Raw genomic sequence first — 53,519 nt, forward strand, 5'->3', positions numbered from 1 at the left:
GGAGCATACGAAAGAGGGGAAATCTAATGTCTAAAACAGAAGAGAAGACATACCGAGTACAAGGATTTACCTGAGCGAGCTGTGCGAAAAAGTTCGAATCGAACGTTAAACACCTGGATGGTGTTTCAGATGCTGTCGTTAACTTTGGTGCAGCTAAACTAACGGTATATGGAAGTGCAACTATTGAACAATTAGAAAAAGCTGGGGCTTTTGATAAACTAAAAATCCGTGATGTCAGGGAACAAAAAGTCGAACGAATTCCATTTTGGAAGCAAAAAGAAAATTTTAAAGTCTATATTGCAGCATTATTTTTAATTAGTGCGTTTTTTCTTCGGTTTCAATATGGCGAAGACCACATATTTCCTGTCGTAATGTATGCTGCATCCATTGTAATTGGAGGTTATTCGTTATTCCGTAAAGGGTTCAGAAATTTAATCGGTCTAAACTTTGATATGGCCACACTTATGACCGTAGCAATTTTAGGGGCGGCTGCAATTGGTGAATGGGGAGAAGGCGCCGTAGTCGTCATTTTATTTGCGATAAGTGAAGCATTAGAGCGCTATTCAATGGATAAGGCGCGTCAATCAATTGAGTCACTCATGGATATTGCTCCAAAAGAAGCATTAATACGTCGTGAAAATAAAGAAATGATTGTCGATGTTGAAGACATACAAATTAACGATGTTATGATTGTGAAACCTAGCCAGAAATTAGCAATGGACGGTATTGTTATGAAAGGAATCTCAACGATCAATCAAGCAGCAATTACTGGAGAATCTGTTCCTGTTGCAAAAACGATTGATGATGAGGTTTTTGCAGGAACATTGAATGAGGAAGGCTTATTAGAAGTTAGAGTGACGAAACGAGTAGAAGATACAACACTTGCAAAAATCATTCATTTAGTAGAAGAAGCTCAGGCAGAACGTGCTCCAACTCAACAATTCGTTGACAGATTTGCAAAATATTATACGCCTGGAATTATTCTATTCGCATTTTTACTTGTTATCGTCCCTCCGTTATTTTTAGGCGGTGTTTGGTCAGAATGGATTTATCGTGGCTTGGCTGTGTTAGTAGTTGGTTGTCCGTGTGCATTAGTCATTTCAACCCCAGTAGCAATTGTTACAGCTATTGGGAATGCTGCCAAAAACGGAGTCTTAATCAAAGGAGGCATCCACTTAGAAGAAGCAGGGGCACTAAAAGTGATTGCCTTTGATAAAACAGGTACATTGACCAAAGGTATTCCTACAGTTACGAATGTAATTAGCTATAAAGGCAATGCCGATGAATTAATGACGATTACAGCAGCGATCGAAAAAGGTTCACAACATCCACTCGCTTCGGCAATTTTGAGGAGTGCTGTAGAAAAAGGGCTAAACTTTAATAATGTATCGGTGGAAGAGTTCCAATCGATTACTGGTAAAGGTGTAACAGCAAAAGTAAATAATCAAATGTATGTGGTAGGAAGCCCTAATTTCTTTGAGGAAATTTTAATTGATGGGGTAAAACGGATATAAGAGAAGAGATTACAAGTCTTCAAACACAAGGGAAAACAGTTATGGTTTTAGGAACACATACAGAAATTTTGGCAATCATTGCAGTTGCGGATGAAATGAGAGAATTCTCAAACGAAGTGATCCGCAAGCTCCATCAAGCAGGTATTGAAAAACTGTCATGTTAACAGGTGATAATCAAAGAACAGCTGAAGCCATAGGTAAGCAAGTTGGAGTTTCAGATATTAAAGCCGATTTACTACCAGAAGATAAACTGAATTTTATTAAAGAGTTAAAAACTAAACACAAAAATGTAGCAATGATCGGTGATGGTGTAAATGATGCACCTGCCCTTGCAGCTTCAACCGTTGGGATCGCCATGGGTGGTGCCGGCACAGATACTGCACTTGAAACAGCGGATATTGCGTTAATGTCCGATGATTTAAGGAAACTTCCGTATACGATCAACTTAAGTCGCAGAGCAATGGCGATTATTAAACAAAATATTACGTTTTCCCTAGCCATTAAATTAGTAGCATTACTACTAATTGTCCCAGGATGGCTCACATTATGGTTAGCTATTTTTGCTGATATGGGAGCAACATTGCTAGTCACCTTAAATAGTTTACGATTATTGAAGATTAAAGGGTGAAATGAGATAAATCAACCGAGTTAAAGGGGATTTTCCAAAATTTAAATTCCCCTGGAGGTAATTGTACTAAGTAAAAAAGAGCTTCAACAAGGCTGTGCATCATCGCTCCACACGAGGAAAATTTGACAGAGGCTGACCATTGAAAAAGCAATTGCAGAAAGTGACGATGGCTCGGAATCTGATTGGAACTTAATGTTCTGAGGACATAAGCAATTAGTTGAAACAGGTAAGGTTAGTTATTATGGATAGGCGTTAAAAAAACGGCGTTCTTCTTAAGAAGACGTCGTTTTTTGTTTTCTAGTAGTTACTGCAAAAAAAAGGTACAAATCTTTAACTCTTTTACGATAAAAAATGTTCCGCTTTTTAGCAATTTTCTTAATTAATTCTAGTTCTATGTACATTGCATTCGTTAACACTCTGTTTTCAATATTTTTTTTAATTTCTGAATAAAATTGTACCAACAAATCATTAGGTAATTTTTCATAAAAAGAATTTGACAAACCTACCACTCACCTAAAATATATTTTTGTTATTACCATTATAATATAAAGTTATCTGATTTTTGTAAATAATTATTTTGCGTCAATCTAAAGTGGATCGATGAGCTAACCTAGAATACTAGGCGTGAACTGGTAATTATGCAAATCAATTTCCATAAATCTGAAACATATCATGAAGAATAACGACAAATGTAGTGAGAAACTCATTTAAAATCATCATGAAAAGCAGGTGTGAAAAGTGAATTTTATAAAAAGTAAGTACTTTAGTGGTGCTGGTATTGTCTTATTAGCTTTTTTCATTGGAATTTCTTCTTATTGGGTTGGGTCCAATAGGTACGTTAAGGATTTCGACGGTAAAGAAACCGAACTTAGCGAGATAAAAAAAGAAAGAGAAGAGATAGCGAAGCAGCTTGAGGAATTAGAAAGTCATCTTGAAAATAAACAGAAACGATTAGTGCAATTGGAAAAACAATTAACACGATTTGAAAAATTGGTAAATGAAAAAGACGAAATGCTTTTCATTAAGGATGAGCAATTTAAAGAATTTCAAAAACTACAAGAAGAGAAAATGAAGGACCTAGAAGCTGAAATCAAACGTTTAAATGAAGAGAGAAAAACGATTACTGATAAAAAAGATAAAACTCCAACTCCGACAACACCTACTGCAAATAAAAAAGTATTTCTTACCTTCGATGACGGTCCTACTTCACTTACTCCACATGTATTAAAAACCTTAAAAGAACACAATGTTCATGCGACTTTTTTTACGATTGGAAAGAGAATGGAAGCAATGCCTAATGTTGTTCGTGATATTTATCAAGAAGGACATATGGTTTTGCCCCATTCCTATTCCCATGATTATGCAATCTACACAACCTTCGAAACATTTTATAGCGATTTTTACAAGGCTGAACAGACGTACAAAGATGTGTTAGGCTTTAAACCTCCGCAAATTTTCCGGTTCCCTGGTGGCTCATCCAACCAAAGTTCTTTTCAATACGGTGGCAAACAATTTATGCCAAGCTTAACGATTGATTTGAAAGAAAAGGGTTACACGTATGTAGACTGGAATGTTACCTCAGGTGATGCAGGACCCGATGCTAAAAATCAAGCAAAACTCTACGAAAATATTGTAACAACCTCAGCAAATAAAGATTTTGTGATTGTCTTATTTCACGATGTAAGCTCAAACGAAGCAACAGCCAATGTACTTCCTGAAGTGATAAACTATTATAAGAAAAACGGATTTACCTTTCGAACGTTTCGTGATGTAACAAAAGAAGAATTGCAACGAATGGAAGCGTTGAAACTATCTAATAAGACAATTAGTTATTAGGAAGCAAGAGAACCGTCCCCACGCTTCCTAAAAAATACAAATGATGGTATAATTAAGTAAATTTTTGAAGGGGGAAAGTAAGTTTATGAAACCAACTAATTGCTAATATTAATTTTTTTCAAAATTAATATGTATGTTCTATTGAGTGAAAAAATCGCCTAATTGTTTAGGTTATTTGTCGTGCTCTTTATGGAATAAGGCATTTAGAAGGTTACTTACTTTACCATACAATATCTTTAGCGGAATTAAGTATTTAAGATAATTCTGCAATCATGCTTATATAGTGAATTCCACTTATATAAGAAGTAATGGATATATGGACTGTAAGAAGATTATCTTCTTGCAGTCTTTTTTATATTTAACAAAGTTTTAGTAAGAAATCTTTATACCTCTCCATATTGGGCATATTTTTGGAGACTAATGAAAGAGGGAATATTTATGTTTGAATTATCGTTAAATGGCGTAAAAAAATATATGGATGCCACTCTCATTTTAAAAAATATTACGTTTCATGTATATGAGGGGGAAAAAGTTGGGATTGTTGGAGCTAATGGCAGTGGTAAGAGCACAATCCTTAAATTAATCGCTGGCTTAGAGACGTTGAACTGCCATCCAGGTTTCACTTCAACTCTTGGCTATGATGAAGGCTGGGTGTCAAAACCAAGAGGAGCGACAACGGCCTATCTTGAGCAAGTTCCCAAGGATCATAGCGGATTGAAGGTCATTGATATCTTACATTCGGCTTTTGCCGAAGTTCAAAGTATCGAAACTGAAATGCGAAACTTGGAGATGAAATGAAAGCTTTGGAAGGGTTAGCTTTGGATAAGGTATTAAAACAATACAGTGAATTAACACAGAGGTTTGAAGTAAAAGGTGGTTATGAATTATCTGAAAAGTTTAGCAAGGTTTGTACAGGGCTTGATTTTTCTGAGAGTTTTTTAGCAAAGGATTTCAGTCTCTTAAGTGGTGGTGAAAAAACGACTGTCGGACTTGGGAAAATCTTATTAGAAAACCCAGATATATTACTTCTAGACGAACCAACCAATCATTTAGATATGAGTTCAATTGAATGGCTTGAAGACTATTTAAAAGGATACAAAGGGATTGTCATCGTCGTTTCTCATGATCGTTATTTTTTGGATCATGTTGTCACAAAAGTCATCGAAATTGAAGATATGGAATGCGAAACCTACAAAGGAAATTATTCCGCTTTTGTTAAGGAGAAAGAAGAAAGAATGCTTATTCAATACGAGCATTATCGTGAACAACAAAAAAAGATCAATGCAATGGAGAAATCGGTCAAAGATTTAAGAGACTGGGCCCAAAGAGCGGATAATAACAAATTTTTTAAACGGGCAGCAAGCATTCAAAAAAGCTTGAAAAGATAGAAAGAATCGATAAACCACAGTTTGAGAAACAGAATATGAAGCTTACTTTTAAAGAAACGGAGCGCTCTGGCAAAGAGACAATTAAGGCGACTAGGCTTACGAAAAGTTTTGAAGACAAAGTGATCTTTCATAAAGCTGATTTATTAATCCATTACGGTGAGAGAACGGCGTTAATTGGTGCAAATGGCAGTGGCAAAACGACGTTCTTGAAAATGTTATTAGGTGAGGTGCAACCAGATTCTGGTGTAGTAGAATTAGGAGCGAATGTTAGGCCAGCGTATTTGCCGCAAACGCTCTTTTTTCCAAACGAGGATTTAACCGTTCTGGAATGCTTTAGAGAAGATTTTTCGATCATGGAAGGAAAGGCCCGCGAGTATCTGTCAAAATTCATGTTTTATGGAAGTAGTGTCTTTAAAAAAGTAAATCATTTATCAGGTGGTGAACGAATTAGATTGAAATTAAGTCAACTTCTTTATGAAGATGTGAACTTATTAATTTTAGATGAGCCTACGAACCATCTTGATATCCATTCTATAGAAACATTTGAGGAAGCTCTAGAAGAATTCAAAGGAACAATCTTTTTCATCTCTCATGACCGATATTTTATTAACAAAATGAGTAAACGAATTATCGCTTTGCAAGATCAAACATTTAAAACATATCCGGGGAATTATGATGACTATAAAGATGCACAGGCTGCTAAGAGTGTAGAAATTCCAGCTAAAAAAATCATTCAACCGAAAAACGGTGATACAATGAAAAAGAAAGCAGAGGCAACTAATGTCGAAATGAAAATTATTACCCTCGAGAATGAAATAAAGGAGCTAGATTTAGCGATGACTGTGCCAAGACTGGATTATGAAGTTCTTCACGAGTTGTATGGGAAGAAAGAAGAGTTAAGTAGTGAGTTAGATATTGCTATGGATCTTTGGTTAGAGCTTACAAACTAATCGCAGCTACAAATAATAGAAAAAGGAGAATAAGTGAATGGGCATTATTGTAAGGCAAGGAGAGAAGGAGTCTGTTTTTCAAGCGGTTGATAAAAAGAACAATGTTGTAGGTACTGGGTGGATCATCCCAGCAGCGCCGTCTGATATCTATACAAAGCCTAGATTAGACGTTTACATGACGATTGAAATTGACGCAGAGGAAAATCAGTTATTCATTAAAGACAAAATTTTTGAAACCTTACTCAATAAAGCTTACTCAATAAAAAAAGGAAATCAAGATAAGCTTGTCAGAGTCTACCATTGTTGTTTTTCAAATGCCAGAGAGAACATCGACTATTATCAAGCAAAAGCTGGTTTTAGACACGACGAAGGGATGTATATTATTCGAAAAAACCTCGATCAAAAGCTCAATGAGCTTGTTGAGACTGTGGGAATTAAGTATCAAAGTCTACCACTCTCAAGTGATGCCGAAATCCTTACCTTAATTGATAAGCATAAAACGGTATTTAGAAATGGATACAGCATTGAGAGCATAAACCTACTAAAACAAAAAACTGGCTGGAACTCAATTGCTGCCATTGATGATGGCGAAATCATCGGAAATATCATGCTTTTTATTGAGGAGACCCCTACCCGTCGAATTGGTTGGGTAGAGGATTTATTTGTCACCAAAGATTGGAGAAATAAAGGAATTGCCATAAATCTAGTAAATAAAGGATTAAGGCACTTTCAAGACAACAGCGTGGAGGAAGTTAGAATCGAAGTATGGAGTTCCAACGAAAGAGCGATGTCATTATATAAACAATTTGGTTTTGAATTTTATGAGGAGACAGAAGTTTCGATCGGAATATTTTTGTAGGGGAATTCAGAGATGAAAATCTAAATATTCAAGTAAGTAGCGTACCGAATCGCGTTCTGATTGGTATGCTATTTTTTCTGTGACTCGGCAATAGGTGAGTGCTTTGACAGTAACTTATGTTTGAAAGTAGCTACCGCTAACGAATACCTAGAGTACAATTAGTAAAGAAGATTAGAAAATAGTATAATTCTTAAAAAGGAGGTGAGTAAAAATGAGCGATAATCAACTAAATCGGTTTGAAGGAATGCTAACCCAATTAGTATCAATGGTCGGGCATTTAAGCGAAGATGTAGATATAATCAAAGCAGACTTGGGAAATGTGAAAGCAGACTTGGCGAATGTAAAAGCAGACATGAGTAATATGAAAGCGGAAGTGGCGAATATAAAAGCAGACATGGCTGTTGTAAAAGAGGAAATGGCAAATGTAAAATTAGACTTGGCAAATGTAAAGGAAACGCAGGAAAAGCAACATGCCGAAGTAATGGGTAAGTTTGAGTCAATGAGAATGGATCAAGAAATTACTTGGACTAAGACCTGTGATAATGAACGGGATATTGAAAGACTAAAGATGCATATTTTAAAAATTTAACTCAGTGGTACACTTCGAAACTTCCTCATCATTTAAAACTACCCGTAGATGGTCAGAAATGAATAGTAAAATAAAACAGTCGATCATCAAATCGGCTGTTTGTTTTATTTTCAGCCCCTTTTTACTTTAATGAATTTCGTTTTCCTAAAGAAATGAACTAGTAAAGTATGGTAAAATTAAATTGTCGCAATTTTACATAAAGGGAGGTTGTTTGATGTCTAAAAATGATTTAGTTATTTCACCCACTGTGGAAAGTACATATGAACTTCTTTTACAAGATCACGTGATAAAAGAAGTTATGGAGTTCTTAAAAATAGAAAATGAGACTACCTTAAAGGATCAAATCGAATTAACAGAGATTCCCGCGCCTACATTTAGTGAACAGGTGAGAGGAAATGACTACCGTAAACGATTAGAATTATTAGGGTTAAAAGACATCCATACCGATGAAGTTGGAAATGTATTTGGTGTTCGTCCAGGTACAAGCTCTGGTCCGACGATCGTTGTTTGTTCGCACTTAGACACTGTCTTTCCTAAAGGAACCGATGTGTCTGTAAAACATAGGGATGGAAAAGTATTTGCACCTGGAATTGCAGATGATGGAAGAGGCTTAGCGGTAGTTTTGACTTTATTAAAAGTGTTAAATCATTTTCAAATCGAAACAAAAGGAGATATTTTGTTTGGAGCTACTGTAGGAGAAGAGGGGTTAGGAGACTTAAATGGTGTAAAGGCATTGTTTGAAAAGAAGATAAAAGATATCGATGCTTTTATCTCTGTTGAACCAGGCTCACCATCTAGAATTACTTATTTAGCTACAGGAAGCCGTCGTTATAGCGTCACATACCGGGGGCGCGGTGGTCATAGTTTTGGCAATTTTGGTATCCCTAGTGCAATTCACGCGTTAGGCCGAGCGGTTGCGATGATCTCTCAATTGGAAACGCCGAGCGACCCGAAAACGACCTTTAACGTTGGGACAATCAATGGGGGAACATCCGTTAATACGATTGCCGCTGAAGCAAACATGGTGATCGATTTGCGGTCTACTTCACAGAAAGAATTATTAAATCTTGAAGAAAATGCTTTGAAGATCATTCATCAGGCTGCAGCGGATGAAAATAAGCGTTGGGACAGTGAAGATCTTCAAGTGGAAATTACCCAAGTTGGGGATCGACCTGCTGGTTCACAACCAATGGATGCAATGATTGTCCAGGCAGCAGTAGCAGCTACAAAGGCAATCGGATTTGAGCCAATCCTAGATGCTCCGAACAGCACGGATTCAAACGTCCCAATTAGCTTTGGGATTCCTGCTGTTACATTAGGTGGTGGTGGGGATTTCGGTGGCATCCATACACTGAAGGAATTCTTTGATCCAACAAATGCTTATTACGGACCACAACAAATTTTATTAACACTGCTGGGGCTTGTCGGCATGGAGGGTGTCAGTGAACCACTAATCATCGGGAAAAAAGTAGATTTAAAGGGGGGAGCTGATGAGCGCTCTTGTTAATTTCCTTTATCTTTATATCGACTTCTCACTAGTGGCTATTTTTGTTACGATTTCAGCATTGGTTTTGGGCATTGGTATAAAAATGAAAAGTAAGTTTTTTAAACGAATGGTCTTCGTTTTTTTGATAATCTTCTTGGTAGTAAATCATCTGCAATTTACAACCTTCGAGAAGTTTGCCGCTAAGAAGATCAATGAAGAAACAGATATAAAAGAAGTGACAATTACGATTAGAGACACGTCGGGTGATTTTCCTGAGCGAAAAGCGAGTGTAACACTGAAGGATGAGGAAACGATTTACCAGATTCTATCAGATTTTGAAGCTATGAAACTTAAAAGACTTGTAATCGGTGAACGGCGTACAAGTTTTCAGGAGTTTGAAATTAGCTTCTTGACTACCAATCTAATGGATTTAAATTACTACCTTACAGATTCCTTTACCTTATATGTGGATGATGAGTACCTTAACAATTATCGAATTCTCGGTGAGACGAACCATTTAAGAACAATTGAAGAACTGATAGAGAACGAAGAAATCGGCTGGGAGTAGGAGGAAGCACGGGGACGGTTTTGCTGTTTCTTTCGTTTCGCCAAACGAAAGAAGCAACAGAACCGTCCCCACGCCTTCTTTTTTTCTTCTGGTGACATTCGTCACCTCAAAGAATTGTATTTCCTGATATTCTTAATTTATACGAAACATGCTTAAATTAATAATTTCAGGTGGTGTATCTAAATGCTAAATGTAAAAATGGAAAATAATGTAGCAATTATTGATGTACGTGAAAACGTGTTAAGAGGGGAACATCCGAAAGATAAAGTTTTAGAATTTGTTCAAAAGGCAGAAGCGGGAACATCCTTTGAAATTCATTTACCACTTAGGGGAGAACCAATGGTTATGTTACTCCAATCAATTGGAATGAGTGCGTACATCGAAGAAGTAGGTCCAGAACATTTTCGAATTATTGCAGAAAAAAAGTAGGACTAAGGTTGAAAAAGGTGTCTGCCCCAAGCGTGAGGCAGACACCTTTTTAAGTTAAAGCAGTGAGAGAGATCTTTCGCTTCTTTCGTTTAGCGAAACGAAGGAAGCAGCAGAACCGTCCCCATGCTTCCCCCTAAAAGCTTTCCTCTAACTCATCGACAATTCTTCCTACATGGGCGATGGCTTGTTTGATTACATCCATAGTGGACATGTCGAGTCCGGCCTGTTTATAGAGGTCAAGCCCGCTCATTGATCCTCCTAGTTTCAAGACATTTGTCCATTGCTCACCGACGGCGCTTCCTTCTGTTTTGATCCGGTTCGCGATAACGGTGGAAGCAGAGGTACCGATCGAATAGGTAAAAGGATAAAGGCCCATATAGTAATGGGGCTGCCGCATCCAAGTCAATTTTGCTCCCTCATCTAGTTCAACAGTATCTCCCCAGAAATCCGATAAAATCGCTCCTTTTGTATTACTAATAACCGCTGTTGTTAATGGTATTTTTTTATCTGCCATTTTATAAAGTCTGCGTAATAATTCAGCCTCTAAAATATGGGTGACACAATTATGATGGTAACTCATCATCGAATACATATTGAGCCAGCGATGCAATCTAGGATCATCGCGATTTCCTTTTAGGTAATTGACAATTAAGTGTTCTACTAATGTAGACGGTGCCTCAACAAACAATAATGACGCTCCGTCGTTAATTATTTTTTTGTTTTGAGAAGAAAGGGTGAAATGCAAAGCATGTCCAAGCTCGTGACCGAGAAGGAGCATATCAAATAAATTACCACCCCAAGGATAAAAGGAATAGCCATGAACGCCATGAACACCACCGCCAAAAGCGATCATTCTTCGTCCAACATTATCTCCTCTATAAACCCATCTGTCCGTAAAGGCTTTTCGCATTTGTTCCTGATATTCAGTACCTAGGACTCCTACAGCTTCGACAATAATTTCTCCAGCTTCTTTATAAGTGATAGGTGGATCAAATTCAGGATCTAATGGAGCTTTCACATCAGAGAACAACAGTTTATCTAATCCCAGCTGCCGTTTTCGTAAACGAGCATATCGTTGCATATGTGGGGAAAGTTCCTGCTGAAAGGTATCCAAAACATCTTCAAAAAATGCTGTAGAAACGCCATCGCCTGCATAAAAGTGATTTGCTGCTGGTGTTGAATACTGAAGTAGATAATCCATCGTCGTAGGGTAGTTACGCAACTTCGCAATTGAGACATTTTTATTTATTTCACTAGATAAAGATTGCGCTAAGCCATGTTGGTATTTTTTTAACCCATCGGTTAATGATTGATAGGCGTTTCTGCGTAACTCTGTATCAGGAGAAGTTTCAATTTGGGTCATATACATGAATAGTGAGACAGGCACCTCGTTACCAGACTTATCTTTTACTGGTTCAAATTTTAAGTCAGAGGCAGTCACTGTTAAATAAATGGAGTTAGGTGTGTTTAACGTATGATTTAAAGAAGCTAAAAGATCCTCCATCTCAGGGGTTAACGAATGATCACGTATTTCTTCTATTTTTTCTAAAAAACGGTGATAATTCTCTAAATCTTTTTCTTCACTTATGTAACTTTGTATCACTTCTTTAGGTAACTGTAGTAAAAGGTTTACTAAATTTGTACTAAGATTAAAAGATTTCTTTCCAAGAGTTTGTGAGCGACCAACCATCGTTTGATTCTCTGGATCTGTCCCGTCTTCCGAATATTTATAGAAAGCGTAGCTAGATGTTCGATTGTATTTTTCCATCAAACGGTCATATCTTTCAAGCGTTTTAAGTGTTCCCTTAGCGCTATCTAAAGCGATGGCACCTATGTGAAACTCATCCAATTCATGTTCAACTTGAAGATAGGATTTTTCCCATTCTTCATCGGAAGGGAAGATATCGGCTAGATTCCAAGTCTCTTCTAAAGGAATTTCTGAACGGGTTTTTAAACTCATAAAAACACACTCCTTTTTCTATTTATTGAAATAAAGGGACGTTTCTTTCGCTTCCTTCGTTTAGCGAAACGAAGGAAGCAGCAGAACCGTCCCCATGTTACCAATTACTACTTTCTACGGTCATCAAACCAACCAATCAAATGCTGTAAACGCTCTAAACGGTGCTTTGGTTTACCAGAGCGAGAGAGGTCATGGTTTTCATCAGGGAAACGGACAAGCTTCGTTTCTACACCAAGACGTTTTAGGGCAATATACCATTGCTCTGCTTGCTCCATTGGACAACGTAAGTCCTGTTCAGAGTGCAAGATTAGAGTTGGTGTTTTGACATTACGAGCAAATGTAAGTGGTGAAAGCTTTAATAGCTTCTCGACATCATCCCATAAATCTGCATGTCCATGCTGCCATTCAGTGAAGAAGAACCCTATATCACTTGTTCCGTAGAAGCTATGCCAGTTACAAATACTACGCTGAGTAACAGCTGCTTTGAAACGGTCAGTTCGTGTAACGATGACATTGGTCATATACCCACCGTAACTACCGCCCGTAACGAATAATTGCTCTTGATCGATATAGTTAAAGTTATCTAAAGCATAATCTACCCCAGCCATAATATCCTCGTAGTCCATGCCACCGTAATCACCAATAACAGCATTTACGAATTCATGGCCATAACCGTGGCTTCCTCTTGGATTTGTGTATAGTACAACATAACCTTTAGAGGCCATTAATTGCATTTCATGGTGTAAACCATTTCCGTACGCAGTAGCTGGACCACCATGGATTTGAAGAATCATCGGATATTTTTTACCATCTGCATATCCATAAGGCTTCAGTACCCAGCCTTCAATATCTTTTCCATCTGTGCTCTTGTAAAGGAAGTTTTCAGGAGTACTTAAATGAACTTCGTTATAAAGTTCTTGATTCCATTCCGTTAGCTTTTGAACGTTTTCTATATTAGTTAAATCTTGCGTTACTAAATCTCCGGTAGAATGAGGAGTCGCAAGAACTAAAACCGCTTGATCCTCACTTACGATATCATAAGATGTCACTGTGGCCACAGAAGGAGAGAGGGCAGCTGAAACTTCACCTTCTAAATTCACCTTAAATAATTGGCAATCGCCTCCAACTGTTGCATTAAAGTAAATGTTAGAACTAGAAGCGTCCCAGATTAAGCGTTGCTCTGCCGTGTCATACTTCGCATCAACACCTACAAGGTTACCAACTGTATAATCAAAGGCTTCAGTTAGGTTTGTAAGTTTACCCGTTTCAGTTGAAAACAGGAGAACATTTGCATTACCTTGACTTCTTTCACCACGTGCATGACCTACAGCTGCAAGCCATTTACCGTCTGGAGAGAGGGAAGGGGCCATAATATAACCGTTTCCTTGATAAAAAAGGCTTTCTTCCTTAGAGGTAAGATCAAATTTCCAAATCGCTGGGAGGTAGCCCCATTCTTGGTCTTCTGCTTTTGTTCCGATATAGAATAGTGTGTTTCCATCTGGAGAAAAACGCGGTTGGCCAAAATCATGTTCGCCATCAGTAATCTTTGTATACGATTTTGACTTAACGTCAAATACATAAACGTGCTTACGGTCTTCGTTATAGATACCAACGCCGTCGCCTTTATAACGAAGTCTAGTAATGACTTTCACATCACTTTTTTCTTCTTTTTTCTCATCTTCCTTATCAGTAGTAAGCTTTAATTCACCACTGATCGTAACCGCAAGCTGACTACCGTCTGGAGACCAAACAAAATCACCAATTCCTTGCTTTACATCTGTTAATTGAAATGCTTCACCACCATCAGTAGGTAAAAGCCAAACTTGATTTTTTCCTGTACGATTAGAACGGAAGGCAATAGTCTTTCCATCTGGTGACCATTTAGGAGCAGTATCTTTTACTAATTGCTCCTTTGAATAATGTGATGTGAACTGTCTACCTTCACTTTTTAAATCAGTTACATAGATATAAGAATAGTAGCCATCTTTTTCTTTATCTACGTTCGTTAAAACATAAGCAGCTTTGTCTTTGTTAGGAGAAACTACTGGATCTCCAACAAATTTAAACTTACATAAATCTTCAGCTGTAATTGGACGTTTCGTCATTTTGCATTCCTCCATATGTATATTAAATCTACCATTCTATTTTAACATTTCGACGTTCGAAATAAAATAAAAACGTTTTCTGGTTTTTCAGAAAACACGGGGACGGTTCTTTTGCTTCTTTCGTTTAGCGAAACGAAAGAAGCAGCAGAACCGTCCCCGTGCTTCGTGCTTACCAAGTTCGGATTTTATCGATAACAAAATAACTGATAACTCCAAGCCCTATAATAATCATTATTGGTAGTATTAAAGGCTGAGCAACATGCGTAATCCCCTGCCAATTTTCCCCTAACTGAATCCCTAAATATAAAAAGATCATCGTCCACGGAAGAATTGCTGCAATGGTATAAAAAATAAAAGTGGCGACTGGCATTTTAGCTACTCCAGCTGGAATGGAAATCGCATGACGAATAACAGGCACAAACCATGCCGCAAAGACAACGATAGGACCATATTGCCTAAACCATTTTTCAGACATATTGAGATGCTTAGCTCTGATAAACAAATACTTTCCGTACTTCTCTAGAAAAGGTCTTCCTCCATAGCTGGCGATCCAATATAAAATAAGTTGAGCAATTGTACCTCCGAATACCGCACCAATGGTTGCACTAACAAACCCAACTTTTCCAGAAGAAATCAAATACCCTCCAAACCCTAGCACAAGTTCACTAGGAATGATCTCAATCATTAAACCTAATGCAATACCGATGGCCCCAAGCTCAGCAATAAATTCAAAAAATGCTATTAGAAATGCTTCCATCTACCAACGCCTCTTTTTAAACAGACTTCTTTCATAGTAATATATGAGGGCAAGTCCAAATAAGTACTGGAAAGCATGGTTCTCGTGTTTCTTTCGTTTAGCGAAACGAAGGAAGCAGCAGAACCGTCCCCTGCTTTCCCATTTTTGAAATCTTTGAGAAGAACCATTTCGAAATGTTTGTGAAATAATGCGCAAAAAGTGCTAAAATATTGCACAAATAGTATAATGAAATAAAACAAGGGGGTGAATGCTTATGAAAATTAAATTTTTTGCAGTTACTTTTTTGGTCGTAGCGTTATTAATGGGTTGTAGTAGCGGAAATGACAATGAAGAAAATGAAGCAATAAACATTAAAGAATTGGTGAATGATTACAGTGTAGGAAAGGAAACTGCGCTGAGAGCATCAATTACATCACAACAACTTTTGTGACAGAGAGTGCAGAGAGTGAGTTAATCTATGACTTACCTGAAAATGAATTTTTTGTTTCCATTGCACCCTATATTAATGAAACCCATCCTTGAATTAATCATAACTTGACAGGTTGTCAAGGAGAAATGGTCGAAGAAGAATTTGAAATATACATCGTAGACACTGATGGCAATGTAGTAGTAGACGAAAAGCTGAAGTCATTGAGTAACGGATTTATCGATTTTTGGTTACCGAGGGACAAGACGTTTAACATAACAATTAAGCACGACGGAAAAATGGTAGAGTCAGAGTTTTCTACTTTTGAGGATGATGGCACTTGTATTACTACGATGCAGCTAACGTAGAAAAGAGCACCTAAGCAGGTGCTTTTTTTCTTTGGAAGCAGCAGAACCGTCCCCACGCTTCCAACTTCAAGAAGGAGTAATGCTTTCTTTTATTGAATTTTAGAAAAGACGGTACTACAAGACATATGTAAAAGGAAAATTATCATGGAGGTGCGTATGAGATATTTTACTGTTAGTCTATTCATATTAGTTTTTCTTTCAGGATGTTCAAACAGTATCGGTAATCCGTCAGTTAGTGATATCTTAAAAAACGATGCTGACGCTGATATATTTCAATGGAATGGTGGTCTAGTGTATTCAAACGCTAGTGATTTAGAGGTGCTACAAAATAGAGAAATTAAAAAAGGTGAGGAACTTAAGTCAACCAATATTGAAGAAGTGGAAGATTATCTTTCAACACGAGAAGAAACCGAGTTAATAAAAAGAGAAAAGAGCTAAGACAACAAAAATAATTTTTTTTCTCAATTGGTAAGGTTTAAATGCACTTGTAAAGGTAATCGCCTTTTCTTTGGCGAACTATAAGCAGGGGGCATTTACATATAAATTGGCTCTTTATTTTAATGTGCAATAATGGAAGGAGCTCTAGTTAATGAGTAAAAATAAGATAATTTATTTCCTAATATTCACTATCGCTAGTTTCTTTTTTATTAACAATGAGACAGTATCTGCTGAAACTAATCAGATCGACCTTGAGATCGTAGTTAGGGGAAAAGGTAGTTATGAAGGTACTTTTCAATTTCAAAGTACACGCTATTATACAAATCAATCATCAACGAGCCAAACATTTTCTGACAGTTTAACGCTTGGTGGAGTTGAAGATTTGAGGAAAATTGGCTTTTTTGAAGTTGTTTCAAAATCTGAGGGATTATTACTCGAACATATTGATAGGGAACTTTATAGGCTATCAGGTGAAATAGGACCTTATGAAACCAAATCAATTACGATATTTGAACAAACAAATGGTATCGGGCGCGGGAAGGGGTCTGATGGAGAAATTTTTGCAGATCGTTTATATATCATTAATCATACAGAGAATTTAAACCTTAAGAATTTGAATATTTCATTTGACTACCCGCAGGACTCAAATAAGATTTATGATTCAAGTCTTAACTTATTGCATTGGAAAGATGATGGTGATTCGGAAGTGATAACGATTCCACCACAAAGAAGTACAATATTACCGAGTGACAGTTGGTATGTTACTAGAATGAACCTTTTAGAAGAAGACGAGTATGTCACTAATATTGACTTAAATCAAATTGATCATTTAAGTATGGAAGTATCTTATGCAATTAGGTTAAATACCCAATCGAATTACATAGCTTATGTTGCTATCGCCCTAGTCTTTCTTTCACTTGTTTATAATGTTGTTTTATCAAAAAGGATAAAAAGATTAAATAAAGAAGAAATTGGTGGTGTCTGACACCGTTTATGGACAAATTAGTCAAAATGTCCGCATGGAATGGACAAACATGGAGGTGCCAGACGCCAATGAAAGCTCACTTGGATATTTGCTCTAGCTGAGAATGATAAGGAAAAGTGAACTTTCATAGGCTGGACTATTTACTTGGTGTTCACCATTATTATTTTGATTTTCGAGCTGGGGACAAAAACAAATTACGATTGTTTAACAGGATAGTATTTAGAGAGATAGAGGAGGCAGGGTGTTTGTAGTTTTAAAATGAAAGTTCTATGAAGCTTTGGAATTAAGCAGGTCGAAATTAAAGTTGAGAAATAAACAATTAATAGTAAGCAGTAAGTAAGTAAGTAAGTAAAAGGGAGTTAACCCAGTAAAGGGATGCGGTATACGATTAAAAGTCTGACAAGTTTACCACGAAGAGGATCATGCAATTATAATAGATAGTCAAATAACAGGGATGATTACTGCTTTTCATTAAGAAACTCTAAAACATTTTGGTGTTCTTGCTGTACTTTAACGATGCGCTTTATTTCGCTACTAAGTTCAATCTTCGTTTCATCCACTTTTCTCATCAAACTACCATAATAAAAAGCAATTTCCTTCCGCATTTCAGATTGATCCTTCCGCATCTCAGTTTGCTCAGCACGAAACTCGGATTGATCCTTCCGCATCTCAGATAGTTCAGCACGAAACTCAGATTGATCCTTGCGTATTTCAGCTTGTCCGTTTTCTAAAGAATCTAGCTTTGTCAGGATAGTCTTTAAGATATCTTCCATAAAATTCACCTCCTTTTGTTGAATAAATTATAGTATCTTCACTTGTTTTTGTCTAGTTGAAAAAAATTTTACAACAACCGAAAAAAATATAGTTTTAATCTAGTCTAAAATTTTGAATGAAGCCTAGGACAGGCATCTTGCTAATTTCGTTTAGCGAAACGAAGGAAGCAGCAGAACCGTCCCCACGCTTCCAGGAGGCGTAGAGAATGGTAAACAATATCGTAAATGGAGTGATGGGTCTGTGTGTGGCAGATGCATTAGGTGTTCCTGTTGAATTTAATAGGAGAGAGACACTTAAAGAAAATCCTGTCGTTGGTATGCGTGCCTACGGAACACACAACCAACCTGCAGGAACTTGGTCTGATGATACAAGTATGAGCTTATGCTTAGTTGATTGCTTATCAGAAGGGCTTAATTATGAGGACATCATGAACAAGTTTGTGAAATGGTTTGATGAAGGAGCTTATACTCCTTATGGCGATGCGTTTGATATTGGAATTGCTACTAGTAAAGCATTACAAAGATATATGAACGGTACAAAGCCATTACAATGTGGTGGCACTACTGAATACGACAACGGTAATGGGTCTCTAATGAGAATTCTTCCCATTCTATTTTATTTGCAATCTAGAAATGACTTTTTCGAGCAAGATGAAGCATTTGATATCATTCATAACGTGTCTGCACTGACACATGCCCATAAACGGAGTCAGATGGCCTGTGGGATTTATGTTTCAATTGCAGCGAAGATTTGCGAAGAAAGTAATCTTGTATTAGCTGTTGAGCAGGGAATTTCATATGCAATGAAATATTACAAAAAGAGAGCTGAATTTGAAAGTGAATTGCATTATTTTCAAAGGTTAGATAATAAAAATTTTGCTAGTCTTCCTATAGATCAAATAAAAAGTAGTGGTTATGTGATTGATACACTTGAAGCTGCCATTTGGTGTCTTTTGAACACAAAAAGCTATAAAGATTGTGTTTTGAAAGCTGTAAATCTTGGTGAGGACACGGACAGTCTTGCTGCAGTAGTAGGGGGGGCTAGCCGGACTTCACTATGGCTATGAAAGCATTCCAAAAGAATGGCTTAATGCAATTCCTATGAAACACTATATTGAAAATTTATGCCATACACTGCATGCCTCATTTTACAGGGCAGAGATTGAAAAACTCAGTAAGTTCCTCCCTTATTTCGAGACAGCAACGATGGAAAGTGTTTGCAAATGGACACCTGCTGAAAAGACAGGGGAAAAACAAGTTATCACACCTTACCCAACCTACGATAAGTCATTGCTTGGATTTATCGACGAGATATATAGCTCAAACTTCATGTATACCGACTATATGTCTACAATTCAGGACCTTGATGGAGACCTGAATATCGCGATTGAGACTGCTGATTTGGATCTTCTAAGAGCAATTCTCACCTATTACGTCAGAGCCGAACGGTTTAGTGATGGAGCCTGGGCAATGGCAGTTGAGGAGAAAGTTTTTTTGAAAATACTCAGAAGACTAAAGGAGATCAATAAAGTAGAATAAAGAAATAAGTGGGAATAAAGATAAGGGCACGATCAACTGTGCCCCCGAAAAATCTTGTTTCACATAGCAGTTGATAGGCCAGAGCTTGAGAAACAAGAAACATCGGGGAGTCAAAGTGTAGTAAGTTTACATATTTATAAGAACGAACGTTCCTTTTAAAGTTAAACTTTGCAATAATAATAGTAGAATCCAGGTGTGTTTTTGGGAGATGTTAGCGACTAACTGTAGTTAAATAATTTGTTTGAAAGTTGTCCGTTGTAGCTTATGTTCGTGGTATAATCTAAGAAATAAGTTGGGGTGAACAAGTTGGAACAATTATTAAAACAATTCATGGAAAAAATAGACCATCGCTTTGATAAATTAGAAGTTGATCTTCAGGAGTTACGAGTAGACGTTACTGAATTAAAAGAAGGCCAACAAAAATTAGAGGCCGGCCAAACTAAATTGCAAACTGATGTAACCGAGCTAAAAGAAGGGCAACTACTCCTTCAACAGAATATCATTGATGGTCTTGGAGCTTATATAGAAAAGATTTCGGAACATACTGATAATAAAACAGATGCCTTAAATAAACGAGTTTATCGTCTGGAAGTAGAAGTTGAGAGGATAAGTAGGCAATAAAAGCATCAAGTGCCTGTCATTCGTTAAAAAACCTTCTTTCACAGAACTCTTAAAAAATAATCTTTGGAAGAGCTAATTGATAACTAGCTCTTCTATTTTTGTTTAATCGTGCTTCACAGTGACCCAAAAAATCTTGTTTCAGTAAACTTCGGGGAGTCAGTGAAGTGAAATCTACAATCTAATGTTGTTGAAATGACAAGCTATCAAAAATCAGGTCGAAATGAATCTTGTGCCATGGTGGAAGTGGAAAGAACTATAAAAGGTGTTGTGGAAGATGAATTATGTGTGCTTGTTACTGTGGATTGAGCCTTTAAATTATTTAAGGAGATTTTCAACAAATCAACTTTATCTAACAGAAAGGTGTTTTTTCATGCATTTTTTTGTGTCAATGACAGTACTTGAATGACATCAGCAACTACTGCTGGTTAACTAATTGAACTTTTATTAGTGCGAAAGTTGAGACCATGTCCATTCTGTAAAGATTATTCATGGGCAATCAAAAAGTTTAGGTATAGGAATAGAAGAAGGTAAAACTAGCAGAGGGTATTTGCTAGTTTTGCCTTCTTTTGTCCAAAACTTCCGATTGCACCATGATAGAACGTTCCCCACCCAGGCATGTGCTCAAAGTTAACAATCAGGTCTATCTAATTGACTGTGAATTTCCGTAAAGTAAATCAGATAAAATAAAAAGTGCTGCAGTAGGGACGGTGCTCGTGTATTGGGGAGGGCCAGTGCGAATAGTATCTGTTAATGCAACCCAAGTTCCAAATTCGCCCGCTTGTAGAGATGGGGGCTTCATTAAAAAGTTCCCGGTTAGTATGAAACGACGAAGACTTAAGACTGTCTCATCAAATATTGATAACTGACCAGAAAATGTCGCGTAAGGTGAGTCGAAGATTAATTGATTAGTAGACTCATTCCAAGTGCCGGTTATTGGCAGTGGGACACCCCGAAAGTTAACGGTTCCTGTTAATGTGCCATTCGTAATAGAGTCGATGGTTAGGAAACCTCTTACCAATGGTCTTCCTGCAATATCGCCAAGAATTCCCCACCGTGTAGGAAACGGTAAACTTGCCGTCGTTTGTTGAAAGGTTTGCACGTTAATCTCTCCTTTAATTCTATTGAAAACCGCAAAGCTTTTGATAGGTAATTGTTCCCCCCATCAGAGGCTAATGAAAGTATAAAAAAGTATATGCGCATTACACTTCATTCGAGACAGTACCACAGTTTTTTAGGTGCCTGGCACCCTTCGTGGACAAAAACTGGGAAAGTCCACGTATAGTGGACAAAAAGGAGAAACCAGTGGTTTAAATTAGCTTCTGTTGGGTTGTTTCTATCCATAGATTTACAGTGGGTAACCTCTTGGGGAACCAATGGGCTGGCTGCTTGTTTATTAGTATTAAAAAGTGGTAAAAAAGGAGAGAGAACATTTATTTGAGGGTGATAAAGTGCTTAACGATTGGTTGATTTATTTTCTTTTAACATTCTTCATTTTGCAGATCCCAAGAGTGAATTTGTACTTTGCTGCGTTAAATACGATGTTTCATGAAATGGGGCATGCGATCGTTTGCTTATTGTTTAAGGGACGAGTCGTGAAAATATCATTATTCCCCAATACAGAAGGTCAAATTATCACAGCTTCAGGAAGTTGGATTAGCAGAGTCTTCATTTCCTATGCAGGTTATACATTCCCACCACTAGTTGCCTACGGGTGCTTTTATCTAATTGGTGAAGGATTACATCTCAACTTGTTATATGGATTTATCGGAGTTTCTGTTATTAATCTAGTACTTTGGGTCAGGAACCTTTACGGTCTATTTTGGTTAACAACGTTTATCGGCTTGTGTTTGGTATTTGTGTACATAGGAGATAGTGGTGCAATTGAGATTTTTGTTCATTTTTTAGCGGCGTTACTACTAGTCGAGGCAGTACGATCGGCCTTTATTATTTGTTTGTTAAGCATGCGGGATCGAAGGCAAGCAGGGGATGCGACAAGTTTAGCAAAGAGCACATTTATTCCTGCATTTTTCTGGGGGGCGTTATTTTTTGTGCAATCAATTATCGTTGCTTTTTGGATTTTCAGTGCGTTTATTGCTTAAGTTTAAATTAAATTATCAGGGGCAAAAAACAAACTGGTGATTTTGCAAGTAATTCTTATCTAATATTTATAATGAAGGTAACCGTATCAGCAATAGGATAACTATAGGAAAATCTGCGTTTGAAATAAAAACAGATTGAATTGACTGTAAAAATTCAGTTCCTTGTAAACTATTTGTGAAAATGGCTAAAGATAAAAATAGAGCGATAAAACTTTGCATCGAATTTGTTTTTACTTTCCATGTCGTCCAACGGATAATCAAAAAGCTTCGACAACGATCATCTATTGCCCAATTAGCCGAAAATGGTTGCTTCCTTGGTTTGGAAAAATAAGGAAGTGGTAGAACCGTCCCCACGCTTTACATCAGAGGGATTACCTTAATGGTAACTGAATTAAATACCATTATAAAAAGCCTCTTAAGTGGGGAGGGGGAGACTCTACCCAAAAACGATAGTAAGTAATGTAATAGCACTTTTTTCAATTAATAAAAGAAAGTTATAAGAAAAACAAAAGGAAAATCGAAGAATGAATTCCTATAACCGGGGACCTCGACTTTTTCTTCTTGGGCAATCAAAAATTTTGCATGGAAGCGAAGGCACAACTAGTTTTATATCACTAGTTGTGCCTTTTCTCATGCAAAACTTCCGGTTGACCCCTGTTAGAACCGTCCCCACGCTTCCTCCACATTGAAAAACCTCACCCATCTTCACTCTCTTACAGCTCTGAATCTATTTAGTTTTCTCAATAATATAAACTTTCAGAATATGTTACGCTAATTATAGGTCCAGCGGGAGTTGGATCTATAAATATAAAGGGAGGCATTAACATGAAATCAAAACTGTTTGGAGCGTTACTGAGTTTTATCCTTATATTTACGATGGTGTTTTCTGCATCGGTAAGTGCTAATGGAAGTGGTAACGGTAAGGGGAATGGTGTTGAGAAACAGGATTACTTAATTGGTTTCCAAGGAACTGTAGATGCTAGTATTGTCATAGCTGCCGGTGGAGAAGTGCATCATGAATACGATTATATGCCAGTATTACATGTTACTCTCCCTAAAAAAGCTGCAGAGGCGTTAGCAAAGAACCCGAATATTAAATATATTGAAGAGGATGTTGAGTATACATCTGCATCTCAAACAACTCCTTGGGGCGTATCACACATTAGAGCAAATACTGTACACTCTTGGGGTAATTACGGATCAGGTGTGAAAGTGGCTGTCTTAGATACTGGGATTGCTACTCATACAGATTTAAAAATTGCAGGCGGAGTAAGTTTTATCAGTACTGAATCTAGCTATCAAGATTTCAATGGTCATGGTACACACGTTGCTGGTACGGTTGCAGCTTTAAACAATAGCTATGGAGTAATTGGTGTAGCACCATCAGTTAACCTATATGCTGTTAAAGTTTTAGATAGAAACGGTAGCGGTTCTTTAAGTGGTATCGCAAGAGGGATAGAGTGGGCGGTAACTAATAAAATGGATGTCGTTAACATGAGTCTTGGTGGATCTTCAGGTTCTTCTACGTTACAGCAGGCTTGTGACAATGCCTATAACAAAGGTGTTCTGTTAGTTGCAGCGGCTGGTAATACAGGAGCAAATGGAATTCAATATCCTGCAAGATATAGTTCAGTTATCGCTGTTGGGGCTGTTAATTCAAACAATGTAAGAGCTTCATTTTCAACATATGGAAGTCAATTAGAGCTTATGGCCCCAGGCGTAAATGTTCAAAGTACTTACCTTAATGGTGGATACAGTAGCTTAAACGGTACATCAATGGCTGCTCCACACGTTGCAGCGGTAGCAGCATTAGTAAAGAGTGAATACCCTTGGGCTTCAAATGCACAGATTAGACAAAGATTAAGAGATACATCAATTAATATAGGAAGCGCAACTTATTATGGTTATGGGTTAGTCGATGCCTTAGGTGCAGCCTGGTAAAATATAGAAAACAAAACCCCTTACAGTTTCTATTTGTAAGGGGTTTTATGTATCGTTTAATCAAATTTCGGATGTTCTTCATTTGTTCCTGGATCAGAGTCGAATTTCGGATGCTCTTCAGCCAATGCACTACTTTGTAAGAAAAACACCCCACTAATTAAACACGTCATGAATACGCCAATAATGATTTTTTTCATTTACCTACATCTCCTTTACTGTTTATTTTTTACATTGAGTGCTAGCTTGTAGTACTTAGAGCTAGCTTTGTATTTAAACTCTTGAGAGTATAAATCCCCTAATAATTCATAGCAAGTGTAAAGATTTTTAAAGTCATTCTTTTCTTTGTAAAAAGGAACGGCTTCTTCTAGTAGATAATGTTTGTGTTCATCACTGTTGCCTGAAATTGAGTAAGCTAATAATTTTAATTTAATTGAATAGGTTGAAGGTGAGGTAATCAACGATAGGCTCTTGTTAATCCAATCGTTAGCTTGATCAAACTGCTTTACCTTAATTAATTCATTCGCTAAAAAATACACTGTGTTAAGGTATACTGGAGTCATTTCCTTTTTCAATTCAAGGCTCTTAAGGAAATAATCGATCGCTAGCTTGCTAGCTTTTTTTTCTGAGTATAAAAAGCCAATATTATGATAAACCATGGCAATTAAATCTTCTTTGTTAAACTGATGAACAACCTTTAGGACATTATTGTAGTGTTCCAATGCTCTGTCATATTGTTTAATTCTTGTGTAGTTAATTCCAATAATAATATGGCAATCTATGACTCTTAAATAATTTAACTTTTTTTCAAAAACGTCTAATACATCGAGCGCATATTGAAGGGCAAGAGTCGTATTATGAACATTACTATATGCTAACGCAGTATGGTACAACAAAAAAGGATCTTCAGTTGGATAATTATTTTGAACTGATAACGCCTTTTGAAACGAGCGTATTCCCTCTAAAAACTTTTGATCTAAGCAATGAAAGATCCCATCAAAGTAATGAAAGTAAAACAATTGAGTGCTCGTCAGTGTTTTTAACAACAGTAAAATTTCATTACGATTTTCCGTAGCATTTCCTCTGTCCTCTTTACTTAAAAAATAGCGATAGGATATAAGTAGATAATAAACGTAAAGGCTAGGGTCATCATTTTTTTCAATAATCTCGTTTAACTGAGTCCAATGCTGATCGACTAAGTAATGATTTTTTTCATTAATACAAGCATAAATAGAACTTATGAGCTCTTTAATTTCCTTTTGGTGTTCTTTTAGTGAACACATAGAAATCCCAAGTCGTTCCAACAATAGCTGGACCGTTTCCGCGTTCGGCTGTTCAAGTTTGCCATTTTCAAGCTTACTTAAATAGGTAATGGAACATAGGCCTCTGGCCAATTCCTCTTGTGTGATACTTTGTTTCATTCTATTCATAGCGATAATCTTACCGTATTCTAGTGTGGGTTTTAGTTCTATTCTCATCATATTAAACTACAACTCCTTTTTATATTGAAAAATTCCCCAATTTATTTGTGCATAACAACAGAAAATTTGTGTGATTTTTTCAATAGAAAAACAAATTTCTAGTTTTATTTAGTATTCATATCGTTTCAGGGTAAACTTCCTAGCAAAACTGAGGTAACGCATGCCAGGAATCATCATAAGTACTGAAATTCTACTTCTAGATTACATGCAAAAATATAAATATATTATGGCGTTATAAGTATTTATACTTTTCTGATAATTAATTATATGTGAAAACTCGCTAGGGGTAAAGGTGGAAGCACCGGGACGGTTCTCTTGCTTCCTTCGTTTCGCGAAACGAAGGAAGCAGCAGAACCGTCCCCGCGCTTCCCAAAAAAACAACAAGTAGCTGATGTTTAGCTTCTTGTTGTTTTGGTAAATTATTTAGTTATTAATTTTTCGTAGTATTTCTTACCGTTTTCTTCTTTTTCCTCAAAGCCCATTTTCTTTAAGTAATCTATATGGTCAGCGTTTGACGAATAGCTAATTAACCTATTATAGCCTTTATCTAAGAAGTGATCTTTGCTTTCTTCGTAAACAAAGCTTCCAATTTTAAAATCTCTATATTCTGGGATAACAAAATCAAGCTCTACCTTTAAAGTATTTTCATCATACTTAGAACCTATAAACACACCAGCTGGCACCATATTCCGTAAAATATAAAAGCTAACTTCATATGTGTTTGTTTTCAGCTTAGATGGGTCTGTATACTTTTTCAGTCCTTCTTTATAGAAATTTAGGAAATGATTAAAATACTCAGAATCCCTTTCTATTGAGAGTAGCTTAAAGTATTCTTTCTTAGCAGTAGCACTATATATTTTCACAAGATAGTATATGTTAATGAGTGCGATACCTAAGTTCATTAACCCAACTGGCAAAGCACCTATTAAAAATCCATAAAGTGAAAACAAGCTAGACCCTACTAAATTGATCCATCTTAGCTTAATAATTGAACTCATTAATAAAGAAATAAGGACAATAAGGGAAGCTAAATACCCTAACCATTCTAACCAATTATAATCCATTCTTCTTAAAACCCCTTTCAATAAAACACGAAAATAATTATAACACAATATGAACAGGGATAATCTGTAATAGTTTGTCAAAAACGTTAGATGTTAATACATTTCTACCAGAGTTTTATTTGAGGGAAGCGCGGTTCTCGTGCTTCCTTCGTTTCGCGAAACGAAGGAAGCAGCAGAACCGTCCCCACGCTTTCTGTATAAATGGCCTGCTAGTGGATACTTTAAAGGAGAGAAGGGGGGATTTTTGGTCATGTCGAAAGATAAAGGTATTTTACTTATTTGTTGGATTGTAGCCATAGGACTTCTTTTTAGCCTTATACCGAGGCAAAAGCTCAGAAATGCAGTTTTAGCATTTCTTTATAAACAAGTCATTACCTGGCTATTCGGTTTATTTGTAGTAGAAAAAGGCTTAATTAAATATCCAGTTCGTGAATTTAGAAAAGCATACAAAGGAAGTTTCTCATTTGAATACTTTCTTTATCCTACCCTTTGCGCTATTTATAATTTGTACTATCCAGAACATCGCAGTAAACTGATAAAATTTCTATATTTAAACCTCCACGCAGGGGTCATTACTTTAACCGAATTTTTTATTGAAAGATATACTAATCTCATTAAATATGTTAAATGGAAGTGGTATTGGAGTTATCTTACAATGGGGATTAGTTATTACTCATCAAGGCTGTTCTACCGTTGGTTTTTTCGAGATGAGTTATGTGAAAAAAACGGTGAGACAAACCTGTAATGGAAGCACGGGGACGGTTCTCGTGCTTCCTTCGTTTCGGGAAACGAAGGAAGCAGCAGAACCGTCCCCACGCTTTTACTTTCCTTTTTCACCAAAAACTTCAGGAATCATTTTGAACCCATCGATTATGGTATCTTCTACTACTTCGATCATCAGGTAACGTTTACCCTCAAAGTGAATTTGTCGAATGTATCTTAAATCTTGGGGACTAATTGAGACATTTGCGACCTTCGTTTCGATTTTTATTGATTTAGAAGTATACTTTGGAACGATATTGCTTGCCTTAATTTCATATTTCTCGTCATCGATCACTTTCTGAAAGGCGGATTCAATTTGTTCCGTTTGAATATCTTCAATTCCGCTTTGTTTTAACACACGTTCAACGTCTTTTACGTCTAATTTAGGAGCTTCATCCTCTTCATTTTCTTCAATAACACGATTAATTTCTTCATAAACATTGGAAAGTGTCGCGGTATTAAGCTGATCTCCTGTCACTTCTTTTACGATTTCTTCAAAAATAAATTTGTCATCCTTTGCGGTCATCGTTTCTTCGCCATTTAAGACTTCCTCGATGAACTGGTGGTCGAGCTCATTTGCTTTACCGGCCGAATACAGGATATGGTTCACATCTGCTGAATTATCGGTAAAACAAGGAAAGAGAAATCCTCCAATTGGAGCGTTTAAGTTGATGATAGGGTCAACAACAATATTATACTTAAATTCTTTGATCACATAGTCAAATAGCAATTCTTTCTTTGGTTCTTGTGTGCTATTGATACTACACAAGATAAAGGGATGAGTATAAACAGAATTGCGATCACTTTCCTCCGTCTGTTCATTATTCCGTTTTGTTGGTTTGAAATAGTTTCCACGAATAAAGGTGATGACGATATCCATTTCGTATTGCCTGCTATTCAGCATTTTTTCGACGATTCGCAGCATTTGTTCCTTCCAGTCTTCCACTTCACCGCTCAATAATCCTTGGTGTAAAATAAGTTGGCTGTTATTTTCCACGTTTTTTTGAAACTTTAATTCAAATATCTTCTCATCCAATTGTCCACCAAGAATTTTTTTGAAGTTATTAAAAAATAATTCTTGTTGCTCCGCCTCTAGCATTTCAAAAGGTTGGCTTTGATGATGATAGATTTCAGAGGATTCCTTTAAAATATAAACTGTAAAAATATCACTGATCTTTAGTAAGTCGTTATTTACTTTAAATTGTTTACGAATATGGGCAATGTCTTTTTTATTCATCTAAATTACCACTCCAGCACTGTTTTAGTTTGCCAATTTAAAAAGTTAAGTGCTAGGCACTAACTTTACCAACTATAGCATTTTATTATTTTAACATATAGGATTCAAATTAAGAATTCATTGTGCTAAACCATTTAAACACTTGCCGATTTCCCCTTGGTAATTTTTGCGGATAAGTATAAAATAAGATTTAGTAATTGAGTATAAAGGGGTAGGGAAAGAAATGAACAGCAATCGTAATGCCCAATGTTCGTGTGGAAGTGGGATAAAGTATAAAAAGTGTTGCCTAAACAAACAAAATGTCATTCAATTAGGCGAAGTAAAAGAGGAAAGGTTTTTTCAACAGAAACAAAGTTTAGTTGAAAAACTAGATCAATTTATTCGTTCGAAACTCTCAACTCAAGATTTAATGCAACTTGAGTTCCAATTTAACGATAGGTCTAGACGGAAAGTAGACAAAGAACTAAGAACTCCATTTTCAAGATTTTGGCTATATTTTTTTCAAAAATACGAGAATAGTCTACGTGGTGTAGAGTGGTTTTATAAGGAGAATGTTGCTAGTTTAACTGTAGCTGAAAAAGCGATGATTGAAACGTGGATGCAGCTTAAACCAAAATTAGTTCAAGCTGTAGAGATTTCTAAAGAATATGTCATTTTTAAAGACCTATTCACAAAGGAAACATTTTCAGTTTGTAATAAAAAAGAAGTTGTCGCAGACCCTATCCCATGGTACGGGACATTGGGGCTATTAGAGATGTTTGATCATAACTATTATTTTAATGGTGTAAGAGTGATGGTAGGTCCTCAACAGTTTGATCAAGCTGCAAAAAAGATTAGTAAATTAATTGAAGGTACTAATTTAAGTAGCGATGAAGTTATGATGACCTACTACCCCGAAATTTTAGCTGAATTATTAACAGATAGTAAATTAGAAGGTCCAAAGAAAGAAAAAACGATAAAAGAGTACAATATTCAGTATGAGGTTGTCGATAAACTTGCTGCAATTACGTTTCTAACACAACAATATGGAGATTACGAAGCAAACGGGGACGAGAAGCTATTTAGTTGGGTTGGTGACTGGAATGAGTACCGAGATAGTGAAATTGATCAACCTATCTATGTAGGGACTGGTTATGGAAGAGTTTCTCTTAAAGCAAATATATTAACATTCCATACGCTGAAGGAAGAGAAGCTTATTGAATTTAGGAAAACGATCGAAAATAAATTGGACGTTATCCTATTGAAAAAAGAAGAGAAAACGTTACAAATTCCATTTGAAGCAGAGTTTCACAATTCCGTTATCTCAATGGATAAAAACATTCCACAGTACTTTTCGGTCTATGTTCAAAATAGTTTATTACTTGATTTAGATGCTGCCATTCCAATGTTTAACGATCGCTCTATTCGGCAGTTAGTAGAAGAAGGCAATCAACGCAAAGCCGAAGTGTGGTTACAACAATCGGAATACAGTCTTTATAAAAGTATACTTTCGCAATTTGGTAAAGTAGAAATTACCGCTGATTTTAACACGGCTCGAAAGCAGTTAGGGTTACCATTATCCAGATTTGTTACAGGTGGGGCAGATCGAATAACTACAATTACAGAAGCTTCATCTTATAATAGGGGAGTTGTTCAAAAAGAAGACATCCCATTTTTAGAGCAATTGGGTTTTACACCAGACACGGTAAATAATTTCTATACAGAAGATATCATCGAGTTTTATAAAGACAAAACGGGCGGAAAAAGTGAGGCTACTGTTCGAAAATATACATTAAGTTTATATGATTTACGTGAAGTGCTCGAGCGTATATCGGCAAAAAGCTGGGCTGATTTCGATTACTCGATGTGGGAATATCTAATTTCTATCCGCTATATGGCTCTATTTGAACGTATGAGTAAAACTCAAATAAAAGATATTGCAAGTGTTTTAAAAGCTTTTGCGAAAGCTCTTGACGAAAAATATAAAATGAAAGCTAGTAAAGATGTCACAAAGATATTCCAGAACTGTGAAAAGCAACTTCTTGAATGTATTGAAATTAAAAACTCAATAATTTCGTATGAATTTAAAGAGCAGCTTTCAAAATATAATAAAATTGACAACTTTCATAAACTAAAAGATAACTATCGATCAGTTCAGCGGGTTTTTCAAATCAATAAAATAAATAATAATAGCGTGATCGTAACTGAACTTACTTCAAGTGGCAAACAATTTACCATTACTTTAATGGAAAGAGAATGCGAACGGATGGAAGAAGGTTTTATTTTCGATGCAGAAGTTGCATTAGTGAAGGGTAACCTCTGGCAAATCGTTGATCTCTACCAAGTATATCCACCAATCGGAAAAAGATATTTGGTTAGAAATTAAACTATAGTACCTGTCTTAATTTTTGGTGTCAGACACCCTTCGTGGACAAATTGTGCAATTTGTCCGTCTGGTATGTACGTTTTTCAATGAACCGCTACCTAAAAACTAAGGTTTTCCTCATTTCTTGTAATGCTATATAATTAGTGAAAAAAGGGAGTTAAAGGGATAAGGGGATTGATACCTTGTCCAAGCTTTTGAAACGATTAATGAAAAATAGGACAGAAAAGCAGTCCCTTTAAAAATAGAGGTGAGTTTATGGATAAAAAAACAATGAATACATTATTAGGTGCTTTGGAACGAATGAAGGAAGATAATATGAAAACACAAATGAAAATGGAAGAACTGGCTTGGAAACAGATTTCGCTTCCATGTACGTTAATTGAGGCACTTAGTAGTCTAACAAAGTACGAATTAGATTGCATCCGAAAAAATTACAACATTAAAGGCATTAGTTCACTAAAAAAGAACGAACTTGCAACTGAGCTAGCAAGACAGATACCTATGCTATACAAAAATATTATTTCTAATCTTGATAAAGAACGTTACGAACTTGTAAAGAAAATTGTGAAACAATCTGGCTATCTTAACAAATTCTCTCTCTCATTTTCAAAAATAAATTCCCTGAAGGATTATAGTATTTTGTTCCCGGGTAACTACCTAGGGGATAAAGTGTTATTTATGCCTTTGGATTTTATGAATGCTTTCTCAGAGATAGATAGTCCTAAGCTACAAAAGAGGTCCAACGTAATACAACCTGGATTAATCTTACTCAAGGACTACTCTATTTTTATGGATGTATGGACTCGTCTAGTCTAATAGAGAAGGTAGAAGGCCTAACAAAAGAAGAGTTTGACGTCTTACACTTTTTGGATGTCATTACATTTGCAAGTGACTATTACGAACAAGTCTCCTTAAACTATACTGGTTTGAAGGATCATCGCGTGTTTGATCAGAAGAAACTCATTGAAGAACATAAAATGAGAGCAAGTCTCGATTACTATTCGTTTACCAAAGCACAATTATTAGCCGCAGGGCAGCCTGACTACGTTGAAAAAAATCACGCGATGAAGGATTTATTAGATTTTCTAAAATATTACTATGAAATGAATAATGAAAACTTAGATGAAATTGCATGGCAATTAGTTACCATGATTAATAAAGATGCTCAACCTGCCATGGCTATTCAATATTTACAAAGCTGGATTGAGATCCCTTCTATGGATTTTTTACAGGAGCTAACAGGTAAGGTGATGAATGTATATAATAACACCCGTTTGTGGGTGTTAAAAGGACATACGCCCCATGAGGTTTCGCAAATCGGACAAAAACAATTACAACCTTTAGCTAAAGTAGCTTTTCCAATCGCTGCGAAAGCCGGAAAGGTTGTTCCTATGAGCAACTACACAAAAACAGGAAGAAATAATCCATGTCCATGCGGTAGTGGAAAAAAACATAAAAATTGCTGTTTGAAATAAAAAGACTAAGAGGACAAATTTATGGTACCAATTTCAATTGAAGAATTTGCAAAGAAGCACGTTAAAGCAAATAATAATACTGATAAAAAGAGTCTAAAAGAAAGCCTAATAGCAGCCGTGGAACGAAAAAAGGCAGGAGAACCTTGTATTTCTTGTGGACAACCCATCTGGGCAATTGGTTCAGCGCTAACTGGTTCCAATATGTGCTTTACCTGTACAACAGGTGAAACCGATCATTCAGAGGATTATGAAATAAAGGATGTTTGTTACTAATAGAAAACAAAACGGAACAATATTGTTTGTTCCCTGAGGGGGGACAAGGGGGCAGTATAGCTGTCGCTCTGTCCCTCTTCTTTGTGATTTTTCGATTTCTTATTTCGTATATCAAAGTACTGTAGGGGAAAATTGAAACACGGTTCTCTAGCTTCCTTAACACTTGGCGATAACCGATAAGGTAGACTAATCTTATAAAAGGTTTAATTTATTCAATTTGATCCTTTAATTTTTCAATTTCAGCCTCAGTTAGCCCAGTTAATTCAAGTATTTCTTTTCTAGGATAACCCTTAATCAGCATAAGTTTAGCAAAGTCAAGTTTAGCTTCGAACTTTCCTTCAATCTTTCCTTCAATCTTTCCTTCTATTTTTCCTACTGCTTTTCCTTTTTTCTCCCATGAAGTCATCAGTTCCATAATGTGGTTCACCTCATCATTTGGTATTTGCTTTAATTGTTCATTCAATTCGAGTTCTTCTATAGGACTTAATTTAAGATATTTTTCAAAGATACCAGCAACTAATTTTTGTTTCGCTGGGTCCAATTCTAATTTCAGCAACATTCGTAAAAATTCAAATTTAATTTTGACCTTTTCACTTTGATCGTAGCCCATTTTACCGAGTAATGCAAGGGCAACAGGGTTAGGTTGATTTATAAATTCTCTCCAAATTTTGCGCTTAAGGTGTACCGTAAAAAGTTAAATGAAAGCACTTCTTTAAATGGAAGTTGAATGTTAAAAGAGTTAATTTCCCCCTTCATTTCTTCATAGCTGTAAATAGCAATTGGTACAATTGGACAACGGAATTTTTCATAAAGACGGCTGAAGTAAAAAAACATGCGATCACTGAAATCTTCCTGAAAGGTTGCTTGTGTTTCAATATGGACAATAATAATTGTATTTTCACCCTTTAATTTTGTTTCAGCTAGAAGGTCAACTGCACCTTTGCGACCTTTTAAGATGTCGGTGTAAACTTCTTGTTGTAAAAAAGTGATGTGTTGATAATCTAGGTGTTCATATACGTCCGGGAAAAATGCTAGAATAAACTCCTCAAAAAAAGTGGTAATTAACTCTTTGAACCAACGGTCATGATCATTTCTTTCTTGAGTTTCCAATATCCTCACCTCTAATAGAACGTTTGTTCTAATTATAAAGTAAAAACAAACGTTCGTAAAGGGGGAAGCACGGGGACGGTTCTCTTGCTTCCTATGTTTAGCGAAACGAAGGAAGCAGCAGAACCGTCCCCGCGCTTCTTAAACTTTTATCGCTATAGTATTTTAATATAAAAAGCATGGGGACAGTTCTCATGTTTCTTTCGTTTAGTGAAACGAAGAAAGCAAGAAACCAGTTTTGAAAGTTTTTTGAACAATTAGGATAAATAACTATACAAAAAAAATAAAGCTACATAGTTTGTATATTGGGGTTACCCCACAATCTCTGAGAAGGTGGTGGCACTCATGAGCAAAGGCTATGCAGGTGCAGGATTTGCGTTAATCCTTGTATTGTTTATTTTATTAGTAATCATTGGTACAGCGTACGTTGGTTACTAAGCATTGGTAGAGAGTCAACACTCGTGTGTTGGCTCTTTTCTCTGATTTCCATATATATACGGACAAACTATGCTATCCTTCAAGAAGAGGAAGGGGACAGGTCTATCCCTCTTCCAAATTCGAAAAGTCGATAGAAATTTTGTATAGGTTGATAGAACCAGAATGAGACCGCTATAATGTAGCGAGGTATTAATAAAATTAAAGCAGTTCACTTGAGAACAAGGAAGTTTTCTAAATTTATTTCGTTTAGCGAAACGAAGGAAGCAGCAGAACCGTCCCCACGCTTCTTCATTGTTTACAAAAACAAAATAAAGAGGTAAAATCAGAGAAACTATATATGTCTGTGACGCACTAGGGGTGCATTAGCTGAGAGGCAGGATGAAATACCTGTTAACCCTTAAAACTCGATCTAGGTAATACTAGCGTGAGGAAGTGCATGTGAATTTATTGGATTCCTATCTTTAAAAGACGGTAATTCCAATCGATGATTATTCACTGCATCTTCTTTCGGGAGATGCAGTTTTTTGTTTTGTAAAAGGAGAATTTGCTTTGGGATATCTTCTTCTAACAGTTAGCTGTCTCGTTCCATCGACTTGTTTTGCTCTTATTTTATGAGGGGTGTGTCACTACATATGTTGATAGATTAATCGATAAAAAGAGGAGGAATTTTTTATGCAAGGATTAAGCTGTGGAATAAGTAGAATTGTAGGGTGTCGTTTTTCTATATATCCAATGACTGATAATTTTGTCGAGGTTATTACAACAGCATTAAAGGAAGTGGACAGTTCTAAGGTTTGGTCGGAAACGGATGATGTAAGTACATGTATTCGTGGAAGAAGTGAGCATGTTTTTGATGTGGCAAAAGCAATTTTTGTTCATGCAGCGAAAACAGGGGTTCATGTAGTATTTAATGGAACATTCTCTATTGGTTGTCCTGGAGATACTGCAGGAGATACGTATATGTCTGAAGACGATGTACGCCTTAACGAGGAAAAGGCGAAAGAAGAATCGATAGAAGTGGCAACACAATTTGCTCTCTATCCGATGAATAATCCAGACTACATGCAAGTAATTATCGATCAATGTGCACATGCACAAGAAATTGGAACATTTACAAAAGGAGTACATTATGCCTCCAGGTTAGATGGGGATGTTCATGATGTGTTCTATACATTAGAGCAATCCTTTGTTAATGCAGCAAAAACACATGAGCGTAGCCATGTAACGATGACAGCAGTAATATCAGCGAACAGTCCATCGAAAAAAGATAAATAATCATAATAAAAGGCTGTTTTCGCTAAAGTATGTTGCTTTCGTAAAAATCCCAAAAGCCGGATTTTTACACATAATTACTAAAATTTCACTACTTATTTAGTAAACTAGTGCTCTTTTCTTACTCAATTTATAGGGTGATAATCTTATTTTGAGGGATTTTTTCAATTATTTGAGGTTAAATAGCAACAATGTTTTAGAAAAGAGCCTAATAAAAAGGAGTTTTTATAAATGGAAATGAAATGGAATTTACGTGAAATTGTTTTAATGTCTATTCTTGGAGTTGTTTTCGCTGTTATTTACTTATTGTTTTTCTTATTCGGAACTGCTCTTACGAATGTATTAGCACCATTCGGATTAGGCCCATTTGGTTATGAAGTTATTTTTGGAGTTTGGTTTATTGTTTCGATCATTACCGCATATATCATTCGAAAGCCAGGAGCTGCATTGATTTCTGAGACGATTGCCGGTGGAGTACAAGTGCTTCTTGGCTCACCAGCGGGACCTTTGTTAATTGTCGCAGCATTTCTTCAAGGACTAGGAGCAGAAGCAGCCTTTGCAGCAACAAAATATCGTAATTATTCTACGAAGGTACTTGTCGCTGCCGGAATCGGCGCTGCTGTGTTTAGTTTTGGATGGGGCTTTTACCGATCTGGATTTTTAGCATTAGCTATGCCATTACTAACTTCTATGTTTATTGTTCGTGTTATTAGTGGAGCGGTATTGGCTGGTTTACTAGGAAAATGGATTAGTGAAAGTTAGCTGATACAGGAGTACTTAGAAGTTATGCATTAGGAAAGGAATGGCAAACAAAACGTGAGCAGAAAGCATCATAGTCAAGCTCTCATAAAACTGGATGATTTTTCTTTTGGTTATGAAGCGAACAAGGCACCTTTACTAAAAAACCTCTCATTTACGATTGGTGATGATGAGGCGATTCTCTTAATTGGCCCAAGTGGATCAGGGAAGAGTACATTGGCATTATGTCTAAATAGTCTTTATCCTGATGTAATTGAAGGCTGGACTGAAGGCGAAATTCATTATAAGGGGACACCTTTGCATGAATTTGAAAAAGGAGCCATAAATCAAGAAATTAGTGTCGTGTTTCAAGATCCTGAAAGTCAGTTTTGTATGGTTACGGTAGAAGATGAGCTAGCTTTTACGTTAGAAAATATTAATACACCTCGAGAAGAAATGCAGAAAAAAATTGATGATATATTACAGCTCGTTGGCTTGATTGATGTAAAATATCGTCCGATCCATGAACTGTCTGGTGGTCAAAAACAGAAAGTCGCTCTTGCTTCTGTCCTTTTATTAGAACCGACATTATTAATTTTAGATGAGCCTACAGCTAATTTAGACCCTGCTTCAAGATTTGAATTTACCCAAATCTTGAAGCAGTTAAAAGAAGAGCGTAATTTTGCTTTACTGATAATTGAGCACCATTTGGATGATTGGCTTCCAATGGCAGACAGAGTGCTTGCGATTAACTCAGAAGGCGAGTTAATGGCAGAAGGGACACCTCAAGAAATTTTCTATAATAGAATAAGTCTATTAAAGAACGAGGGTATTCATATTCCGAAGGTTGTAGAAACCGTCATTAGTACATTAGCAACAGACAATGGATCGAGTGCCGTAAAAGACTTACCATTGTCAGAAAAAGATTTAGCAACCTGGCTTCAAAAGATAGGAAAGCCATCAATTTTTATCCAAGAAAAAAAATCTAATTTAGTTCTTGATCAAATTGGTGATAATTTTGACGAAGTTTTATCTCTTTGTAATGTCTCCTTCTCAAGGGGAAAACAGTCGATCCTCACCGATATCAGCCTATCGTTAGCTAGAGGAGAGCTAGTGGCAATTGTCGGCCAAAACGGTGCAGGGAAATCAACATTATTGCAATTAATCGCTGGAATATTAAAAACAAGTCAGGATCACGTTTTCTCCTAAATAAAAAGTATGAATCTTGGTCAGAGAGAGAAATGCGAAAGGAAATGGGATTTGTTTTTCAAAATCCTGAACACCAGTTTATTACTGATACAGTGTACGATGAAGTTGGATTCGGTATGGTGCTGAACAAAACTCCTGAGAATCTACTAAAAGAAAAGGTTAATCAATTACTAGAACGTTTTCATCTCGTAAACCATAAGTGGAGTAATCCTTTTTCTTTGAGTGGCGGGCAAAAACGCCGACTAAGCGTGGCCACGATGTTAGATGAGGTACCGAGTGTATTGCTGTTTGATGAACCGACTTTCGGACAGGATGCAGAAACAACTGAAGAGTTGATGGAAATGATTGAATCGCTACGGAAGAAAGGAACTGCTATCGTTTTTGTTACTCATGATATGGATCTTGTTGATAGTTTCTGTCAAAGAGTATATGTCGTCAATCAAGGTAAGTTATCCTTCCAAGGAACCCCCGAAGAGTTGTGGGAAAAGAAGGAGCTCTTAGTAGAATCCCATTTAAGGTTGCCTTATCGAGTTCGAATGGAAGAAAGATTGCCTAAAGAGAATAAAAGCGGAGTTGAATTCATTCATGATTACGTCTATTAACCCATCGATGAAGGCTTTTACAGTACTTATCCCAGCTATATTGTTAGCGGTGAGCTATGATCCAATTACGCCACTTGTTTATCTTGTTTTTACGATTTTAGTTACCTTCCTCTTTAGTAATGTTTCTATAAAACGATGGTCAAAGATGTTTTTTCCCTTTATTCTGATCGCGCTAAGCTTTTCCTGGATGACGATTTTATATCCGAGTGATACATTTTCAGGTGGAGAGGTGTTATTTTCTTTTTGGCGATTTGAAATTACTTCAACAAGTTTAATGGCGGGGATTTCTTTAGGCTTACGCTCGCTCTCATTTGTTGCCTTGTCGTTATTATTTGTTTTAACAACTGATTCTACGAAGTTTATGCTCAGTTTAATGCAGCAATGTAAGCTTCCTCCTAAATTTACGTACGGTATTTTAGCCGGGTACCGCTTCTTACCAACATTTCGTCATGAGTTTCAAATCTTAAAGCAAGCACACCGTATTCGAGGTGTTGGTAGAGCAAGGGGACTGAAGGGCCGTATTCAAGAATTTCAACGATTTTCTATTCCTTTATTTGCAAATGCGATTCGAAAAGCAGAAAGAGTAGCAATTGCGATGGAATCTAAAGGCTTTACAGGCTCTAAAGAACGGACTCACTATCATGAAATGAAAGTCACAAAACGAGATTGGCTATTTTTAAGTGTATTCTTTACGATGGTTTTTGTTAGTGCTTTTATTTCCTATCAACTCGGCATGTTAAATCTATTAGGTTATCAGTTTTAAAATCACGGGGACGGTTCTCTTGCTTCCTTAGTTTCGCGAAACGAAGGAAGTAAGAGGTTTAAACTGAAATGATAAAACTCAAATAATCTACCAAACTAACCTTCTTAGTGTTAACTAGGAAGGCTATTTTTATTTTGATGTCCTCTTGAAAGCATAGAGACAGTTCTCTTTTTTTCTTTGTTCCTTTAGCAAAGCAAAGGAAGCGGCAGAACCGTCCCCACGCTTCCTTTTCATGAAAAAAAAGGGTTTTTTGTTTCGTATATCGAAGTACTGTAGGAGAATGAAAAAATCGAAGCGCGGGTTCTCTTGCTTCCTTTGTTTAGTGAAACAAGGAAGCAGCAGAACCGTCCCCACGCTTCCTGTAGAGGTGATTAATAATGTTTAAGAAAGATAATATTGTAGAAGACTTTCACGGAACAATGGTTGCAGATCCATACCGTTGGTTAGAGGACCCAACTTCTAATGAGACTATCGAATGGGGCAAAGAAATTGGTAAACAATGTGAAGCTTATTTTTCCAAAAAGTCTTCGCGTGATAAGGATCGTGAAAGATTAACAAGCCTTTGGAATTATCCAAAATACTTTGTACCTAATAAAGTGGAAGATGCGCTATTTTATCAAAAGAATGATGGCCTTAAAAACCAAGCAACTTTATACCGAAAGTTGGGAGAGGTAGAAACGGTTGTGATTGACCCTAATACCCTAAGTGAAGATGGAACTGTCGCAATGACAAATTTTTCAATTAGTGGTAATGGGCAATATTTAGGTTATGCTACTTCAACTCACGGAAGTGACTGGCAAGAAATTAAGGTGAGAGAAATTGCGACTGGTGAAGAACTGGTTGATCATATTCAAAATGTTAAATTCACACCGATTTCGTGGGCACCTGACAATTCTGGCTTTTTTATAGCCGCTTTCCAACACCAGGTACAGTAGCTGCTGAAGATGAAAGTAACTACAACCAAGTTTATTTTCACAAACTTGGAACGGCTCAAGAGGATGACCAACTTATTCATGAACAGCCTGAAGACAAAGAGTTATCGTTTTCACCGTTTGTAACGGATGACGAACAATATGTTTGCTTACATGTTTGGTTTGGGACGGCGACAGAAAATCGTTTCTATGTGAAGGAACTGAACTCTCGTGATGCTTTTGTTCGTTTACTCGACGACCAAGATGCAGAGTATACGTATATTACAAACGAGGGTAGTGTCTTTTATTTTCAGACAGACCTTGATGCCCCACGTGGGAGAGTCATTGCGATTGACTTAGAAAATCCTCAAAGAGAAAACTGGAAAGAAGTTATTGCACAAAAGGATGATGTAATCGAAACAGTGAAACATGTGGACGAGCATTTTATTGTCGTCTATAAACAAGATGCCCATCATCAAATTCATATTTTTCAAGACAATGGCTCTTACAAAAAAGAACTTCAATTATCAATGATTGGATCGTTAACTGAAATCACAGGAAAGAAGACTGGTTCGGACGTATACTTTGGTATGACTTCGTTCTTAAGCCCAACGGTTGTTTATCACTATGATATCAAAACGGATGAGCTTGTGGTATTTTCAGAGACTGAATTAGAAGTTGATATTTCAAACTTTGAAACAAGCCAAGTGTTTTATCCTTCAAAAGATGGAACGATGGTGCCAATGTTTATTACTCATCAAAAAGGGTTACAGTTAAATGGTGAAAACCCTGTCCTCTTATATGGCTATGGTGGCTTTAATATTAGTCTTACCCCTTCCTTTAACCCAGCCATCCTCCGCTGGCTTGAAAAAGGTGGTATTTATGCAGTGGCAAATCTTCGTGGAGGGTCCGAGTATGGCGAAGAATGGCACAAAGCAGGGATGCTTGAGAATAAGCAAAATGTCTTTGATGATTTTATTGCTGCGGGTGAATGGTTAGTAGAAAAAAACTACACAAATACTAGTAAGCTAGCAATAATGGGAGGCTCTAATGGGGGCTTACTCGTTGCCGCTTGTATGGTTCAGCGACCAGATTTATTTGGTTCAGTCATTTGTCGAGTGCCGGTGATTGATATGCTTCGTTATCATAAATTTACAGTTGGCCGTTATTGGATTCCAGAGTATGGGAATGCCGAAAAAGCGGAAGACTTTCCATTTATGTATGCATACTCTCCGTTGCACAATATACAAGAAGGACAAAAGTACCCTCCATTACTGATAGCGACAGCGGAAAGTGATGACCGTGTTGTCCCAGCTCACGCTAAGAAATTCGCGGCTACACTACTAGAGAAAGCTGATAAAGAATCTCTCGTACTTCTTCGTTTAGAAGCGAAAGCGGGACATGGGCTTGGTAAGCCAACATCTAAGCTTATCGACGAATGGGTTGATTTTTACGCATTTTTAGAAAAAGAATTGAAACTGTAAAATTTATAAAAAAGATGAGACCTAACCTTGTTAGGTCTCTTTTTTCCGGTGTCAGACACCCTTCGTGGACAAATTATGCAATTAGTCCGTCTGGTATGTACGTTATTCAATGTAGCATGGGGACGGTTTGATATGCTCCCTTTGTTTAGAGAAACGAAGGGAGCACCAGAACCGTCCCCACGCTTCAAATTAGTAAAATAATGGGGGTAATGGTACATTAATAAATAGTTTAGATAACCTTCTATATTATGAGATGAGGGTTCAAAAACTGTTTGTTTTGGACGGTGTGAACAGTAATTGGAGGTAAAGATATGAATGATCCTATTATAATTGTGGGGGCTGGTTTAAGCGGGCTTCATGCAGCATCTATGCTTTATTCACAGGGCGTCGATTGCAGAGTTCTAGAGGCGCGAGGCCGAATTGGAGGTAGAGTTTTAAGTAGGGCAACCGTGGACAGGCCTGAGCTTGGCAAGTTTGATTTGGGACCAACATGGTTCTGGCCGCAACACGAGCCTGTTATCTCTAGTCTTGTTAGTGAACTGGGCTTACGGACATTGGTACAGCACACCGAAGGAGCAATGCTTTTCGAGCAATCTCAAGATGGGCCGATTCAGCGACATGAGCTACAAGAAGGGGCAGTTGAAAGGTCAGTTCGACTTATTGGTGGTGTTCAGTCCCTCATCGACGCTGTGGAAGCCACTATTCCTCAAGGGATCGTGCAATTAAACACGCACGTAACAGCAATCGGTATGGATAAAGAAGGAACGGTCACTCTAGAAGTAATCCTAGTTGATGGAAAGAAGGAAAGCATTCGCGCAAGAGCCGTTATCTTAGCTTTACCGCCCCGAATCGTGGCGCGTCAGATAGTATTCTCGCCATCTCTTCCTAGCAAGCTAATGACGGACTTGGTAGACAAGCCGACGTGGATGGCGGGACATGCAAAGGCGGTTGCGATTTATGATCGCCCCTTTTGGAGGGAAGAGGGACTTTCCGGCCAGGCAATGAGCTGGCGAGGTCCCTTGCAAGAAATCCATGATGCATCACCCGATACAGGTTGTGGTGCACTCTTTGGTTTCTTTGGACTACCTGTAAAGATGCGCCAAGAATTGGGTGAGGAAAGAGTTCTCAAACTTGTCGTCGACCAGTTGACTCGTTTTTTTGGACCATCCGCTGAAAAACCGATTGCCCTTTTATACAAAGATTGGTCAAATGACTCGAATACTGCTACTAGGGATGACGCCAGACCTAATAGCAATTTTCCAAACTATGGTCCACTAACAAGTGCTGGTGCCTGGGAAAAGAAGGTCATTTTTGCTGGTACAGAAACCTCATCTGATCATGGAGGTCATCTTGAAGGAGCACTTCGGGCAGCAGAGCGTGCGGTTTCTGAAGTTATTGAGTTTTACAAGACACATTAATGATAAGCTAAATCTGAGAATATACCACCCTATAAAAAGCACTTTCCAAAATGGAGGTGCTTTTCCTGTTGAAGGGGTGGAATGAAAGAAGGCAACCAAGATAATCGTTATTGTGAGTTGCGGTAAAATGTTATTTTTTTAACCAGGAAATTAATTTCAATGGGTGATTTTGAACTACCGTCATAATAAAATCCCACAATGGAAATTTGGATGATATAAGCGATTGTTATTGATTGGACAGGTCTTTTTGGTCGAGTCATTTCTTATAAGAATGACGGGAACGTTCCGCCGGTTTCCAGACTAATAAAGTGATTATAATCAATGAATAAGAACTAAATAATTGATTTATAAAATGGATATTTATGTTAATATAAACCGGTGGACGAGTTGTGGAGAAACCTCCTAAATTGTTCGACAATTTTGATAGGAGTGGGCATATTTGAACAAAAACAAACTACATTTGATAATCGCATTAGGAAGTGTCGCTATCTTAACAATAGGTGGTTTAGTGTTTAACCAAATACATAAAAATTATCTAGCAAATCAACTTATCATAGAAAAATGCTTTGATAACTTCGATATTGAAAGTGAAGTAGTGATTAAAAAGGATGGCTTTTGGTCTCCTGTTATTTGTGAAAAAAAGTAGTGTTTTTCAAAAAAGACCTTATAGGAAAGGTCTTTTTGGCAGACTAGTGACTTAAAACTTGTGTTTATTTAAACGGAATTGGTAGAAAGAGAGGGCTAAAATTGAAAGAAAGTAAGAATGGAAAATTATATTTTAATATGGTTTTGGGTTCGATCGGGATAATTCTTGTTTTTATTGGAAGTTTTGAATTTCTTAAAGTAGTTGAAAATCTTAAAGTTTTTTTTCTAATCATGATAGGTATGATTATTTTAGTTCAATATATCTATCAATTAGAGGGAAAAGCTGGACTTAGTAGTAAGACTATTTGGATAAAGTCAGGTATCTTAATAACCTGCATTCTTGGCTTTTTTTATTTTTCGTAATTGGAGGTACCGCTAATATGTTAAATCTTTCAGGAAACGTAAATAATCAAAGTTACATATAAGAATAAGATAATGGTTGTACTGTGAAAGGGACAATGTACCTGTCCCAGTTGCTAAACATAGCTGGTCATCTTTGTATATATTTTTTTGAAAGAGGAGGGTTACGATGAAAACTAATTTACTAGAGCGTATCACAGCTTTGCAAAAAGAAATTGAATTTTCAGGTACGGTTTTGGTCACTGACGATAAGGGAATTTTGGCAGAAGTAAGTTATGGGTATGCTAATCTCTCTGATCAATTAAAAAATAGCATTTCAACTCGCTATGGAATTGCATCGGGATGTAAGCTTTTTACGGGAATTGCAATATGTCAGCTAGTGGAGGAAGGAAAGCTATCCTTCGATTTAAAGTTAAAAGAATGTCTTAATGTTGATTTCCCACACTTTGATGAAGAAATAACGATCCATCATCTATTAACACATACTTCTGGAATACCTGATTACTTTGATGAGGAAGTAATGGATGACTTCGAAGAGTTGTGGATTAAACATCCAATGTATCATATTAGAAGTCTGAGAGACTTTTTGCCGTTAATTCAAGATCAACCGATGAAATTTAAAGTCGGAGAAAGGTTTCACTATAATAATGCCGGTTATATTTTGCTAGGTTTAATTGTTGAACAAGCTAGTAAACTTAACTTTTCTGACTATATTCAAAAACACATTTTCGATAAAGCTGGTATGGGGGAATCCGGATACTTTGAACTAGATGCTCTTCCAGCGAATACCGCACTAGGTTACATTGATCATCCAGATGGAACGTGGAAAACGAATTTTTATTCTTTGCCAGCAAAAGGTGGTTCGGATGGTGGCGCATTTGTATCAGTAAAGGATATGGATAAACTATGGGATGCACTAATGAACAATGTACTTCTAAGCGAAGTAACCACTCAACAGTTGCTCACTTCCCACGTTCGAGTCGATGATGAAAATCAATTTTATGGCTATGGGCTATGGATAAAGAAAAAAGAGGCGAGATACACAAATATCATGTGATGGGTTATGACCCTGGTGTTAGTTTTCATTCTGCCTTTTATCCTGAGAAATCGCATAAAGTAGTTGTGTGTTCAAACAGGTCTGAAGGTGCTTACGGTATAATGAAGGGCATTGAAGATGGTCTAAATGTCATTGGGACTAGTAAGTAATTGACTAATATCTTTGATGTGAGGTAGCTGAATACGGCTATTGGCTGCCATAACGGTTCAAATAAGGGGACACAGGGACAGGTTCACTGTCCCACCCCAACATAGCAAAAATAAAGGATAATCTGTAATTTGATGGGGAAAATACTGAAAAAATATAAGGGTGAAGAAAATGAAAAAGTGTATTTACCTACTTTCGTTTGTCCTAAGTATCGTATTTTCAACAAACATAGATAAAGGTTATGCAATTGTAAATGATAGACCTCGACCTTTTGAAGAAGCCTACATTGAAATTGGCTATAAATCCGTTGAAGAAGCCTTAATTAATTTTGAAAAGCATTTCAATCAAAGATTAGCGTTACCACTCAGAGTACCGCCAATCGTTTTCACCCATAAATTCGGGAGATTTAATGATTTAGAAGGAGCTCTAAACGACAGTTTTGAAGTTGAATACGTAAATGAAAACTCCGGCAAAAACCACTATATGATTAAAGTTAAGCATATTGACCATAAACTTAAAATACCGTCTAAATACGTTTTAAATGACTATACCTTAAAAAACGGGAAAAAAGCACAATTCATTAAAATTTCAACGAATTTCAAGGCCCTTGTTTTTGAACGAGATTGCTGGCAATACACACTAAGCATCGATAGTGGAGTGTCTCAGCAAGTAACTCCTGAAGTGCTTGTCGAGATCGCTAATTCCATTGACTATACAACTACTTCCGAAAAATAAAAATACATTTCCAGTAGCGTTTCTTCAACATTGAAAGAACGCTTATTATTTTTGTACAAATGGATTAAGTGTTAAGATTGAATTAGGCTATTAAACCATAGGCTATATTAGAATAGGGATGAAGGGAGTGACTGTTTTGAACTATATTTTGGATCACGTAGGAATCGCTGTTAGAAGTATTGATGATGCACTCCCCTTCTATATAAATGTATTAAATGGGGTACTAGAGGATCGTTATACAAGTGAAATGCCGGGTGTTGAAGTTCACGTAGCTGTTGTCCGAACTGACGATAAAATAATTGAATTATTGGAACCAACGAACAAGAACTCACCAATTGCTCGCTTCATAAAACAACGTGGAAAAGGGGTGCATCATCTCGCATACCGCGTTGAGGATTTGGATAAAGCGATTCAAGAAGGCAGAAAAAATGGAGTTCGGTTTCTAGACGACACGCTTCGTACCAACACGCGAGGTAGAAGACTTATCTATATTAATCCAGTATCAACAGACGGAACATTAATGGAACTTTGTGAGTATCCAAACTCGGAAAGTCAGGTGTCGGAAAGTCAGGTGTCTGACACCGCTTGTGGACAAAAAAGTGTAAAAATCCACAGGGAATGGACAAACGAGGGCCAGAAACCAAAGCTTGATAAGAGAGATTACAACTCCCTAAAAAGAACCAGACATAGCCATTAACTCGATCACCTCACTCATGTGAATTCTTGGATAGCTTAACAAAAAATATAACTGGGATTATTATACGGTTGCCTCGGTTACCTCTATCTGCCCGCTATGGGACTATTCGCTATGAATCGAGAGAATACAGTAATATGGAAAAGGCTCGGTTCATAAGAATAAGTGGTTAAGTTAAGAAGGAGAAAAGTATAGAATTGTCGAGACCTATTCTGAAGCGAATCGGTCTCTTTTTTAAAAAAACAATAATTTTTATATGATAATCCATTTTATTGAGAATTTGTTGGGAAATTTGTTAGGTAGCTAGATTGTAATTTTATTCAATTAAAGTAATGCAAGGATAAAAACAAACTATTGATGCTGTTGTGGTTCTAGTGTTGGCCGAGACGTTTAGTAAGGAAATGCAAATCGTCGCCAAGCAAATCAAAGTGCTCGACGAACAAAAGGGCGTACCGTATTCAGAAATCTTGATACTCTACCGCGTCAAACGAACTCACAAATTCAACATCATTGATACGATTAAAAGCTCATTAGAAAAGCAAGGCTTACCGTACTATTGGCAAACTGAAAACGAAATGAGCAAACGAAACTTAATCGTGATGACGACACGGTTAAAATTAGCACCATCGACAGCAGCAAAGGCCTCGACTTTCAAGCCGTATTTGTCGTAAACCTAGACAATATGCCTTTCCCTTTAGAAGAAAACAAAGAACGAGAAGTATCACTGCTTTACATTGCCATGACAAGAGCCAATGAGTATTTATGTGTGTCATATACTGGTGCGTCAGAGTTCACCGCTTACTTTGAGAAGATTAAAGAAGATAGAAAGAAAATAGTTGAGGAGAGTAGTGTGCGGAAGAAGGGAGGGTGATAGTTAAAATCCAAGAAGACCTTAAGCAGGATAAGATTATCTAATATAAATCAAATTGACAAAAGTAGTCTATCCTTTATCATTTTGGGTGAAAGTTAGGCTGCTTTTTTACTTTCCTTGATAAGCACTTCACAGTTCATCTTTCTTTCGTTTAGCGAAACGAAAGAAGCAGCAGAACCGTCCCCACGCTTCCTATAAAAATGTGAAGTTTAGGCATAGTACTTCCTTCATTCTTATAAAATGTAATAGCTAAGTGGGAGGGGTTGCAAGATGAAGGTTGATGGAGTCTTTGAAGGTGGTGGAATAAAAGGGATTGCTCATGTAGGTGCCATTTCGGTGGTCGAAGAAGCGGGCTATAAATGGGAGCGTCTAGCTGGTACTTCTGCAGGTTCTATTGTAGCTGCATTGTTAGCAGTTGGTTATAATGCTTCAGAGGTACAGGAGTTAATGTTACAATTCCCGTTTGAAAAAGTTGAACAAAAAGCACTACTTACAAAGGTTCCTATAGCAGGACCAATACTTAATCTATTATTTACTAACGGAATTTATAAGCTTACCTTTTTTGAACAATGGCTAGAGGAAGCCTTGAAACGAAAAGGGAAGAGGACCTTTGGTGATTTGCCAGAGAATAAGCTAAAAATAGTCATAACGGATATTTCGAATAGTAGAATGTCCATTCTCCCCGACGATCTGCCTTTTTACGGAGTAGACCCAAGAACATTTTCCATTGCTCGAGCTGTTAAGATGAGTAGTTCAATTCCTTTCTTTTTTGTTCCTGAAAAATTAAATGGTCATACAATTATTGACGGCGGTGCTCTTAGTAACTACCCGATTTGGATTTATGACTCTCTGGGAGTCCCAAGGTGGCCGACATTTGGCTTCCGCTTATCAGGAGAAATGATACCTACCGATTTGCCCAAGATAAGGGGGCCAGTATCTAAAACAATCGCAATTGTTCGGACAATGCTTGATGCCCATGATAAGCGTTATATTGAAAAAGAGGCTGCCATCCGAACGGTTTTTATTACAGGGATTACCAATGGTGCTACGGATTTTCGTATTTCTCAAAAGGATAAGCTGCAGTTAATCGAAATCGGCAGAAACTCAGCAACGAAATTTTTACAGGAATGGGATTTTCAGAAGTATATTAAGGAATATCGTTCTGAAAAAGTAGCTGAGAATTTGACGTTACCACCAATTAAATCGGAGGTCATAAAAATAAAGACCCGCCTTTAAAGTTACAGGAAAAGACTATAGTAAGAAGGGAGACGTGGGGACAGGTATGATGTCCCTGTTAAACTCATCTTTGTCCAAGAAGTTAAGTGCTAGGCTCCGCTAACGACCAAAAAAGTACTAGTAAATAGCGTGAATTCTTTGTAAAATTTTTTAAACGAGTCCAAAATTCAAAAGGCTGGAGGTGATCCTAAATGGAAAAACAAATCTTTGAACTACTTACAAAGATGAATCGTGAATTTCAAGAAATGAAAACTGATATTCATAATTTAAGGTCTGAAATGCACGGTCGTTTTGACAATGTTGATTCAAAAATAGAAGGCATCGGACTACAGTTTGAATTAACAAATGAATCGCGAATAAATGACGTTGTGTTTATTACTGATAAAGTTAATAAACTTGAAAAAGAAGTTTTTATTATTAAAACAAATAAAAATTAATCGATGGCAGTAGATGTCCTAAAAAGCGTAACGTAAATTCATAGCCACGGAAGTATCTTCTAAATATTTACTCCAAAGAACTCCCCCTTCGAAACCTCATAGATGGAGATAAAAGAATTGATTTTGAAGAAGCAGTCGACCATCTAGTCGACTGTATTTTTATAAAGATAAGAATGTATAAAATTTCAACGTAATAACTGTCTAGCTCCACCGCCCAGCCCCTCGAGGTCAAATGTTCTTCGAGAATAAAAGTGAAAGAGCACACTTTTTTTCTCGAAGAACATTTGCTAGTCGGGGCTTAACAGGGCGCTTGCGCATTTCTTAATTGAAAGGCGCACCTGCTAAATTCCCTTTCCAATTCCTTCTACGATTATTTTCTCAAAACCTTTTTTCTCCCACGAAGTCATCAGTTCCATAATACGAGATAATTCGAGGAGTGACTGCGTAACTAATGATGAGTTAAGAAGCCATGTTGAAGACATACATGCTGAATTTCCGGTGTCAGACACCTTTCGTGGACAAAATATGCAATTAGTCCGTCTGATATGTACTATTTTCAATGAAGCGTCCCCACGATTCAATTCCTTACCATAAACAAAGGTTTTTCTCATTTCTTGTCGAATAATTGATATATACTTCCATTATTAGTTGAAAAAGGGAAGTTGTGACAACTACGGGTAATGGTATCTATAAAGAATACCTAACAAGAAAGGATCTGACGTAAATGAAAATTGAAATGTTAGAATCCCTCATGCTATCTTGGTTGCGACATACCAAGCATTGCCAGTCGGTACAGTTGAATTGGAAGCCGTCAAAGACTTCCTGGCAGTTACATAACAGAATATCCGGTGTCAGACACCCTTCGTGGACAAATTTTGCAATTAGTCCGTCTGGTATGTACGTATTTAAATGAAGCAAGGGAACGGTTTGATATGCTCCCATTGTTTGGCGAAACAAAGGAAGCAACAGAACCGTCCCCGCGCTTCTTATAGTTTAATTTTGGGGGTCATATGAAAAAAATAATAAAAAGTATTAGTATTGCTATCGTGTTATTGATTGCTGTTAGTTATTCAGTAAATGAGTTATCTCAATCAAGAACGTTCCAATTCTTTGGTGGTTTAGTTAATAGTGTCGAAACAAACGAAAAAGTAGTAGCCTTAACATTTGATGATGGTCCAGGGGTAAATACAGATGAAATATTAGATATTTTAAGAAAATATAATGTGAAAGGTACCTTCTACTTAACTGGGTATGAAATCGAGAAACATTTTAACGATGCGATTCAAATTGTGCAAGAAGGACACGAAATTGGAAATCACTCCTATTCGCATCAAAGAATGGTTTTTAAATCTCCATCTTTTATTAAAGATGAAATAGATAAAACGGATGAGTTAATACGACAAATCGGTTATGAGGGAGAGATCACTTTCCGTCCACCTTTCGGAAAAAGGTTAGTTTTGTTACCGTATTATCTATCTAAGGAAGATCGGTATACCATTTACATGAATTTAGAACCTGATTCTTTTCCCGAAATTGCTGCTGATGCAAATGAAATTGTACATCATGTTGTAGAAAATATAAGACCAGGTTCAATTATTTTATTGCATGTCATGTATGAAAGTAGGAGAGAATCACTCCATTCAGTAGAAGGTATTATTACCTCGTTAAAAGAACAAGGATATACATTTGTTACAATTTCGGAATTATTAGAGTATGAAAATCAAGAATGATATTAAAAAATTCTTCAACTAAAAAATGCGATAGCACAATAAGGCTGTCGCTGCCGTTGTGTCGCTAACGAAGCAGAATACTGAAAGAAGAAAATTTACGAAAGAAGGAATTTTTATGTTTATATTGTCATCGTTGGCTTTGTTATTAGTAATTTTTGCATTGTTCAAGTTCTTTTCTGTGAAACGTCCTTTAACTACTACGCTAATTGTTTGTTTAGTATTTTCAACTATATCTACCATTAGTTTGTGGTTTAATTACAAAGCGAGCTTTGGAGAACAAGACGGGATTGCTATTTCAAATAAACTTAGTTATTGGATAATCACAGACAGCGTTCGATGGTCCCAGGAATTATTTATGGATTATTTTATTTATGCGTTGGTTGTTACTATACTTATAGCTGTTCTAATTGTCATTATCTTTTCTGTCAGCAAGCGGACCAGAATAGCCTAAACACTCTTCAACAAACGGTGTGCTTTAGTGGAACAGCCACAGTAACTCCTTTGTTTAAGTATTGAGCAGAATAGTGAAACAAGAGAAAAATTATGTGGGGGAAGAAAAATGAGGAGAAAAAATGAGGAGAATACAGACTTATTCGATAGAGGTTTCTTTGGAAAGCCAGGATGTATGATTATTCTTATTGTTGCTGTTATTGCTTTTTTTACGATTAAGAACCTATTTTAATTTTTTATTAACGGAGGCGATAGTTCAGTAAGTTGTCGTTGCTGTTGTGGTGCTACTGAGCAATTTACTAAATAATTAGATTCATTGGGAGGTAACAATGGAACTTATTATAGCAATATTAGTTGTGTTACATCTGCGGGGGCTCTATATTACATGGGTAAATTAGGTTTCAAGTGGGGCAAAAACATGGATGACGACGAAAGTAAAAGCAAATAACAATTTGTTGAATTTAACGATAGCGATAGCTGAATAAAGGTGATCGCCTTTTTGTCTCGAAGTAATAAGCAGTTTAACAAAATACAAGGGGGTTATTGATGTGGGAAATTCCGATATACTTAATCTTAGCACCTATTTTAACGATCATTATTTCTTTACTCTGTACAATTAGGTTTAAAAAGTATTTTATGCCACCTTTAATCATATTTTTTATTCTTAACATCCCAACAGTAGTGGTTCCATTAGTTTATAACGTGGGTTGGCAAGGTGTTTCGGGTGGGCAATTTTTTATACAGTTATATCGCTTATTATTTCATTAATTTTTTGGAGCTTTAGGAAAAAATACTCTATTCTAAAGTCTGCATAATACATCAAATGAAGCGACTATATACTTCGGAAATGTATGTAACAAAAAATGTTAGATTTTCACTAACTAGCGCGATACTGGAACAAGCTGCAGTGACGTTTTCTTTGTAAGTATTGAAGCAGTTTAATGTTTAATGAATTGGAAGTGTCAAAAGTTCTATGAAAACTAAAGGCTGATGAAACTTTCTACCAATTAATCTGGGGGTAGCTCCCGCCATCGCTCTTGACAAACACGCCAATGGTTTAGAGTGAGGTTTAACAAGGGCGAAGCGGACAAAAGATGGCATGCCAAATAAACCCTTGGTTATTTCCATTTTAAACCATTGGCAAGTTCGGTTTGTCAAGAGTTCGCTTCGCCGCTGGCTAGAAAGGGCTCTGCTAAACAAAAGTTAGGCTCTTTGTTCGCTGATCCAATCCTGGGCTAGACCAATAAGAGTTGTCCATCTAGCAGGCATGTTTGGAAGCTTTTCTAGCTCTGGTATGGTCACAGGCACTTTTCCTTCTAAGGCCGAATGAGGTCTTAGAAAGTTGAAGTAAGCGACAAATAATGTCACGAATGAAACAGAACCATGTTCTGAACCGAATCCATGAGTTGACCGATAGTTCCCTTTAAAGGTTCGATTTAGTCGCTCAATAATTTGTTTGAGAGGTCTGTATTCCTTTGAAACTTCATCTTCGTTCGTCAAGCCAATCACTTGAATGACCTCAAAAGGGATTTGATGCTGGGCAAAGAAATGTTGAGCTAACAAGTAAATTGGATTTCCATCAACCACAAATGTAAGGTTCTCAGGTATTTTCTTAAGCTTTAGTAATACTTCGTCAATCGCTTTTATGGCGGTTGCTGTATCTCGGTTAGGTGACACTGGGTAAGAGAGTATCACTTTCTTTACAGCGTCAAAGAAGAAAAATAGGTAATGCCAACGGCCATTTACACGGATGTACGTTTCGTCCCCACAGAATTGGTCAGAGAGTTCATAAGGATAGTGATCAGTAAAAGGTTTCAACCATAAGGCAACACTATTCTCGTAGTTTAAAATGCTTTGGTGAGAAATAGAAACACCATGGATATCCTTCATTAAAGCAGCTGTTTTGCGAGCTGACAGACCATAATTGACGTGATAAGTAAGGATAAGTCCAAGTGTATATGGAGACACATAAATTCTTGATAGATCAACTCTCGGCCTCTTTGGTGAATGCTTCGCTAACGGTTGAAAATCAATGTGAAATTGGCGGTAAATATAGCGAAGTTTAAAGGCTTGGGGATCTTTCTTGAACCTATTTTTCTCTTTTTGAGTCATCGCATTTCGTTTCTTTTGGTAATAAGAACAAGCATCATTTTTACACTTGTACACATGGAAGTCTTTTCTTTCTTTCACTTTTTCTAGTGTTTTTGAACAGTGAGGGCATTTCAGGATTGTTTCATTTAGATAGCGGTTTTTTTCACTGAAAAGACACGTACACACCTTACATTGATATTGTCCTTTCGCCCCATTATTGGCATACAAGTA

At 36.8% G+C, this 53,519-nt stretch carries 53 protein-coding genes, 7 pseudogenes and 1 riboswitch (1 of these 61 only partly in view); of the genes and pseudogenes, 47 read left to right on the forward strand and 13 right to left on the reverse strand.

What is annotated here, in order from left to right; translation table 11 throughout:
• Together H1D32_RS08760 and H1D32_RS08765 are read left to right on the forward strand one after the other, a co-directional pair.
• Positions 1 to 34 carry the 3' end of an ArsR/SmtB family transcription factor gene (locus tag H1D32_RS08760; protein WP_261177897.1) on the forward strand. Its footprint begins 335 nt before the window's first position, so 34 of the gene's 369 nt are visible here — the last part of the coding sequence; the start codon falls outside the window, past its left edge; the stop codon is at positions 32 to 34.
• A pseudogene (locus tag H1D32_RS08765) lies at positions 27 to 2,142 on the forward strand (heavy metal translocating P-type ATPase). The gene H1D32_RS08760 and the pseudogene H1D32_RS08765 overlap by 8 nt, the downstream one beginning before the upstream one ends.
• 272 nt (positions 2,143 to 2,414) lie before the next feature.
• On the opposite strand, the gene H1D32_RS08770 reads toward H1D32_RS08765, so the two are convergent.
• On the reverse strand, positions 2,415 to 2,642 hold the full coding sequence (locus H1D32_RS08770) for a hypothetical protein (protein ID WP_261177898.1): 228 nt from the start codon (positions 2,640 to 2,642) through the stop codon (positions 2,415 to 2,417).
• A 238-nt stretch (positions 2,643 to 2,880) separates the two neighbouring features.
• Between H1D32_RS08770 and H1D32_RS08775 the strand changes: the two genes are divergently transcribed.
• The 9 genes from H1D32_RS08775 to H1D32_RS08815 all read left to right on the forward strand — a co-directional run bounded on the left by H1D32_RS08775 (position 2,881) and on the right by H1D32_RS08815 (position 10,247).
• A complete protein-coding gene (locus H1D32_RS08775; RefSeq protein WP_261177899.1) occupies positions 2,881 to 3,978 on the forward strand; it encodes a polysaccharide deacetylase family protein in 1,098 nt (365 codons plus the stop codon).
• A 438-nt stretch (positions 3,979 to 4,416) separates the two neighbouring features.
• Entirely contained in the window at positions 4,417 to 4,776 is a 360-nt protein-coding gene (locus tag H1D32_RS24950) for an ATP-binding cassette domain-containing protein (protein WP_314733382.1), read from the forward strand.
• Positions 4,773 to 5,366: an ATP-binding cassette domain-containing protein gene (locus tag H1D32_RS08785; RefSeq protein WP_261177900.1), complete on the forward strand. Its 594-nt coding sequence runs from the start codon at positions 4,773 to 4,775 to the stop codon at positions 5,364 to 5,366. The genes H1D32_RS24950 and H1D32_RS08785 overlap by 4 nt, the downstream gene beginning before the upstream one ends.
• A 35-nt stretch (positions 5,367 to 5,401) precedes the next feature.
• On the forward strand, positions 5,402 to 6,316 hold the full coding sequence (locus H1D32_RS08790) for an ATP-binding cassette domain-containing protein (protein WP_261177901.1): 915 nt from the start codon (positions 5,402 to 5,404) through the stop codon (positions 6,314 to 6,316).
• Positions 6,317 to 6,353: 37 nt separating this feature from the next.
• Positions 6,354 to 7,175, forward strand: coding sequence for a GNAT family N-acetyltransferase (locus H1D32_RS08795; protein ID WP_261177903.1), 822 nt, complete (start codon positions 6,354 to 6,356; stop codon positions 7,173 to 7,175).
• A 211-nt stretch (positions 7,176 to 7,386) separates the two neighbouring features.
• Positions 7,387 to 7,764 (forward strand): hypothetical protein, encoded by a 378-nt coding sequence (locus tag H1D32_RS08800; protein WP_261177904.1) that lies wholly within the window; start codon positions 7,387 to 7,389, stop codon positions 7,762 to 7,764.
• A 214-nt stretch (positions 7,765 to 7,978) separates the two neighbouring features.
• On the forward strand, positions 7,979 to 9,271 hold the full coding sequence (locus H1D32_RS08805) for a M20/M25/M40 family metallo-hydrolase (RefSeq protein WP_261177905.1): 1,293 nt from the start codon (positions 7,979 to 7,981) through the stop codon (positions 9,269 to 9,271).
• A complete protein-coding gene (locus H1D32_RS08810) occupies positions 9,255 to 9,818 on the forward strand; it encodes a hypothetical protein (protein ID WP_261177906.1) in 564 nt (187 codons plus the stop codon). Before H1D32_RS08805 ends, H1D32_RS08810 begins: the two co-directional genes overlap by 17 nt.
• A 183-nt stretch (positions 9,819 to 10,001) precedes the next feature.
• The gene (locus H1D32_RS08815; protein WP_261177907.1) at positions 10,002 to 10,247 is read left to right on the forward strand and encodes an amino acid decarboxylase; all 246 of its coding nucleotides are present in this window, start codon (positions 10,002 to 10,004) and stop codon (positions 10,245 to 10,247) included.
• Between the two features lie 133 nt (positions 10,248 to 10,380).
• On the opposite strand, the gene H1D32_RS08820 is transcribed toward H1D32_RS08815, so the two are convergent.
• From H1D32_RS08820 to uptA, 3 genes are all read right to left on the reverse strand, one after another.
• A complete protein-coding gene (locus H1D32_RS08820; protein ID WP_261177908.1) occupies positions 10,381 to 12,207 on the reverse strand; it encodes a M3 family metallopeptidase in 1,827 nt (608 codons plus the stop codon).
• Positions 12,208 to 12,314: 107 nt separating this feature from the next.
• Positions 12,315 to 14,312, reverse strand: coding sequence for a S9 family peptidase (locus H1D32_RS08825; protein ID WP_261177909.1), 1,998 nt, complete (start codon positions 14,310 to 14,312; stop codon positions 12,315 to 12,317).
• A gap of 169 nt (positions 14,313 to 14,481) precedes the next feature.
• Positions 14,482 to 15,069, reverse strand: a complete 588-nt coding sequence (uptA, locus tag H1D32_RS08830) for an undecaprenyl phosphate transporter UptA (protein ID WP_261177910.1) — start codon at positions 15,067 to 15,069, stop codon at positions 14,482 to 14,484.
• Positions 15,070 to 15,322: 253 nt separating this feature from the next.
• On the opposite strand from uptA, the pseudogene H1D32_RS08835 reads away from it, so the two are divergent.
• The 3 genes and pseudogenes from H1D32_RS08835 to H1D32_RS08845 all read left to right on the forward strand — a co-directional run bounded on the left by H1D32_RS08835 (position 15,323) and on the right by H1D32_RS08845 (position 17,266).
• Positions 15,323 to 15,843, forward strand: a pseudogene (locus H1D32_RS08835) (CueP family metal-binding protein).
• 156 nt (positions 15,844 to 15,999) lie between these two features.
• On the forward strand, positions 16,000 to 16,281 hold the full coding sequence (locus tag H1D32_RS08840) for a hypothetical protein (protein ID WP_261177911.1): 282 nt from the start codon (positions 16,000 to 16,002) through the stop codon (positions 16,279 to 16,281).
• Positions 16,282 to 16,432: 151 nt separating this feature from the next.
• Entirely contained in the window at positions 16,433 to 17,266 is an 834-nt protein-coding gene (locus H1D32_RS08845; RefSeq protein ID WP_261177912.1) for a hypothetical protein, read from the forward strand.
• 458 nt (positions 17,267 to 17,724) lie between these two features.
• Here the strand turns inward: H1D32_RS08845 and H1D32_RS08850 are convergent, their stop codons facing one another.
• Positions 17,725 to 18,039: a hypothetical protein gene (locus H1D32_RS08850; RefSeq protein ID WP_261177913.1), complete on the reverse strand. Its 315-nt coding sequence runs from the start codon at positions 18,037 to 18,039 to the stop codon at positions 17,725 to 17,727.
• A 206-nt stretch (positions 18,040 to 18,245) separates the two neighbouring features.
• Here H1D32_RS08850 and H1D32_RS08855 point away from each other — a divergent pair, with 206 nt between their 5' ends.
• The 4 genes from H1D32_RS08855 to H1D32_RS25365 all read left to right on the forward strand — a co-directional run bounded on the left by H1D32_RS08855 (position 18,246) and on the right by H1D32_RS25365 (position 20,477).
• Positions 18,246 to 19,106 carry an ADP-ribosylglycohydrolase family protein gene (locus tag H1D32_RS08855; protein WP_261177914.1) on the forward strand — a complete coding sequence of 287 codons (861 nt, stop codon included), beginning with the start codon at positions 18,246 to 18,248 and terminating at the stop codon, positions 19,104 to 19,106.
• A gap of 34 nt (positions 19,107 to 19,140) precedes the next feature.
• Positions 19,141 to 19,578, forward strand: coding sequence for a DUF6508 domain-containing protein (locus tag H1D32_RS08860; RefSeq protein WP_261177916.1), 438 nt, complete (start codon positions 19,141 to 19,143; stop codon positions 19,576 to 19,578).
• Between the two features lie 297 nt (positions 19,579 to 19,875).
• Positions 19,876 to 20,199 carry a hypothetical protein gene (locus H1D32_RS08865; RefSeq protein WP_261177917.1) on the forward strand — a complete coding sequence of 108 codons (324 nt, stop codon included), beginning with the start codon at positions 19,876 to 19,878 and terminating at the stop codon, positions 20,197 to 20,199.
• A 227-nt stretch (positions 20,200 to 20,426) separates the two neighbouring features.
• The gene (locus H1D32_RS25365) at positions 20,427 to 20,477 is read left to right on the forward strand and encodes an SEC-C metal-binding domain-containing protein (RefSeq protein WP_396126168.1); all 51 of its coding nucleotides are present in this window, start codon (positions 20,427 to 20,429) and stop codon (positions 20,475 to 20,477) included.
• Between the two features lie 362 nt (positions 20,478 to 20,839).
• Here the strand turns inward: H1D32_RS25365 and H1D32_RS08870 are convergent, their stop codons facing one another.
• Positions 20,840 to 21,298, reverse strand: coding sequence for a hypothetical protein (locus H1D32_RS08870; RefSeq protein WP_261177918.1), 459 nt, complete (start codon positions 21,296 to 21,298; stop codon positions 20,840 to 20,842).
• A gap of 349 nt (positions 21,299 to 21,647) precedes the next feature.
• Between H1D32_RS08870 and H1D32_RS08875 the strand changes: the two genes are divergently transcribed.
• Complete coding sequence (locus H1D32_RS08875) at positions 21,648 to 22,298, forward strand: M50 family metallopeptidase (RefSeq protein WP_261177919.1); 651 nt, start codon at positions 21,648 to 21,650, stop codon at positions 22,296 to 22,298.
• 66 nt (positions 22,299 to 22,364) lie between these two features.
• Here the strand turns inward: H1D32_RS08875 and H1D32_RS08880 are convergent, their stop codons facing one another.
• Entirely contained in the window at positions 22,365 to 22,652 is a 288-nt protein-coding gene (locus tag H1D32_RS08880) for a hypothetical protein (protein ID WP_261177920.1), read from the reverse strand.
• Between the two features lie 471 nt (positions 22,653 to 23,123).
• On the opposite strand from H1D32_RS08880, the gene H1D32_RS08885 reads away from it, so the two are divergent.
• Positions 23,124 to 24,239 (forward strand): S8 family peptidase, encoded by a 1,116-nt coding sequence (locus H1D32_RS08885; protein ID WP_261177921.1) that lies wholly within the window; start codon positions 23,124 to 23,126, stop codon positions 24,237 to 24,239.
• A 56-nt stretch (positions 24,240 to 24,295) separates the two neighbouring features.
• Here the strand turns inward: H1D32_RS08885 and H1D32_RS08890 are convergent, their stop codons facing one another.
• The 3 genes from H1D32_RS08890 to H1D32_RS08900 all read right to left on the reverse strand — a co-directional run bounded on the left by H1D32_RS08890 (position 24,296) and on the right by H1D32_RS08900 (position 26,781).
• On the reverse strand, positions 24,296 to 24,436 hold the full coding sequence (locus tag H1D32_RS08890) for a hypothetical protein (RefSeq protein ID WP_261177922.1): 141 nt from the start codon (positions 24,434 to 24,436) through the stop codon (positions 24,296 to 24,298).
• A 15-nt stretch (positions 24,437 to 24,451) separates the two neighbouring features.
• Positions 24,452 to 25,717 (reverse strand): tetratricopeptide repeat protein, encoded by a 1,266-nt coding sequence (locus tag H1D32_RS08895; protein ID WP_261177923.1) that lies wholly within the window; start codon positions 25,715 to 25,717, stop codon positions 24,452 to 24,454.
• A gap of 419 nt (positions 25,718 to 26,136) precedes the next feature.
• Positions 26,137 to 26,781 carry a GNAT family N-acetyltransferase gene (locus tag H1D32_RS08900; RefSeq protein ID WP_261177924.1) on the reverse strand — a complete coding sequence of 215 codons (645 nt, stop codon included), beginning with the start codon at positions 26,779 to 26,781 and terminating at the stop codon, positions 26,137 to 26,139.
• Positions 26,782 to 27,031: 250 nt separating this feature from the next.
• On the opposite strand from H1D32_RS08900, the gene H1D32_RS08905 reads away from it, so the two are divergent.
• On the forward strand, positions 27,032 to 27,526 hold the full coding sequence (locus H1D32_RS08905; RefSeq protein WP_261177925.1) for a CBO0543 family protein: 495 nt from the start codon (positions 27,032 to 27,034) through the stop codon (positions 27,524 to 27,526).
• A gap of 75 nt (positions 27,527 to 27,601) precedes the next feature.
• Here H1D32_RS08905 and H1D32_RS08910 read toward each other — a convergent pair whose 3' ends face one another.
• Positions 27,602 to 28,780, reverse strand: a complete 1,179-nt coding sequence (locus tag H1D32_RS08910; protein ID WP_261177926.1) for a DUF4317 domain-containing protein — start codon at positions 28,778 to 28,780, stop codon at positions 27,602 to 27,604.
• A 223-nt stretch (positions 28,781 to 29,003) separates the two neighbouring features.
• Here H1D32_RS08910 and H1D32_RS08915 point away from each other — a divergent pair, with 223 nt between their 5' ends.
• The 4 genes from H1D32_RS08915 to H1D32_RS08930 all read left to right on the forward strand — a co-directional run bounded on the left by H1D32_RS08915 (position 29,004) and on the right by H1D32_RS08930 (position 32,893).
• Positions 29,004 to 31,145, forward strand: coding sequence for an SEC-C domain-containing protein (locus tag H1D32_RS08915; RefSeq protein ID WP_261177927.1), 2,142 nt, complete (start codon positions 29,004 to 29,006; stop codon positions 31,143 to 31,145).
• A 255-nt stretch (positions 31,146 to 31,400) separates the two neighbouring features.
• Positions 31,401 to 31,961, forward strand: a complete 561-nt coding sequence (locus tag H1D32_RS08920) for a hypothetical protein (RefSeq protein WP_261177928.1) — start codon at positions 31,401 to 31,403, stop codon at positions 31,959 to 31,961.
• A complete protein-coding gene (locus tag H1D32_RS08925) occupies positions 31,943 to 32,620 on the forward strand; it encodes a YecA family protein (protein ID WP_261177929.1) in 678 nt (225 codons plus the stop codon). Before H1D32_RS08920 ends, H1D32_RS08925 begins: the two co-directional genes overlap by 19 nt.
• A 21-nt stretch (positions 32,621 to 32,641) precedes the next feature.
• Positions 32,642 to 32,893: a hypothetical protein gene (locus H1D32_RS08930; RefSeq protein WP_261177930.1), complete on the forward strand. Its 252-nt coding sequence runs from the start codon at positions 32,642 to 32,644 to the stop codon at positions 32,891 to 32,893.
• Between the two features lie 208 nt (positions 32,894 to 33,101).
• On the opposite strand, the pseudogene H1D32_RS08935 reads toward H1D32_RS08930, so the two are convergent.
• Positions 33,102 to 34,003, reverse strand: a pseudogene (locus H1D32_RS08935) (Rpn family recombination-promoting nuclease/putative transposase).
• A 342-nt stretch (positions 34,004 to 34,345) separates the two neighbouring features.
• Here H1D32_RS08935 and H1D32_RS08940 point away from each other — a divergent pair.
• The 22 genes and pseudogenes from H1D32_RS08940 (at position 34,346) to H1D32_RS09040 (ending at position 51,965) form a co-directional block, all read left to right on the forward strand.
• Positions 34,346 to 34,438, forward strand: coding sequence for a YjcZ family sporulation protein (locus tag H1D32_RS08940; RefSeq protein ID WP_261177931.1), 93 nt, complete (start codon positions 34,346 to 34,348; stop codon positions 34,436 to 34,438).
• A 343-nt stretch (positions 34,439 to 34,781) separates the two neighbouring features.
• A riboswitch (TPP riboswitch) is annotated at positions 34,782 to 34,886 on the forward strand.
• Positions 34,887 to 35,110: 224 nt separating this feature from the next.
• Complete coding sequence (locus tag H1D32_RS08945; RefSeq protein ID WP_261177933.1) at positions 35,111 to 35,713, forward strand: Ykof family thiamine-binding protein; 603 nt, start codon at positions 35,111 to 35,113, stop codon at positions 35,711 to 35,713.
• 228 nt (positions 35,714 to 35,941) lie between these two features.
• A complete protein-coding gene (locus H1D32_RS08950; protein WP_314733383.1) occupies positions 35,942 to 36,472 on the forward strand; it encodes an ECF transporter S component in 531 nt (176 codons plus the stop codon).
• A gap of 54 nt (positions 36,473 to 36,526) precedes the next feature.
• Positions 36,527 to 37,069, forward strand: a pseudogene (locus H1D32_RS25370) (ABC transporter ATP-binding protein); the annotation flags it as partial.
• A 147-nt stretch (positions 37,070 to 37,216) separates the two neighbouring features.
• Positions 37,217 to 38,259: pseudogene (locus H1D32_RS25375) on the forward strand (energy-coupling factor ABC transporter ATP-binding protein).
• Positions 38,243 to 39,022, forward strand: a complete 780-nt coding sequence (locus tag H1D32_RS08960) for an energy-coupling factor transporter transmembrane component T family protein (RefSeq protein WP_261177934.1) — start codon at positions 38,243 to 38,245, stop codon at positions 39,020 to 39,022. Before H1D32_RS25375 ends, H1D32_RS08960 begins: the two are co-directional and overlap by 17 nt.
• A 419-nt stretch (positions 39,023 to 39,441) precedes the next feature.
• Positions 39,442 to 40,535, forward strand: a pseudogene (locus tag H1D32_RS08965) (prolyl oligopeptidase family protein); the annotation flags it as partial.
• A gap of 141 nt (positions 40,536 to 40,676) precedes the next feature.
• Positions 40,677 to 41,417, forward strand: coding sequence for a prolyl oligopeptidase family serine peptidase (locus H1D32_RS08970; protein ID WP_261177961.1), 741 nt, complete (start codon positions 40,677 to 40,679; stop codon positions 41,415 to 41,417).
• A gap of 311 nt (positions 41,418 to 41,728) precedes the next feature.
• On the forward strand, positions 41,729 to 42,835 hold the full coding sequence (locus H1D32_RS08975) for a flavin monoamine oxidase family protein (RefSeq protein ID WP_261177936.1): 1,107 nt from the start codon (positions 41,729 to 41,731) through the stop codon (positions 42,833 to 42,835).
• Between the two features lie 439 nt (positions 42,836 to 43,274).
• A complete protein-coding gene (locus H1D32_RS08980; protein WP_261177937.1) occupies positions 43,275 to 43,481 on the forward strand; it encodes a hypothetical protein in 207 nt (68 codons plus the stop codon).
• A gap of 101 nt (positions 43,482 to 43,582) precedes the next feature.
• The gene (locus H1D32_RS08985) at positions 43,583 to 43,843 is read left to right on the forward strand and encodes a hypothetical protein (RefSeq protein WP_261177940.1); all 261 of its coding nucleotides are present in this window, start codon (positions 43,583 to 43,585) and stop codon (positions 43,841 to 43,843) included.
• Between the two features lie 166 nt (positions 43,844 to 44,009).
• Positions 44,010 to 45,046 (forward strand): annotated as a pseudogene (locus H1D32_RS08990) (serine hydrolase domain-containing protein).
• A gap of 169 nt (positions 45,047 to 45,215) precedes the next feature.
• On the forward strand, positions 45,216 to 45,779 hold the full coding sequence (locus H1D32_RS08995) for a hypothetical protein (protein WP_261177942.1): 564 nt from the start codon (positions 45,216 to 45,218) through the stop codon (positions 45,777 to 45,779).
• Positions 45,780 to 45,915: 136 nt separating this feature from the next.
• Positions 45,916 to 46,476: a VOC family protein gene (locus tag H1D32_RS09000; protein ID WP_261177944.1), complete on the forward strand. Its 561-nt coding sequence runs from the start codon at positions 45,916 to 45,918 to the stop codon at positions 46,474 to 46,476.
• A 374-nt stretch (positions 46,477 to 46,850) separates the two neighbouring features.
• The gene (locus tag H1D32_RS09005; RefSeq protein WP_261177946.1) at positions 46,851 to 47,144 is read left to right on the forward strand and encodes a hypothetical protein; all 294 of its coding nucleotides are present in this window, start codon (positions 46,851 to 46,853) and stop codon (positions 47,142 to 47,144) included.
• Entirely contained in the window at positions 47,099 to 47,344 is a 246-nt protein-coding gene (locus tag H1D32_RS09010; protein WP_261177963.1) for a 3'-5' exonuclease, read from the forward strand. The genes H1D32_RS09005 and H1D32_RS09010 overlap by 46 nt, the downstream gene beginning before the upstream one ends.
• 270 nt (positions 47,345 to 47,614) lie before the next feature.
• Positions 47,615 to 48,580, forward strand: coding sequence for a patatin-like phospholipase family protein (locus H1D32_RS09015; RefSeq protein ID WP_261177947.1), 966 nt, complete (start codon positions 47,615 to 47,617; stop codon positions 48,578 to 48,580).
• A gap of 191 nt (positions 48,581 to 48,771) precedes the next feature.
• The gene (locus H1D32_RS09020; protein WP_261177948.1) at positions 48,772 to 49,017 is read left to right on the forward strand and encodes a hypothetical protein; all 246 of its coding nucleotides are present in this window, start codon (positions 48,772 to 48,774) and stop codon (positions 49,015 to 49,017) included.
• A gap of 1,010 nt (positions 49,018 to 50,027) precedes the next feature.
• On the forward strand, positions 50,028 to 50,747 hold the full coding sequence (locus H1D32_RS09025; protein WP_261177950.1) for a polysaccharide deacetylase family protein: 720 nt from the start codon (positions 50,028 to 50,030) through the stop codon (positions 50,745 to 50,747).
• 115 nt (positions 50,748 to 50,862) lie between these two features.
• Positions 50,863 to 51,198 (forward strand): hypothetical protein, encoded by a 336-nt coding sequence (locus H1D32_RS09030; protein ID WP_261177952.1) that lies wholly within the window; start codon positions 50,863 to 50,865, stop codon positions 51,196 to 51,198.
• 108 nt (positions 51,199 to 51,306) lie between these two features.
• A complete protein-coding gene (locus tag H1D32_RS09035; RefSeq protein ID WP_261177953.1) occupies positions 51,307 to 51,429 on the forward strand; it encodes a hypothetical protein in 123 nt (40 codons plus the stop codon).
• A 314-nt stretch (positions 51,430 to 51,743) separates the two neighbouring features.
• Positions 51,744 to 51,965 (forward strand): hypothetical protein, encoded by a 222-nt coding sequence (locus H1D32_RS09040; RefSeq protein WP_261177954.1) that lies wholly within the window; start codon positions 51,744 to 51,746, stop codon positions 51,963 to 51,965.
• Positions 51,966 to 52,400: 435 nt separating this feature from the next.
• Here H1D32_RS09040 and H1D32_RS09045 read toward each other — a convergent pair.
• Positions 52,401 to 53,519 (reverse strand): DDE-type integrase/transposase/recombinase (locus H1D32_RS09045; protein WP_261177955.1); only part of this gene is annotated, 1,119 nt, incomplete at its 5' end.

The sequence above is a fragment of the Anaerobacillus sp. CMMVII genome (assembly GCF_025377685.1).
Classification (GTDB): Bacteria; Bacillota; Bacilli; order Bacillales; family Anaerobacillaceae; genus Anaerobacillus.

What these genes read in the sequence shown, in the direction of transcription:
- H1D32_RS24950 (WP_314733382.1), top strand. Translation starts at nt 4,417, where the DNA reads ATGTTTGAATTATCGTTAAATGGCGTAAAAAAATATATGGATGCCACT.
- H1D32_RS08785 (WP_261177900.1), top strand. Translation starts at nt 4,773, where the DNA reads ATGAAAGCTTTGGAAGGGTTAGCTTTGGATAAGGTATTAAAACAATAC.
- H1D32_RS08790 (WP_261177901.1), top strand. Translation starts at nt 5,402, where the DNA reads ATGAAGCTTACTTTTAAAGAAACGGAGCGCTCTGGCAAAGAGACAATT.
- H1D32_RS08795 (WP_261177903.1), top strand. Translation starts at nt 6,354, where the DNA reads ATGGGCATTATTGTAAGGCAAGGAGAGAAGGAGTCTGTTTTTCAAGCG.
- H1D32_RS08800 (WP_261177904.1), top strand. Translation starts at nt 7,387, where the DNA reads ATGAGCGATAATCAACTAAATCGGTTTGAAGGAATGCTAACCCAATTA.
- H1D32_RS08805 (WP_261177905.1), top strand. Translation starts at nt 7,979, where the DNA reads ATGTCTAAAAATGATTTAGTTATTTCACCCACTGTGGAAAGTACATAT.
- H1D32_RS08810 (WP_261177906.1), top strand. Translation starts at nt 9,255, where the DNA reads ATGAGCGCTCTTGTTAATTTCCTTTATCTTTATATCGACTTCTCACTA.
- H1D32_RS08815 (WP_261177907.1), top strand. Translation starts at nt 10,002, where the DNA reads ATGCTAAATGTAAAAATGGAAAATAATGTAGCAATTATTGATGTACGT.
- H1D32_RS08820 (WP_261177908.1), bottom strand. Translation starts at nt 12,207, where the DNA reads ATGAGTTTAAAAACCCGTTCAGAAATTCCTTTAGAAGAGACTTGGAAT.
- H1D32_RS08825 (WP_261177909.1), bottom strand. Translation starts at nt 14,312, where the DNA reads ATGACGAAACGTCCAATTACAGCTGAAGATTTATGTAAGTTTAAATTT.
- uptA (WP_261177910.1), bottom strand. Translation starts at nt 15,069, where the DNA reads ATGGAAGCATTTCTAATAGCATTTTTTGAATTTATTGCTGAGCTTGGG.
- H1D32_RS08840 (WP_261177911.1), top strand. Translation starts at nt 16,000, where the DNA reads ATGAGATATTTTACTGTTAGTCTATTCATATTAGTTTTTCTTTCAGGA.
- H1D32_RS08845 (WP_261177912.1), top strand. Translation starts at nt 16,433, where the DNA reads ATGAGTAAAAATAAGATAATTTATTTCCTAATATTCACTATCGCTAGT.
- H1D32_RS08850 (WP_261177913.1), bottom strand. Translation starts at nt 18,039, where the DNA reads ATGGAAGATATCTTAAAGACTATCCTGACAAAGCTAGATTCTTTAGAA.
- H1D32_RS08855 (WP_261177914.1), top strand. Translation starts at nt 18,246, where the DNA reads ATGGTAAACAATATCGTAAATGGAGTGATGGGTCTGTGTGTGGCAGAT.
- H1D32_RS08860 (WP_261177916.1), top strand. Translation starts at nt 19,141, where the DNA reads ATGAAACACTATATTGAAAATTTATGCCATACACTGCATGCCTCATTT.
- H1D32_RS08885 (WP_261177921.1), top strand. Translation starts at nt 23,124, where the DNA reads ATGAAATCAAAACTGTTTGGAGCGTTACTGAGTTTTATCCTTATATTT.
- H1D32_RS08890 (WP_261177922.1), bottom strand. Translation starts at nt 24,436, where the DNA reads ATGAAAAAAATCATTATTGGCGTATTCATGACGTGTTTAATTAGTGGG.
- H1D32_RS08895 (WP_261177923.1), bottom strand. Translation starts at nt 25,717, where the DNA reads ATGATGAGAATAGAACTAAAACCCACACTAGAATACGGTAAGATTATC.
- H1D32_RS08900 (WP_261177924.1), bottom strand. Translation starts at nt 26,781, where the DNA reads ATGGATTATAATTGGTTAGAATGGTTAGGGTATTTAGCTTCCCTTATT.
- H1D32_RS08905 (WP_261177925.1), top strand. Translation starts at nt 27,032, where the DNA reads ATGTCGAAAGATAAAGGTATTTTACTTATTTGTTGGATTGTAGCCATA.
- H1D32_RS08910 (WP_261177926.1), bottom strand. Translation starts at nt 28,780, where the DNA reads ATGAATAAAAAAGACATTGCCCATATTCGTAAACAATTTAAAGTAAAT.
- H1D32_RS08915 (WP_261177927.1), top strand. Translation starts at nt 29,004, where the DNA reads ATGAACAGCAATCGTAATGCCCAATGTTCGTGTGGAAGTGGGATAAAG.
- H1D32_RS08920 (WP_261177928.1), top strand. Translation starts at nt 31,401, where the DNA reads ATGGATAAAAAAACAATGAATACATTATTAGGTGCTTTGGAACGAATG.
- H1D32_RS08925 (WP_261177929.1), top strand. Translation starts at nt 31,943, where the DNA reads ATGGACTCGTCTAGTCTAATAGAGAAGGTAGAAGGCCTAACAAAAGAA.
- H1D32_RS08930 (WP_261177930.1), top strand. Translation starts at nt 32,642, where the DNA reads ATGGTACCAATTTCAATTGAAGAATTTGCAAAGAAGCACGTTAAAGCA.
- H1D32_RS08940 (WP_261177931.1), top strand. Translation starts at nt 34,346, where the DNA reads ATGAGCAAAGGCTATGCAGGTGCAGGATTTGCGTTAATCCTTGTATTG.
- H1D32_RS08945 (WP_261177933.1), top strand. Translation starts at nt 35,111, where the DNA reads ATGCAAGGATTAAGCTGTGGAATAAGTAGAATTGTAGGGTGTCGTTTT.
- H1D32_RS08950 (WP_314733383.1), top strand. Translation starts at nt 35,942, where the DNA reads ATGGAAATGAAATGGAATTTACGTGAAATTGTTTTAATGTCTATTCTT.
- H1D32_RS08960 (WP_261177934.1), top strand. Translation starts at nt 38,243, where the DNA reads ATGATTACGTCTATTAACCCATCGATGAAGGCTTTTACAGTACTTATC.
- H1D32_RS08970 (WP_261177961.1), top strand. Translation starts at nt 40,677, where the DNA reads ATGTTTATTACTCATCAAAAAGGGTTACAGTTAAATGGTGAAAACCCT.
- H1D32_RS08975 (WP_261177936.1), top strand. Translation starts at nt 41,729, where the DNA reads ATGAATGATCCTATTATAATTGTGGGGGCTGGTTTAAGCGGGCTTCAT.
- H1D32_RS08995 (WP_261177942.1), top strand. Translation starts at nt 45,216, where the DNA reads ATGAAAAAGTGTATTTACCTACTTTCGTTTGTCCTAAGTATCGTATTT.
- H1D32_RS09015 (WP_261177947.1), top strand. Translation starts at nt 47,615, where the DNA reads ATGAAGGTTGATGGAGTCTTTGAAGGTGGTGGAATAAAAGGGATTGCT.
- H1D32_RS09020 (WP_261177948.1), top strand. Translation starts at nt 48,772, where the DNA reads ATGGAAAAACAAATCTTTGAACTACTTACAAAGATGAATCGTGAATTT.
- H1D32_RS09025 (WP_261177950.1), top strand. Translation starts at nt 50,028, where the DNA reads ATGAAAAAAATAATAAAAAGTATTAGTATTGCTATCGTGTTATTGATT.
- H1D32_RS09030 (WP_261177952.1), top strand. Translation starts at nt 50,863, where the DNA reads ATGTTTATATTGTCATCGTTGGCTTTGTTATTAGTAATTTTTGCATTG.
- H1D32_RS09035 (WP_261177953.1), top strand. Translation starts at nt 51,307, where the DNA reads ATGAGGAGAAAAAATGAGGAGAATACAGACTTATTCGATAGAGGTTTC.
- H1D32_RS09040 (WP_261177954.1), top strand. Translation starts at nt 51,744, where the DNA reads ATGTGGGAAATTCCGATATACTTAATCTTAGCACCTATTTTAACGATC.